Annotated in this window: 55 protein-coding genes and 1 tRNA gene (2 of these 56 cut by a window edge); 22 read left to right on the top strand and 34 right to left on the bottom strand. The window is 56.5% G+C overall.

Annotated elements, in window-relative coordinates; translation table 11 throughout:
- Nucleotides 1-312: the 5' end (the start) of a lipoyl synthase gene (lipA, locus tag GOV87_RS02480; protein WP_171210703.1), read on the bottom strand. It extends 639 nt beyond the left edge of the window; only the first 312 of its 951 coding nucleotides appear in the window; it begins with the start codon at nt 310-312; its stop codon lies off the left edge, out of view.
- Between the two features lie 260 nt (nt 313-572).
- Here lipA and GOV87_RS02475 point away from each other — a divergent pair, with 260 nt between their 5' ends.
- Nucleotides 573-1121: a peroxiredoxin gene (locus tag GOV87_RS02475; protein ID WP_171121267.1), complete on the top strand. Its 549-nt coding sequence runs from the start codon at nt 573-575 to the stop codon at nt 1119-1121.
- A 42-nt stretch (nt 1122-1163) separates the two neighbouring features.
- Here GOV87_RS02475 and GOV87_RS02470 read toward each other — a convergent pair whose 3' ends face one another.
- On the bottom strand, nt 1164-2087 hold the full coding sequence (locus GOV87_RS02470) for a hydrogen peroxide-inducible genes activator (protein WP_171123138.1): 924 nt from the start codon (nt 2085-2087) through the stop codon (nt 1164-1166).
- 56 nt (nt 2088-2143) lie between these two features.
- Nucleotides 2144-3247, bottom strand: a complete 1104-nt coding sequence (locus tag GOV87_RS02465; RefSeq protein WP_171210702.1) for a DUF6456 domain-containing protein — start codon at nt 3245-3247, stop codon at nt 2144-2146.
- Between the two features lie 241 nt (nt 3248-3488).
- Here GOV87_RS02465 and GOV87_RS02460 point away from each other — a divergent pair, with 241 nt between their 5' ends.
- Nucleotides 3489-3788, top strand: a complete 300-nt coding sequence (locus tag GOV87_RS02460; RefSeq protein WP_171210701.1) for a DUF6477 family protein — start codon at nt 3489-3491, stop codon at nt 3786-3788.
- 1 nt (nt 3789) lies between these two features.
- On the opposite strand, the gene GOV87_RS02455 is transcribed toward GOV87_RS02460, so the two are convergent.
- Nucleotides 3790-5334, bottom strand: coding sequence for a trimethylamine methyltransferase family protein (locus tag GOV87_RS02455; RefSeq protein WP_171123132.1), 1545 nt, complete (start codon nt 5332-5334; stop codon nt 3790-3792).
- A 124-nt stretch (nt 5335-5458) separates the two neighbouring features.
- On the bottom strand, nt 5459-5908 hold the full coding sequence (locus GOV87_RS02450) for a GNAT family N-acetyltransferase (protein WP_171210700.1): 450 nt from the start codon (nt 5906-5908) through the stop codon (nt 5459-5461).
- A gap of 91 nt (nt 5909-5999) precedes the next feature.
- Between GOV87_RS02450 and guaA the strand changes: the two genes are divergently transcribed.
- The 9 genes from guaA (at nt 6000) to GOV87_RS02405 (ending at nt 15270) form a co-directional block, all read left to right on the top strand.
- On the top strand, nt 6000-7559 hold the full coding sequence (guaA, locus tag GOV87_RS02445) for a glutamine-hydrolyzing GMP synthase (RefSeq protein ID WP_171210699.1): 1560 nt from the start codon (nt 6000-6002) through the stop codon (nt 7557-7559).
- Between the two features lie 96 nt (nt 7560-7655).
- Entirely contained in the window at nt 7656-8561 is a 906-nt protein-coding gene (locus GOV87_RS02440; protein ID WP_171210698.1) for a DMT family transporter, read from the top strand.
- 124 nt (nt 8562-8685) lie between these two features.
- A complete protein-coding gene (locus GOV87_RS02435; RefSeq protein WP_171210697.1) occupies nt 8686-9816 on the top strand; it encodes an OmpP1/FadL family transporter in 1131 nt (376 codons plus the stop codon).
- Between the two features lie 98 nt (nt 9817-9914).
- A complete protein-coding gene (locus GOV87_RS02430) occupies nt 9915-10811 on the top strand; it encodes a DMT family transporter (protein WP_171210696.1) in 897 nt (298 codons plus the stop codon).
- A gap of 49 nt (nt 10812-10860) precedes the next feature.
- Entirely contained in the window at nt 10861-11733 is an 873-nt protein-coding gene (locus GOV87_RS02425) for an ATPase (protein ID WP_171123122.1), read from the top strand.
- A 39-nt stretch (nt 11734-11772) separates the two neighbouring features.
- Nucleotides 11773-12690: a homoserine O-succinyltransferase gene (gene metA, locus GOV87_RS02420; RefSeq protein ID WP_171121257.1), complete on the top strand. Its 918-nt coding sequence runs from the start codon at nt 11773-11775 to the stop codon at nt 12688-12690.
- Nucleotides 12674-13633, top strand: coding sequence for an alpha/beta fold hydrolase (locus tag GOV87_RS02415; protein WP_171210695.1), 960 nt, complete (start codon nt 12674-12676; stop codon nt 13631-13633). The genes metA and GOV87_RS02415 overlap by 17 nt, the downstream gene beginning before the upstream one ends.
- A gap of 49 nt (nt 13634-13682) precedes the next feature.
- Complete coding sequence (gene ppk2, locus GOV87_RS02410) at nt 13683-14552, top strand: polyphosphate kinase 2 (protein WP_171210694.1); 870 nt, start codon at nt 13683-13685, stop codon at nt 14550-14552.
- A gap of 103 nt (nt 14553-14655) precedes the next feature.
- Complete coding sequence (locus tag GOV87_RS02405) at nt 14656-15270, top strand: TetR/AcrR family transcriptional regulator (protein WP_170384099.1); 615 nt, start codon at nt 14656-14658, stop codon at nt 15268-15270.
- Here GOV87_RS02405 and GOV87_RS02400 read toward each other — a convergent pair whose 3' ends face one another.
- From GOV87_RS02400 to GOV87_RS02390, 3 genes are all read right to left on the bottom strand, one after another.
- Nucleotides 15271-16329 carry an adenylate/guanylate cyclase domain-containing protein gene (locus GOV87_RS02400; protein ID WP_171121254.1) on the bottom strand — a complete coding sequence of 353 codons (1059 nt, stop codon included), beginning with the start codon at nt 16327-16329 and terminating at the stop codon, nt 15271-15273.
- Nucleotides 16326-16694, bottom strand: coding sequence for a group 1 truncated hemoglobin (locus GOV87_RS02395; protein WP_171121253.1), 369 nt, complete (start codon nt 16692-16694; stop codon nt 16326-16328). The genes GOV87_RS02400 and GOV87_RS02395 overlap by 4 nt, the downstream gene beginning before the upstream one ends.
- 122 nt (nt 16695-16816) lie before the next feature.
- Nucleotides 16817-17659, bottom strand: coding sequence for a glycosyltransferase family 25 protein (locus tag GOV87_RS02390; protein WP_171210693.1), 843 nt, complete (start codon nt 17657-17659; stop codon nt 16817-16819).
- Between the two features lie 139 nt (nt 17660-17798).
- On the opposite strand from GOV87_RS02390, the gene speB reads away from it, so the two are divergent.
- Entirely contained in the window at nt 17799-18773 is a 975-nt protein-coding gene (gene speB, locus GOV87_RS02385; protein WP_171210692.1) for an agmatinase, read from the top strand.
- A gap of 21 nt (nt 18774-18794) precedes the next feature.
- Here speB and GOV87_RS02380 read toward each other — a convergent pair whose 3' ends face one another.
- The 8 genes from GOV87_RS02380 to GOV87_RS02345 all read right to left on the bottom strand — a co-directional run bounded on the left by GOV87_RS02380 (nt 18795) and on the right by GOV87_RS02345 (nt 28048).
- The gene (locus GOV87_RS02380) at nt 18795-20012 is read right to left on the bottom strand and encodes an aminopeptidase P family protein (protein ID WP_171210691.1); all 1218 of its coding nucleotides are present in this window, start codon (nt 20010-20012) and stop codon (nt 18795-18797) included.
- 162 nt (nt 20013-20174) lie between these two features.
- Nucleotides 20175-21386 carry an ABC transporter permease gene (locus tag GOV87_RS02375; RefSeq protein ID WP_171210690.1) on the bottom strand — a complete coding sequence of 404 codons (1212 nt, stop codon included), beginning with the start codon at nt 21384-21386 and terminating at the stop codon, nt 20175-20177.
- Between the two features lie 5 nt (nt 21387-21391).
- Nucleotides 21392-22663 (bottom strand): ABC transporter permease, encoded by a 1272-nt coding sequence (locus tag GOV87_RS02370; protein WP_171210689.1) that lies wholly within the window; start codon nt 22661-22663, stop codon nt 21392-21394.
- A 68-nt stretch (nt 22664-22731) separates the two neighbouring features.
- On the bottom strand, nt 22732-23820 hold the full coding sequence (locus tag GOV87_RS02365; RefSeq protein WP_171121247.1) for an extracellular solute-binding protein: 1089 nt from the start codon (nt 23818-23820) through the stop codon (nt 22732-22734).
- Nucleotides 23821-23918: 98 nt separating this feature from the next.
- The gene (locus GOV87_RS02360; RefSeq protein WP_171123112.1) at nt 23919-25010 is read right to left on the bottom strand and encodes an ABC transporter ATP-binding protein; all 1092 of its coding nucleotides are present in this window, start codon (nt 25008-25010) and stop codon (nt 23919-23921) included.
- Nucleotides 25011-25158: 148 nt separating this feature from the next.
- Nucleotides 25159-25866, bottom strand: a complete 708-nt coding sequence (locus GOV87_RS02355) for an aspartate/glutamate racemase family protein (protein ID WP_171210688.1) — start codon at nt 25864-25866, stop codon at nt 25159-25161.
- Nucleotides 25863-27008, bottom strand: a complete 1146-nt coding sequence (locus GOV87_RS02350; protein ID WP_171210687.1) for a Xaa-Pro peptidase family protein — start codon at nt 27006-27008, stop codon at nt 25863-25865. The genes GOV87_RS02355 and GOV87_RS02350 overlap by 4 nt, the downstream gene beginning before the upstream one ends.
- Nucleotides 27005-28048 carry a pyridoxal-phosphate dependent enzyme gene (locus GOV87_RS02345; RefSeq protein WP_171210728.1) on the bottom strand — a complete coding sequence of 348 codons (1044 nt, stop codon included), beginning with the start codon at nt 28046-28048 and terminating at the stop codon, nt 27005-27007. The genes GOV87_RS02350 and GOV87_RS02345 overlap by 4 nt, the downstream gene beginning before the upstream one ends.
- A gap of 86 nt (nt 28049-28134) precedes the next feature.
- On the opposite strand from GOV87_RS02345, the gene GOV87_RS02340 reads away from it, so the two are divergent.
- Nucleotides 28135-29319: a M24 family metallopeptidase gene (locus GOV87_RS02340; protein ID WP_171210686.1), complete on the top strand. Its 1185-nt coding sequence runs from the start codon at nt 28135-28137 to the stop codon at nt 29317-29319.
- Entirely contained in the window at nt 29316-30473 is a 1158-nt protein-coding gene (gene argE / locus GOV87_RS02335; protein WP_171210685.1) for an acetylornithine deacetylase, read from the top strand. Before GOV87_RS02340 ends, argE begins: the two co-directional genes overlap by 4 nt.
- Here the strand turns inward: argE and GOV87_RS02330 are convergent.
- The 6 genes from GOV87_RS02330 to GOV87_RS02305 are packed head-to-tail and all read right to left on the bottom strand — an operon-like array spanning nt 30470 to nt 36157.
- The gene (locus tag GOV87_RS02330; RefSeq protein WP_171210684.1) at nt 30470-31342 is read right to left on the bottom strand and encodes a DUF1989 domain-containing protein; all 873 of its coding nucleotides are present in this window, start codon (nt 31340-31342) and stop codon (nt 30470-30472) included. The two genes, argE and GOV87_RS02330, sit on opposite strands and share 4 nt — an antisense overlap.
- A gap of 26 nt (nt 31343-31368) precedes the next feature.
- Nucleotides 31369-32847, bottom strand: a complete 1479-nt coding sequence (locus tag GOV87_RS02325; RefSeq protein ID WP_171210683.1) for an aldehyde dehydrogenase — start codon at nt 32845-32847, stop codon at nt 31369-31371.
- Nucleotides 32848-32855: 8 nt separating this feature from the next.
- The gene (locus GOV87_RS02320; protein ID WP_171121239.1) at nt 32856-33890 is read right to left on the bottom strand and encodes an LLM class flavin-dependent oxidoreductase; all 1035 of its coding nucleotides are present in this window, start codon (nt 33888-33890) and stop codon (nt 32856-32858) included.
- The gene (locus GOV87_RS02315) at nt 33890-34810 is read right to left on the bottom strand and encodes a flavin reductase family protein (protein ID WP_171210682.1); all 921 of its coding nucleotides are present in this window, start codon (nt 34808-34810) and stop codon (nt 33890-33892) included. Before GOV87_RS02315 ends, GOV87_RS02320 begins: the two co-directional genes overlap by 1 nt.
- Nucleotides 34807-35586, bottom strand: coding sequence for an alpha/beta fold hydrolase (locus GOV87_RS02310; protein WP_171210681.1), 780 nt, complete (start codon nt 35584-35586; stop codon nt 34807-34809). Before GOV87_RS02310 ends, GOV87_RS02315 begins: the two co-directional genes overlap by 4 nt.
- Nucleotides 35558-36157: an amino acid synthesis family protein gene (locus tag GOV87_RS02305; RefSeq protein WP_171210680.1), complete on the bottom strand. Its 600-nt coding sequence runs from the start codon at nt 36155-36157 to the stop codon at nt 35558-35560. Before GOV87_RS02305 ends, GOV87_RS02310 begins: the two co-directional genes overlap by 29 nt.
- 107 nt (nt 36158-36264) lie before the next feature.
- Here GOV87_RS02305 and GOV87_RS02300 point away from each other — a divergent pair, with 107 nt between their 5' ends.
- The 5 genes from GOV87_RS02300 (at nt 36265) to GOV87_RS02280 (ending at nt 42243) form a co-directional block, all read left to right on the top strand.
- Nucleotides 36265-37122, top strand: a complete 858-nt coding sequence (locus tag GOV87_RS02300) for a LysR family transcriptional regulator (protein ID WP_171121235.1) — start codon at nt 36265-36267, stop codon at nt 37120-37122.
- Between the two features lie 77 nt (nt 37123-37199).
- A complete protein-coding gene (locus tag GOV87_RS02295) occupies nt 37200-38450 on the top strand; it encodes a sarcosine oxidase subunit beta family protein (protein ID WP_171210679.1) in 1251 nt (416 codons plus the stop codon).
- Nucleotides 38451-38463: 13 nt separating this feature from the next.
- Nucleotides 38464-38751 (top strand): sarcosine oxidase subunit delta, encoded by a 288-nt coding sequence (locus GOV87_RS02290; RefSeq protein ID WP_171210678.1) that lies wholly within the window; start codon nt 38464-38466, stop codon nt 38749-38751.
- Nucleotides 38748-41690 carry a sarcosine oxidase subunit alpha family protein gene (locus GOV87_RS02285; RefSeq protein WP_171210677.1) on the top strand — a complete coding sequence of 981 codons (2943 nt, stop codon included), beginning with the start codon at nt 38748-38750 and terminating at the stop codon, nt 41688-41690. Before GOV87_RS02290 ends, GOV87_RS02285 begins: the two co-directional genes overlap by 4 nt.
- Complete coding sequence (locus GOV87_RS02280) at nt 41683-42243, top strand: sarcosine oxidase subunit gamma (protein WP_171210676.1); 561 nt, start codon at nt 41683-41685, stop codon at nt 42241-42243. Before GOV87_RS02285 ends, GOV87_RS02280 begins: the two co-directional genes overlap by 8 nt.
- A gap of 80 nt (nt 42244-42323) precedes the next feature.
- Here GOV87_RS02280 and GOV87_RS02275 read toward each other — a convergent pair whose 3' ends face one another.
- The 5 genes from GOV87_RS02275 to GOV87_RS02255 form a co-directional block, all read right to left on the bottom strand.
- Nucleotides 42324-42926, bottom strand: coding sequence for a YrbL family protein (locus GOV87_RS02275; RefSeq protein WP_171123084.1), 603 nt, complete (start codon nt 42924-42926; stop codon nt 42324-42326).
- A 131-nt stretch (nt 42927-43057) separates the two neighbouring features.
- Nucleotides 43058-44467 carry a hypothetical protein gene (locus GOV87_RS02270; protein ID WP_171210675.1) on the bottom strand — a complete coding sequence of 470 codons (1410 nt, stop codon included), beginning with the start codon at nt 44465-44467 and terminating at the stop codon, nt 43058-43060.
- A complete protein-coding gene (locus tag GOV87_RS02265; RefSeq protein WP_171121228.1) occupies nt 44467-45213 on the bottom strand; it encodes a methyltransferase domain-containing protein in 747 nt (248 codons plus the stop codon). The genes GOV87_RS02270 and GOV87_RS02265 overlap by 1 nt, the downstream gene beginning before the upstream one ends.
- Before the next feature lie 9 nt (nt 45214-45222).
- Entirely contained in the window at nt 45223-45609 is a 387-nt protein-coding gene (locus GOV87_RS02260) for a GtrA family protein (RefSeq protein WP_171123078.1), read from the bottom strand.
- Nucleotides 45606-46565: a glycosyltransferase family 2 protein gene (locus GOV87_RS02255; RefSeq protein WP_171210674.1), complete on the bottom strand. Its 960-nt coding sequence runs from the start codon at nt 46563-46565 to the stop codon at nt 45606-45608. Before GOV87_RS02255 ends, GOV87_RS02260 begins: the two co-directional genes overlap by 4 nt.
- 458 nt (nt 46566-47023) lie before the next feature.
- On the opposite strand from GOV87_RS02255, the gene nadA reads away from it, so the two are divergent.
- Genes nadA through nadC form a run of 3 tightly spaced genes read left to right on the top strand, consistent with a single transcriptional unit; the run spans nt 47024 to nt 50495 of the window.
- Entirely contained in the window at nt 47024-48076 is a 1053-nt protein-coding gene (gene nadA, locus GOV87_RS02250) for a quinolinate synthase NadA (protein WP_171210673.1), read from the top strand.
- 8 nt (nt 48077-48084) lie between these two features.
- Nucleotides 48085-49650: an L-aspartate oxidase gene (locus tag GOV87_RS02245; RefSeq protein ID WP_171210672.1), complete on the top strand. Its 1566-nt coding sequence runs from the start codon at nt 48085-48087 to the stop codon at nt 49648-49650.
- On the top strand, nt 49647-50495 hold the full coding sequence (nadC, locus tag GOV87_RS02240) for a carboxylating nicotinate-nucleotide diphosphorylase (RefSeq protein ID WP_171210671.1): 849 nt from the start codon (nt 49647-49649) through the stop codon (nt 50493-50495). The genes GOV87_RS02245 and nadC overlap by 4 nt, the downstream gene beginning before the upstream one ends.
- A gap of 6 nt (nt 50496-50501) precedes the next feature.
- Here nadC and GOV87_RS02235 read toward each other — a convergent pair.
- From GOV87_RS02235 to GOV87_RS02205, 7 genes are all read right to left on the bottom strand, one after another.
- Nucleotides 50502-50591, bottom strand: a tRNA-Ser gene (locus GOV87_RS02235).
- Nucleotides 50592-50681: 90 nt separating this feature from the next.
- Entirely contained in the window at nt 50682-53123 is a 2442-nt protein-coding gene (locus tag GOV87_RS02230; protein ID WP_254447295.1) for a DUF3772 domain-containing protein, read from the bottom strand.
- Nucleotides 53123-54157 (bottom strand): cysteine synthase A, encoded by a 1035-nt coding sequence (locus GOV87_RS02225; protein ID WP_171210669.1) that lies wholly within the window; start codon nt 54155-54157, stop codon nt 53123-53125. Before GOV87_RS02225 ends, GOV87_RS02230 begins: the two co-directional genes overlap by 1 nt.
- A 69-nt stretch (nt 54158-54226) precedes the next feature.
- Nucleotides 54227-55342, bottom strand: a complete 1116-nt coding sequence (locus GOV87_RS02220) for an NUDIX domain-containing protein (RefSeq protein ID WP_171210668.1) — start codon at nt 55340-55342, stop codon at nt 54227-54229.
- Nucleotides 55343-55370: 28 nt separating this feature from the next.
- On the bottom strand, nt 55371-55811 hold the full coding sequence (locus tag GOV87_RS02215; RefSeq protein ID WP_171121219.1) for a TrgA family protein: 441 nt from the start codon (nt 55809-55811) through the stop codon (nt 55371-55373).
- Between the two features lie 16 nt (nt 55812-55827).
- On the bottom strand, nt 55828-57036 hold the full coding sequence (locus GOV87_RS02210) for a cyclopropane-fatty-acyl-phospholipid synthase family protein (RefSeq protein ID WP_171121218.1): 1209 nt from the start codon (nt 57034-57036) through the stop codon (nt 55828-55830).
- Nucleotides 57037-57105: 69 nt separating this feature from the next.
- Nucleotides 57106-57671: the end of a deoxyribodipyrimidine photo-lyase gene (locus GOV87_RS02205; protein ID WP_171210667.1), read on the bottom strand. It continues 859 nt past the right edge of the window; only the last 566 of its 1425 coding nucleotides appear in the window; its start codon lies off the right edge, out of view; it ends in the stop codon at nt 57106-57108.

The following is a 57671-nucleotide window of genomic DNA, read 5'->3' as shown; positions in this document are numbered from 1 at the left end:
TCCGGGTTCGAAAACATCCAGATCGTCAGGCCGTCCGGTCGCGATATTGCAGAAGGTGCAGCCGCGCGTGCAAATTTCGCCCATGATCATCATGGTGGCGTGGCCCTGGCTCCAGCATTCGCCGACGTTCGGGCATCCGGCTTCTTCGCAGACGGTGACAAGGTTGTTGTCCCGCATAATCTTGCGGGTATCGGCATAGCCCTTGCCGCCCGGTGCTTTGACGCGAATCCAACTGGGCTTTTTGGGCTGCGCGTTGTCCGGGCGATGCGCCTTTTCAGGGTGACGTTGTTCGGGGATCTTCAGATCACGCACGGCTGGCTTTCCTGACTTTGGGTCAATTTGCTTTGCTCTAACATAGTACGTCAAACTGTACCATGCCACCGACACATACCTGACATGCAACATAGTATCTGCTTTTCGGAAACGCAGAACATATGAACAATCCTGGGCAAATTATGGACGTTCTTTCAATAACCTCTGGTAATTCGCGGTTGCAGCAATTCTGACGTTGAAGCCAATTTAGAACTATTTTAAATACGTGCCAAATCATCATGAATCACAGGAGCTTGTTGATGAAAACCGGCACAAAATTACCTGCTGTCACCTTCCACACCCGCGTTCGCGATGAGGCCGTCGAAGGGCCAAATCCATATCGCTGGGAAGACAAAACCACAGCGGACTTTTTCTCGGGCAAGCGGGTCATCCTGTTTTCCCTGCCGGGCGCGTTTACGCCAACATGCTCGACCTATCAGCTTCCGGGGTTCGAAAACGGTTTTGCCGACTTTGCGGAAAAGGGAATCGACGCCATTTACTGCATGTCTGTGAATGACAGCTTTGTCATGAACAAATGGGCGCAGGATCAAGGCCTAAAGAACGTAAAGGTCATCCCTGATGGTTCCGGGGAATTCACCCGGAAAATGGGCATGTTGGTCGACAAGGACAACCTTGGTTTCGGAATGCGGTCTTGGCGTTACGCTGCCATTGTCAATGACGGCGTGGTCGAGGCTTGGTTTGAAGAACCAGGCTTGATGGACAACTGCCCCGAAGATCCTTACGGCGTGTCATCGCCCGATAACCTGATGAAGCATCTGGATGAGGCGAAAGAACCCGCCCTCGCTTAATCGCATAAGCTCAAAGATTAAGACCCGTCCCGGCGGGTCTTACTATTTTCGCGTCTCAGCAACGATGTCTTCGCCAACCTGACGTATGACATCCGCGAGACTGTCGAACCAATCTTCTGCGCTGGTGGACATACGACGCACCAGACCGATTGTTCGGAATGGTTGGGGCGCACCGAAACGCTGCAGCTTTAGGCCGGGAACGGCCTCAGTCTCAGCGCGGGCGGCTAGTTCGGGCATCAGCGTCAGGCCAAACCCTTCGGCGACTAGCCGGGACAAGGTGGCCAGCGAAGACGCACCCATGTTGATCAACCCACTGCTTCGATCCTGTCCACACACCTCCAACGCCTGATCCGTTAGGCAATGACCGTCATCCAGCAGCATGAGTTGTGTCGCCTGCAGATCCAATGGATGCAGCGCCTCAGGGTGTTGCGGCATAGACTGTAGCCGCCCGGCGCTGCCCGCCAACAGAAAGCGGTCTTCGAATAACGGAAGCTCAAACAACTCGGAGCCTCCAGCCGGCAGTGCCAACAATCCGGCATCAACCTCACCCGCACGAAGCATCGACAGCAGTCTCTCTGTTCTCGCCTCTCGTATCTGAACCTTCAAGGAAACATCCGCCGCGCGAAGTCCGGCAAGAACCCCTGGCAGCAGGTACGGAGCAATTGTTGGAATAATCCCAATCGAAAGCGATCTATGGCCACCCGACTGATCCTTTGCAAATTGATCCAGCCGATCCGCAGCCCCCAGAACCTGCCGTGCATGATCCAGCACATCCCGTCCCAACGGGGTCAGCAGAATATCGCGGGCTTGCCGTTCAAACAGCGTTCCGCCAAGTGTCTCTTCCAACGCCTTGATCTGAACGGACAAAGCGGGTTGCGAAACATGGCAAACCTGCGCAGCCCTGCCAAAATTCCGCTGCTCGGCCACGGCGTTAAAATACTGCAATTGCCTAAGGGTAAAATTCATAACCTTTGATTATCATATCGCGCCAGACCCGCAAGGCAGAACTATCGCTGGTCCGATCACCCTATAAGTCGGTTTTGTTCAGCCTTTTCCTCATAGTGTCGTTTGAGCCTTTGAAGGGCGATCCGCAGTACGATTTTTCCGGACCGAGCAGACCACCCCATCCGCTTTTCAGCCAATTCCAACCCTTCGAGATAACAACAACAAAGCAATGCAACGTCACTTAGGCCGGGGCCAAGATCGGAAAGGGCACTCTCAACCCGATTACGGGCATCCGATGACCCGCAACCATCACCGCTATGGTTCCCAAAGCTGCCGCGCCCTCCGGCGGTCAGGAAGTGATCCCAGTTTTGCGCGAGCTTTGGCCCGACCTGCGCCAACTCAAAATCTTCCCGCAGGCGTTCTCCGGCGCTGACCAGCGTTTCGTCCAAAAACGGCTTTCCGTCCCGATCACGTCGGCGCGCTAGCCCGATCAATGGGCTTTCCGCGGCGCTGTAACGAATTCTACGGGGTCGATCCCCCGCCCCCCGTGCCTGAGCCTTTGCGGTCATTGGCTGGAACGGAGTTTGCGCTTCGGACATCCCGAGTTCATTGCGTGTCCGCGCCCGGTTTTCCACCTCGGCCATCAACTGACCCAGCGCGGTTCGTCCGGCAGAAGAGATACGGTACCGTGAGATACGGCCCGGATTGTCACAGACGATCCAGTCCTTTAGGGCAAGCGCCTGAGCAACCCTGCAATCGACGACAGCCGTTCGTGTGCTTCCCTGATCGCCCGTGCCACGAACGACCACGGCTTTGTCCATATCTTCGGCGACGGCTAAGACTGACCCGGTCTCGCAAAGCCGTCGCAGAACTCTTAGTGCCTCACGCTCAAATTCTTCTTCGGCTGCGGCGATGTCATCGCCCCGAATGCCAGACAATGGTTCATCTTTGGCTGTGTTTTCCGAAAAATGTTCAGCAGCCAAAGATTGCAGCGCGGCATCCACCAATGGATCGTCCCGACGCGACTCGATACGTCGTATCTGCCTGAGTATGGTTGACGCATGGCACCCTGCTGACCGCGCAATGTCGCGGATCGACTGTCCGGTTTCGGTATGCGCAAGATACCGCTGCGCCCCTTCGGGAACCCAAGCCGGAATGGTGAAAGCCATGTTATTTTCCATAGTTAGTTGCCCTCGTAGACAATTCAATTCTGTTCTCTATCGCCCCCGGTGAATTTGTTAACCAATTCTAACTAGAGTCGCTTTCGTTACTCGTTCGTTAACTAGCGAGGACAAGAACCAGATTTGTTTTAAAAACATAAACACTCATGAAGTCAGAGTTCGGCCAGACCGTGGTTGAGGCAACACCCGCTTAGGTTGTGTGACACTCAGGGCAACTGCCACACTGCAATGGAACTTTGAAATGCAAGACCTGATGACAATGATCTCGTCCCTACGCCGCCCGCGCCTGTTGGCCCGCGCTGCAAAGCACGGCGCGCAAGACTATGATCGGGATCGTCATCTACAGCGAATTTTGGGATATGGCTCATTGCCCGGAAACGGGGCGGCCCTCGTTCGCTTGATAGAGATGGAGAAAGAAGCCAACGCGCAAAGAATGGCCGAAGACGCTGCCTATTCTCTGGTTCGGCATCTGGATATTCTGATCGCGCTACTGGGAGAGGCGCAACTGTTCAAAGCCAGTCGCGCCCCTCAATATCACTGACTTAGGTAAAGGCGTCCGGCATGGATGCCTTTTTCTTTTCAATGTACTCGTTCAGAGCGGCATGGACGCCTGGGTCGAGCTGCGGTTGCTGATAGTTGGCCAGCAAGTGTTCGACCCGCGACGTCGCCAGTTGACGCGTGTCACGACCGCCCTCGTCTTCCCAGGTTTCGAACGGCTTGTAATCCAGCAGATCGGACTTCCAGAACGCCTCTTTGAAGTTGGCCTGCGTATGAGCGCATCCCAGATAGTGTCCTCCGGGGCCGACTTCGCGGATAGCATCCATGGCCTGCGCGTTTTCATCATAGGCCACGCCTTTGGCGATACCGTGCAGAACGCCCAATTGGTCGGCATCCATGACGAACTTTTCAAAGTCGGCCACCAGACCGCCCTCCAGCCAGCCGCAAGAATGCAGCATGAAGTTCACACCGGCCATCAGACCCATATTCAACGAGTTCGCGGTTTCATACGCGGCCTGTGCGTCCGGCAGTTTTGAGCCGCAGAACGAACCCGCCGATCGGAACGGCAGCCCCAGACGACGTGCCAGCTGGCCCGCGCCGTAGGTGACCATAGACGCCTCGGGTGTCCCAAAGGTCGGCGCACCCGAGTTCATGTCGATCGACGACACGAACGCACCAAAGATTGCAGGCGCACCCGGACGGATGATCTGGCTATAGGCTACACCAGCCAGAACTTCGGCCAGAACCTGCGTCAGCGTTCCAGCAACCGAGACCGGAGCCATCGCGCCACCCACAATAAAGGGCGAAATGATGCAGGCCTGATTGTTGGCCGCGTAGACTTCCAAAGAGCCCATCATCACATCATCGAAGGTCATCGGCGAGTTGATGTTGGTCAGCGACGTCATGACCGTGTTTTCCTGCACGAATTCCTTGCCGAACAGGATCTCGCACATCTCAACCGAATCCTGCGCACGGCTGGGATCGGTTACCGAACCCATGAAAGGCTTATCCGACAGGGTCATATGCGCCATCAGCATGTCGAGGTGACGCTTGTTCACCGGAATGTCCGTGGGTTCGCAAACTGTCCCGCCCGAGTGATGCAGCCACTTGGACATATAAGCCAGCTTCACGAACTTGTTGAAATCGTCCATGGTCGCATAGCGACGGCCACCCTGCGCATCACGCACGAAGGGCGGGCCATAGACCGGGGCCAGAACCAGATTGCGGCCACCGATGACCACCGATTTCTCGGGGTTGCGGGCGTGCTGGGTGAACTCGCTGGGGGCGGTCTTGATCAGCTCGCGCGCAAGACCTCGGGGGATGCGGACGCGCTCGCCATCCACATCTGCACCCGCATCCTTCCAACGCTCCAGTGCGGCGGGGTTGTCGACAAAGTTGACACCGACCTCGGCCAGAATGGTTTCGGCGTTGGTTTCGATGATCTGCAACGCTTCTTCGTTCAGAACTTCGAAGTTCGGAATATTGCGTTCGATGTATTTTGCCGTTTCGATTCGTACCGCGGTGCGCTCGGCGCGGCGGGCAGCGCCACCGCCACCTCTCGCCCTGCGCCGGGTGTTTGCCTCAGCCATGTGAAGATCCCGTGTGTTGGTTGGTTTGAGAATTCTGTTACAGGAGCTGACAGGGGCAAAGCATATAAATTACGGCGATACAGGTTAAAAAGCGACATTTCCGTTGAGCGCACCAGTTAGCTGATTAGGGTGACTTTGATATGGGCTTACTCAATAGTAATCTGTTTTCGCTTTGTTTTTCCACGTTCCAACCCAGATGTTGGTACATGGACACCGTGGAATGCATCAAACGGTGAGTCCGCAGCGTGAGGCGCGATATTCCCCTGTCGCGCGCAACGCTTTCGGCTTGGTCCAGCAATCGTCCCGCGATCCCTCGGCCTTGTGCGTTGGGTGCCACCGCAAGATTGAATATCATCACTGCATCGTCCACTTGCCCAAAAACGATGTATCCAACGATTTCAGCATTCATCTCGGCCACAACCCCGCCATGGGACCGGATGTCATCGGCCACACCCCCTGTTACATCCGGCAGATCCGGAATATCGCGCAATGCGGGTGCATAAGCGGCGGCGAGACAATTCGTGACCTTGCCTACATCAGCAAGAGTGGCTTTTCGCAACGTGATCTCTGACATGTAAGATCCTATTGGCGTTATCCTGAGGCACAATTGCACAAATGATGTCATTGCGCTTGCACATGCAAGGCTTGCGACCTAATAGCCAACCATGACCCAGGACACCCATGACCGCCTTCTGATCATCGACTTCGGCAGCCAGGTAACGCAGCTTATTGCGCGACGCCTTCGTGAGCTGAACGTCTATTGCGAAATCCACCCCTATCAGAATGTCACGATGGACTTTGTGCGCAAGATGGCGCCAAAGGCTGTGATTTTCTCGGGCGGCCCCGACAGCGTAACGCGCGAGGGTTCACCGCGCGCCCCGCAAGAGATTTTCGACTATGGCGTGCCGATTTTGGGCATCTGCTATGGCCAGCAGGTGATGATGCACCAATTGGGTGGCAAGGTCGAAAGCGGCCACGGCACTGCCGAATTCGGTCGTGCTTTTGTCACACCCAAGGGCAAATTGGACATTCTAGATGGCTGGTTTTCCGAGGGTGACGAGCAGGTCTGGATGAGCCACGGTGATCACGTCAGCGAAATCGCACCGGGTTTTGAGGTGTTCGGCACCTCGCCCAACGCGCCTTTTGCGATCACTGCCGACAGCACACGCCACTTCTATGCCGTTCAGTTCCACCCCGAGGTGCACCACACCCCCAAAGGCGCGAAACTGTACGAGAATTTCGTCAAACTGGCCGGGTTCAAGGGTGACTGGACCATGGGTGCCTATCGTGATGAGATGATCCGCAGAATACGCGAGCAGGTGGGCGACAAGAAGGTCATCTGCGGGTTGTCTGGCGGCGTCGACAGCTCGGTCGCGGCGATCCTGATCCATGAGGCGATCGGAGATCAGTTGACCTGTGTGTTCGTCGATCACGGCCTGCTGCGCAAGAACGAGGCCCAGGAAGTCGTCGGCATGTTCCGCGACAACTACAACATCCAACTGATCCACGCTGACGAAAGCGAGTTGTTCCTTGGCGAACTCGAAGGCCAGTCCGACCCCGAGACTAAGCGCAAGATCATCGGCAAGCTGTTTATCGACGTGTTCCAGAAACATGCCGACACCATCGACGGGGCCGAGTTCCTGGCGCAGGGCACGCTCTACCCCGATGTCATTGAATCGGTGTCCTTTTCCGGCGGCCCATCGGTCACGATCAAGTCGCACCACAATGTCGGCGGCCTGCCTGAGAAAATGGGCCTGAAACTGGTCGAACCCCTGCGCGAACTGTTCAAGGACGAGGTCCGCGCTTTGGGCCGCGAACTGGGTCTCCCGGCCAGCTTCATCGGCCGACACCCCTTCCCCGGCCCTGGTCTGGCGATCCGTTGCCCCGGTGAAATCACCCGCGAGAAACTGGACATCCTGCGCGAGGCGGATGCCGTCTATATCGACCAGATTCGCAAGCACGGCCTTTATGATGAGATCTGGCAGGCTTTCGTGGCCATCCTGCCGGTGCGCACCGTGGGCGTGATGGGGGACGGACGCACATATGATTATGCCTGCGCGCTTCGGGCAGTGACGTCGGTGGACGGCATGACCGCCGATTATTACCCCTTCACCCACGAATTCCTTGGTGAAACCGCCACGCGGATTATTAACGAGGTCAAAGGCATCAATCGGTGCACATATGACATCACCTCAAAACCACCCGGAACGATTGAGTGGGAATGAAACAAAAAGCCGGGCTCTGTCCCGGCTTTTTTATTTAACTTCACCCAGAAACCCATAGGTTTCATGTCAGAAACCACGATTCCTTCAGGCTGGTGAATGGACAGTAGTAAACCTCAGATCGGAAAGGCTGCGCTCTGGATGACGGGGGCCATTGCGGCCTTCTCGTCAATGGCAATCGCGGGCCGTGAGTTGAGCGTGACGCACGACACGTTTGAAATCATGTTTTACCGCAGCCTTGTTGGAATCGTTGTCGTGTCCTTGGTTCTAACTTTGTCCAGCACGTGGCATCACGTTACCACCAAGCGCATTGGCCTGCATTGTGTGCGAAATGTCATGCATTTCACCGGGCAAAACCTGTGGTTTTATGCCGTTACGGTTATTCCTTTGGCGCAGGTCTTCGCGCTTGAGTTTACGCAACCGATCTGGGTCATTCTTCTTTCTCCTTTGCTACTGGGGGAAAGGCTGACAACCGTAAGGGTAATGTCGGCACTTATCGGGTTCGCGGGTATCCTGATCGTCGCCCGCCCTGGCGCAGCCCCCCTGAGCACCGGCCTGATTACTGCAGCTCTTTCAGCGGTGTTCTTTGCACTCACGACAATATCGACAAAGAAACTAACCCAATTCGCCAGTATTGGATGCATCATGTTCTGGCTGACTGTCATTCAGGCCATTCTGGGTTTGGTGGCATCTGGGATAGACGGGCAGATCGCTTTGCCATCGGCACAAACGGCTCCGTTTTTGCTGTTGGTTGGTCTGGCGGGGCTGCTTGCCCACTATTGTATAACGAACGCTTTGGCGATTGCTCCGGCGACTGTCGTGGTGCCTTTTGACTTTGCGCGGCTGCCGACAATCGCGATCGTCGGTATGATTCTCTACCAAGAACCGCTTGACCAATGGACCCTTCTGGGCGCTGCCGTGATCTTCTCAGGTATCTTTATGAATGTTCACGCCGAAAATCGTAACCGATTAGCAACACTCCCCGGCCACCAGCCAAACAAGTAACGCACCGTCACCTGTTGACGATAAGGTAAAGCATCAGAGAATAACGAGCATCATGTAGGTGGTCAGCCTTATCCACTCAAGCACTAGTGCTGACCGAACAAGTGACCTTTGAGGGAGGAACTAGATGAAAAAAGCGCTTCTACAGGCGTGCGCTGTGTGCGTTGGCGCTACAGGGGCCTATGCTGGCGGCTTGGACCGCAGCGGCCAGGGCGTCAACATTCTGTTCGAAGAAGGCAATGTTGTTCAGTTGCGGCTTGGCTACGCTGACCCGGACGTGAGCGGGTCGCAGAATGGCGTTCCGTCCGGCAACGTGGCAAACAGCTTCTTTTCGCCGGGCCTTGCGTACAAGCATTCGTTCAATGACCGTCTGGATTTTGCGGTCATCTACGACGAGCCGTTCGGTGCGGATGTCAGCTATCCCAGCGCCTATCCGCTGTCGCAAAACCCGCTTGCTATTGCAGGCGGACGCAACAACGACGTCCTGCGCGCCGAAGCTGACGTAGACGCAATTACTGCGCTGCTTCGCTACAAGTTCGATGGCGGTTTCAGCGCCATTGGTGGTATCCGTGGCCAGCGTGCAGATGCGTCCGTTGCGGTCCCTGCTGCTGCTGGGTATTCGTTTGATCCCGGCGCCGAAGTTGACTTCGGCTATGTTGTCGGTGTCGCATGGGAACGCCCTGAGATCGCGGCGCGTGTCTCGCTGGTCTACAACTCGAAGATCACGCATAACTTCAGCGGCAACGAGACTTTCAACCTAGCACCTCCGCCGGTTCCAGTGCCTTTGGTTTCGGTTCCGTCCGAAACCGAAGTCGAAACGCCGCAGTCGGTCAACCTGGACTTCCAGACGGGTGTTGCACCTAAAACTCTGGTCTTCGGTTCGATCCGTTGGGTCGACTGGCCACAAACCGTTCTGGCTCCGACAAACTATGTTGCAATTACCGGTTCGAACCTTGTGGATTACGAAGACGATACCTTCACCTACACGCTGGGCGTAGGCTATCAGTTCTCCGAAGCATTCTCGGGGGCCGTTTCCGTTGGTTACGAACCTTCGACCGACGCCTTGGTCTCGAACCTGGGCCCGACTGACGGGTTTTGGAGCCTTGGTCTGGGCGGCACCTACTCGTTCGAGCAGGCGCAGATTTCGGGCGGTATCCGCTACACCGACATTGGTGATGCGACGACCACCACCGGTGGTCAGTTCTCGGGCAACTCAGCCTGGAGTGTTGGTCTGCAGCTGACCTACGCTCTGAACTGATCGAGCGTCAAACGATCTGAATAGAGGCCTCGCCAATCGGCGGGGCCTTTTCGCATGTTTCGGGTCGCGTTTCTTTTGGCTGAATGCGAAACATCAGCATGGCACCGCAGAAACGCATATCCACTCAGGCTTGGGCCGAGCTTTTGTTGCTTGGGCTGATCTGGGGCGCATCCTTTGTTTCTATCAGGATTGCGCTGGACACCATTCCCGTCATGACTTCGGTTCTTCATCGTGTCCTGTGGGCGATGTTGGCACTTTGGATCGTAGTATGGATCAAAGGCACAAGAATCCCGACTAACCCGCGTATCTGGGGCGCGTTTCTGGTTATGGGGCTTCTGAATAACACGATACCCTTTACCCTGATGGCATGGGGACAATTGCATATCGAAACGGGCCTGACTTCGATCCTGAATGCGGCGACAGCGATCTTTGGCGTATTGATCGCGGCCATGTTCTTCAAAGATGAAAAACTGACTCAAGGTCGTGCCCTGGGCGTGGGGCTGGGCTTTACGGGCGTGGCGATTGCTATTGGGCTTAACAACTTCACCAAATTCGATCTGCAAAGCGCCGCACAACTGGCGATCATCGCGGGCGCAATCTCATATGCATTGGCCGGTACATGGGCCCGAAAGACTTTGTCTAGCCTCCCACCGATTGTTGCGGCAGCGGGAATGCTTACAAGCTCAACCATCGTTATCCTGCCGATAACACTTGCAGTTGATGGTGTTCCATCGTTGGCGTTGCCCACATCAACTTGGCTGGCCATCTCGTATTACGCGCTGATTGCCACGGCGGGCGCATATCTGTTGTATTACCGCGTACTGGCCATGGCAGGTGCTGGAAACCTATTGCTAGTAACCCTCATAATCCCGCCCGTGGCGATTGTTTTGGGCGCAATCCTTCGGGATGAAACCTTGCAGCCTCAGGCCTATGCGGGGTTCGCCGTGCTCGCGCTGGGGCTGCTGATACTCAACCGCTCATCCACTCCTGATTGACGCCAACCCCTGCCCCATTTAGCAAGGTTGCAAAAAGGGATAGCGGACCATGATCTACAGCTCGGCAAAAGAGTGGCGCGAGGCGGCAAGAAAGAAGGTGCTGTTTTTCGGCATGTCGGGCCTTGGCAAGACCTATGTGTCCAATGTCCTGCGTGATTCTGGCGACTGGTTCCACTACTCGATCGACTACCGAATCGGAACGCGATACATGGGCGAGTACATCGCAGACAATGCCAAAGCGCAGGCCATGAAAGTGCCGTTTCTGCGCGACCTTCTGCTGTCGGACTCAATCTATATCGGCTCGAATATCACGTTTGAAAACCTAACTCCGGTTGCCGCTTATCTGGGCAAACCGGGTGATCCGGCGCTGGGCGGGCTGGAATTGTCAGAATATCGCCGCAGGCAGGAACAGTTTCGCATGGCCGAGATTCACGCCCTTTTGGATACGGAATACTTCATCGACCGCGCCGAACGCCTGTATCAGTACCCTCATTTCATTTGCGACACAGGTGGTTCGATCTGTGAGTGGGTTGATCCAAACGACCCTCGTGATCAGGTTCTATCCGAATTGTCTCGCCAGACGCTGATGATCTGGCTAAGGGGCGACGAGGAACACACAGCCGAGCTGATCCGCCGTTTTGACAAAGCCCCCAAACCGATGTCCTACCAGCCCGAATTCCTTACACGGGTCTGGGAGGAATATTTGGATGAAAACGGGTGCCAGCCCGCGCAAGTTGACCCGGATGCCTTCGTCCGATGGACCTATGCGCGCGCGCTTGCACATCGGCAGCCGCGCTATCAGGCGATGGCCGACAATTGGGGCGTATCCATCTCGGCGAAAGACATGCACGACGTCAGAGATGCCTCTGATTTCGACGAGTTGATCGAACGCACCCTTGAGACACGCCCAAACCGCGCTTAACTATCGCTCTTACACAATAATTCCAAAGGCTAGCACCTGATGCCAATCAAGATTCCCGCCGACCTGCCCGCATTTGACGTCCTCACCAATGAGGGCGTCATGGTCATGGCTGAGGATCAGGCTATGCGTCAGGATATTCGCCCCTTGCGCATCGGGCTGTTGAACTTGATGCCCAAGAAAATCCAGACGGAAAACCAGTTTGCCCGTCTAATCGGCGCGACCCCATTGCAGATTGATCTGTCGCTGATCCGCATGACCGAGCATCGGACCAAAACCACAGCAGCCGAACACATGGCCGAGTTTTATCGCCCGTTTCAGGAGGTCAAGGATCAGAAATTCGATGGCCTGATCATCACTGGCGCACCAATCGAACATCTGGAGTTTCAGGATGTGACGTATTGGGACGAAATCAGCGAAGTGTTCGACTGGACACAAACCAACGTACACTCGACCTTTGGCGTTTGCTGGGGCGGGATGGCGATGATCAACCACTTCCATGACGTCAAAAAACACATGCTGGACGCCAAGGCGTTCGGGTGCTTCCGGCATCGAAACTTGGATTCGGCCTCGCCGTTTCTTCGTGGATTTTCAGACGATTGCGTGATCCCTGTCAGCCGCTGGACCGAAATGAAACAGGATGAGATTGACAGTGCTGAGGGACTGAAGACCTTGCTGGGCAGCGAAGAAGTTGGTCCCTGCCTTGTCGAGGACCCCGCGCACCGCGCAATCTACATTTTCAATCACTTCGAATATGACAGTGACACGCTAAAGCAGGAATACGATCGCGACGTGGCGAGTGGCGCGCCCATCAATGTGCCAAAGAACTACTATCCGGATGACGATCCAAGCCAATCTCCGCAGAACCGGTGGCGCAGTCATGCGCATCTGCTCTATGGCAACTGGATCAATGAGATCTATCAGTCGACCCCATTCGATATGAATGCAATTGGCCGTTAAAACCGTCGTAACCCTGGGGCTGTTCCTATCCGGCCTGACACTGTTGACGGTTTGGCGCGCGTCACAAAACGAAGCGCGCGCCGAAGCATCCTTCCCGCCCGAAGGACAGATTGTCGATGTGGACGGCATCCCAATCCATGCGGTCGTGATGGGGCAAGGCCCGGATGTGGTTCTGATCCATGGGTCCAGCGGGAATACGCGAGATATGACGTTTGCGTTGGCTCCGATTTTGGCTGAAAACTTCCGGGTGATCGTTTTTGACCGCCCCGGTCTTGGCTATAGCGGAAGCTTTAACCCCGACGGGGAAACGATTGAAGAACAAGCGGAAATACTTCAGAAAGCTGCCGCGTTACTCGGCGCAGACAAACCGATTGTTGCCGGTCAGAGTTATGGCGGTTCAGTCTCGCTTGCATGGGCCGTTACACGTCCGGACAATATCGCGGGTTTGGTCCTGATCGCCCCCGCCGCGATCCCGTGGGAAACCCCGCTGGATGGGTTCAACAGGCTCGCGTCAACTTCGGCAGGCAACACGCTGGCTTTGCCTTTGATCAGCGCATTTGTGCCGGACTGGTATGTAGAAAAAGCGCTTGACCAGGTTTTTGCCCCTCAGTCCGCACCAGACGGCTATGCCAGCCACTTTGGGCCCGGCCTGACCATTCGCCGAGCATCGATGCATGCAAATGCCAAACAGCGCGCAAATCTTCTTGAAGAAATCCGCACCCTGCAACCACAATACAAAGACATTTCCGTTCCGACCGAAATCGTGCATGGAACTGCGGACGACACGGTTGGGCTGGATTGGCACTCCGAGCGCCTGATTGAACAAATTCCCGGCGCCGAGTTGATCGAACTGCCCGGAATTGGACACATGCCACAAGTGGTCGCCGCGCCTGAAGTGGCCGAAGCCATCGACCGGGCGGCACAACGGGCGGGTTTGCGTTAAAGCCTCGGCTAATCCATAGTAGGAATTGGATTTTATCGAGAGGTAGTTCATGGCCCGGTCTGAAAAAGGTTCCATCGAAAAGTACTTCCGCAAAGACGCTCCAAAGGACGTTCGATCCGCTATCGAGAAAGCAGATAAGGATGACATCCTGAATTCCGGCTTTCCATATGACGAGCGAATGAAGCGCAAAGAATATGAAAAACAGATGGAGGCGTTGCAGATTGAATTGGTCAAGATGCAATCTTGGGTGAAGGAAACCGAACGCCGGATCGCTATCATTTTCGAAGGGCGCGACGCGGCGGGCAAAGGCGGCACGATCAAACGCTTTCGGGAAAATCTAAACCCTCGAGGTGCCAGAAACGTCGCCCTTAGCAAACCGTCGGATCAAGAACGCAGCCAATGGTATTTCCAACGATATATCCCGCACCTGCCCGCAGCTGGAGAAATCGTGTTCTTCGACCGAAGTTGGTATAATCGTGGTGTCGTCGAGAACGTGTTTGGGTTTTGCACCCCGGAAGAACGCGAGAGGTTCTTTCGGCAGGTATTGCCCCTGGAAACCAGTCTGATCAACGACGGTATTCATCTGTTCAAGTTCTGGCTGAATGTGGGACGGGCCGAGCAGCTTAACCGGTTCTTATCCCGCGAGACTGACCCGTTGAAACAATGGAAACTCAGCCCGATTGATATTCTGGGGCTTGGTAAATGGGATGAATACAGCCAGTCCATCTCGGAAACCCTAACGCGCAGCCACACCGAACAGTGCCCTTGGACCATCGTGCGATCGGATGACAAGAAACGTGCGCGCCTTGCCGCCATTCGAACCGTTCTACACGCCTTGGACTATGACGAGAAAGACGTCAAAGCCATAGGCGAGGTCGACACGAAAATCTGCGGCGGCCCCGAAATCTGGGATTCGTGATGAAATTCACGTGTCTCCAACGCGATAGACATTGGACGAAGGCGCCAACTCTGATTATGTCAAGTTTCGCCCATTCACGACAACAAAGGCACCTGACCCAGGGATGACGAAACGCGGCTATCACCACGGCAACCTCAAACAAGCCCTGATCGAGGCCGCTTTATCCCTGATCGAGGAAAAAGGCCCAACGGGTTTTACCCTGTCTGAGGCCGCCAAAACCGCCGGTGTGACGCCAGCGGCGGTCTACCGGCACTTTCAGGGCCGTGAAGACCTGATTGCCGAAGCAGCCAGACAAGGGTTCGAGATGTTTGCGGACCTCATGCAGTATGCCTACGACAAGGGGCAACCGTCGGCACTTGCTGCCTTCGAAGCAACGGGGCGCGCCTATCTTGCATTTGCGCGCAAGCACCCGGGCCATTACATCGCGATGTTCGAAAGTGGCGTTTCCATCAACCGCACGCCTGAACTTTCCTTGGCTGCCAACCGGGCAAAAAGCGTATTGGAAAAGGCCGCAGCTGACTTGTCGCAGCACATACCACCTGAAAAACGCCCTCCAGCCTCCATGTTCAGCGCCCATATTTGGGCCATGAGCCACGGTGTCGTGGAACTTTATGCAAGAAACACCGGTGCAACATCGCCCTTCCCTCCCGAAGACTTACTGGAGTCGGGAATTGGCATTTATCTCAGGGGTTTGGGATTGGTGCCGCAAGACGACTGATCAGAACACCGACCTTGGCTGCGGCAAGCTGAGGCCAGAGGTTACGTTAATCAGATCCATTTCCCCCATCCCCTTGATGTCCACACGTCCCAGCTCCGAGACCTGAAATTCATCAATCAGGGCGTATTTCATATCTTCAGGCGCAACAATATTCATAGGGTTAGCAAAGACTTGCAGCCGCGAGGCAATGTTCACCGCCGGTCCAAACACGTCGTAGACATATTTCTGAATCCCGACGACAGAGCCCACCGCAGGCCCCATTCCAAGTCCGATGCGGGCCTGCCATTTATGAGGGTGGCTTTCGTTGCGCCGTTCCAGATAACGCAGGAATCTGACCGCACAATGCGCAACCGCCGTCGCGTGATCCGGGGTCGCGTCCGGCATCCCGGACACGGCAAGGTATGCGTCCCCGATTGTTTTGATCCGCTCGCATCCGAACTGTTCGACGATCCGGTCAAAGGCCGTGAAGATGTCATTCAACTCGCTCAAGGTCACGGTCGGATCTGTTTTGGCCGCAAAATCCGTAAACCCGACAAAATCCAGCATGACCACTGAAACCTGATCATAAAGCTGCGGCGTGACAACGCCGAAGGTCTTGAACTCTTCATACACCGCGCGCGGCATCAGGTTCAGCAACAGACGCTCGACACGCTCTTTTTCACGCTCCAGTTCACGTGTGTTACGCTCGACCATTGTCGAGTAGCTGTCGATCATACTCTCCAACTCGCGGATGCGCGTGATGTTTTGGTATTCAACAACCAGCAACTGCTCTTCCGAACCATTTGCCAGAGACACGGCCATCGCAAAGACCAGAGTCCGACGCTTTGGTTTGATCTGCATTTCGACCGAGTAGCGCAGACCCGATTGTTTGACGTCATCCAGCTCGCGCGGGTCCAGATCGGGGAACATATCCAGCAATGTCTGCCCTTCGGACGGTGCTCCGAACCATTCGGAAAAGGGACCATTATAGAATACAAACCCAAGGTCCGAGGCCCGCACAACGGCAATCCCCACTCCAATTGCCCGCAGCAATTGTTCATTTATCGCCAGAATGCTCATGCTGCGTTGCGCGTCACGATGATTGCGCGCTTGGATTCAATGGCATTCAGCGCGATCTTGATATGAGCGTCCTCCATACCGTGCATTTCCAAAGCCTGGCCGAACAAATCCGCCATTTCGTCAAAATCAGCATGAGAAATATTCAGGTGTCGATGAACGGCCTCGATCCTGTCATCGCTGAACGACGCCGGGCCGCCCACAAGCGAAGAAACAAACTTGGTTTGGTGATCAATCAGGCGAGGCATGTCAATGTCTTCGAAATGATCTCCGATCTGGTCGGAATCCAAAGCCATCTCGTAGAACGTCATCACGATCCGGCTGATCGTTTTGAAGCCGCCATAGCGTTCATAAATCGTCTGACTCATACCAAAAACCCAAGTGCCAATTGGAAACAACACCGCGAGGTTATATCAAAATGGTAGTTTTGTTAACGCTTATAGGGCAAATGACCACGTTCGGTGCAAATGACGCTGCAATCGTTGCGCGCTTACACCTTTAGATCCTTTGCGCAGGGGATAAATCCGACGTAACCGCCCCGCTCCAACAATCGCTTTTCACCGCCCACCCGCCAGTACAATTTCCTCTGAGCCGCGCGAAGTTCACGCCGAATGCGGAACCAGCTTGGTCCTTTATCCAGACCGGTATTCGTTTTGGTGTCTATCGACCGCTCACTGACCTTTACTTCTTCATCTGTCTGATCCTGTTGCTTTGACCAGATCATCTGAACGCCCACAGCAGGAAAACACTGATACATGCGCCAATCTGTGCGGGGATAGGAAATGAAGTCGTCCAGATGGTCTGAATACTGCTCGGACCAGGAAAGAAGCTTCCGACACGCGGTTTGGGTCACAATATAAGCGGCTGCGCTAGGAGCCATCTCAAGCATAGGTCTGACCGGAACGTCCGAAATGTGGCCTACTTCCCCAAATCTCATTGACCTTGGGGAATAATCGAGCTTGACCATATCGTACTCAGCCGGATTACTCAGCAAGGTCGAGACTTTCTTGCCCGTTTCCGCAGACAATTCCACGTCATCTTCAAATATTGCAACCGACTGAAGGCCGCGATCCAACGCAGCCTGCCAAACCGCACGGTGGCTTTCAAAGCACGCAATTTCACTTTGCTTTAGCCCCCAGCGGCTGCCCGCACCCGGCACATAGCCGTTATTGTCCAAGGCGCCCGGCACCTGACCATCGACTGCGCTGAACCGTGCGGCACCGGCCACGCCTGCAGCGGTAAACTGCCCTTCCATAAAGTCACGCCGTGCTGAGACACGGTCCAAGTTGATATAGAAAATACCCGTTTCCGGGGGCAGTTCGTGATCACTCACGGCAATTCCTTTCCAGTCACCCCGTCAGATAGACACCGGCGGCGGGGACATTCAACCGCCAACTTCATCTGGATGATCTATCCACCGACCAAGAACCCGGCTAGGTTTTGATCGGAAAACAAGAAACAGGTCTTCAGCTATGTCATCACATGGGTATTCCAGCGGACGCCTCAACCTGCCTTTCGTAGGCATATCAACCTTCGGCAAGTCACCCTATGTCGAGGACTGGGATCAGATAGACGCAGACGTGGCCGTTCTTGGCGCTCCGTTCGATTTCGGCACCCAGTGGCGGTCGGGCGCTCGGTTCGGGCCGCGTGCCGTGCGCGAGGCGTCGACCCTGTTCAGCTTTGGTCACGCGGGGGCCTATGATCACGAAGATGACGCGACCTATCTGGATAGCTCGGTCCGCATGGTTGATATCGGGGACGCCGACATCATCCACACCAAGACCGAGGAAAGCCACGCCAACATCCAGTTCGGAGTGCAGAAAATCCTGAACGCAGGGGCCCTACCTGTCACCATTGGCGGCGATCACTCGGTCAATATCCCTTGCATCAACGCATTTGCCGCGAATTGTGCCGAGAATGGTCCTATCCATGTGGTCCAGATCGACGCGCATCTGGATTTCGTCGATGAACGCCATGGTGTCACTGCCGGGCACGGCAACCCGATGCGGCGCGCGATCGAGAAAGACTATGTCTCGGGCATGACCCAGTTGGGCATTCGCAACGTATCCTCGACCGCGAAGGAAGGCTACGACGATGCCCGCGCCCGTGGCTCAGACATTCTGTCGGTGCGGCAGGTCCGCAAACTGGGAACCGAGGGCGTATTGGCCCGCATCCCTGAGGGCACGCGGTATTATGTGACGATTGATATCGACGCTTTTTGCCCTTCGATTGCGTCAGGCACCGGCACGCCCAGCCACGGGGGTTTTCTGTATTATGACGTGCTGGAAATCCTGCAAGGTCTGGCGCAACGCGGCGATGTGGTAGGCATTGATCTGGTCGAAGTCGCGCCGAATTACGACCCAACCGAAAGCACACAAATTCTAGCCGCGCAGGTGTTGCTGAATTTCATCGGCTTCATTTTTCACGAACGTGGCAAGAGGGGCTAAACGCCCCTCTTGCCCTTTGTGTCAGTTGATCGTGTTGTGTTCCGGCCCATATGGGAAGCCGGTGATGTTCTCGGCTCCGTCATCGCCGACAACCAGAATGTCATGCTCACGATAACCACCCGCGCCGGGCTGACCTTCGGGAATCCACAGCATCGGCTCGATTGACACGACCATACCCGGCTCCAGCACCGTGTCGATATCCTCGCGCAGCTCCAGCCCCGCTTCGCGCCCATAGTAGTGGCTGAGGACGCCGAACGAGTGGCCATAGCCGAACGACCGGTATTGCAGCAGGCCCTCATCAGCGAAGAACCGGTTGATCTCGGCGGTGATGCCCGAACAGGTCGCGCCGGGTTTAATCAGGCTTAGGCCCAATTCGTGCGCGGCGACGTTGGCCTTCCAGATGCGCAGGCTGTCAGCGTCTGGCTCGCCCAGGAACAGCGTACGCTCCAACGCGGTGTAATAGCCCGAGATCATCGGGAAGGTGTTCAGCGACAGGATATCGCCCTTTTGCAGGGCCCGCTTGGTTACGGGGTTATGCGCGCCATCAGTGTTCAGGCCAGACTGGAACCAGACCCAAGTGTCGCGGTATTCGGCATCCGGGTATGCGCGGGCAATCTCGGCCTCCATCGCGTCACGCCCAGCCATGGCGATCTCGATCTCAGTCGCGCCTTCGCGGATCGCGGCGTGGATGGCGGCACCGCCCACATCTGCGGTACGAGCCCCACCCTTGATCAGTTCTATCTCTTCTGCGGATTTCACCATCCGGGCCGCCATCGTATCACCGGCCACATCCACCAACTCGGGCTGTCCCAGCATTGCAAGCGCCGTGTCGCGTGCGGCCAGTGTCATGTGGTCGCCTTCAATACCGATCCGCTTAGCACCACCGATCAGGTCGGCCACCGCGCGCCAGTAATTGTCGCGTTTCCAGTCGGTGTAGATGACGTTTTCCTCGACCGAGCGTCGCCAAGGCTGGCCCGCGTCGATATTGGCCGAAACCGTCGTACACGCTTCCTGCGTCACAACACAGCCGTAAGGACGGCCAAAGGCGCAATACAGAAAGCCCGAGTAATAGGCGATATTGTGCATCGAGGTCAGCAGCACCGCCGGTATATCCCGCGCGGCCATCATGGCGCGCAGGCCCGACAGGCGGCGGGCATATTCTGCCTTGCTGAACGGCAGCGGGGCCTTGTCGCCATTGTGGCTGGTGAAGAACTCCGGGCGGTTTGTTAGATCTGTCATTATGCTCTCTCCTGCAATGCCGGACGAAGGGTGCCCGGCCACAAGTCCCGGCGTTCAGGACAAGCGGCCTCGGGAACCGAGAGCCATGCGCCCGTTTGACTGTCACGACGCCATCGTGACCGGGCTACACAAGGGTACGGCTAAATCACGCCGTGGCGCGCGTCAAGCGGGGGAAAGTCCCCGCAGACGCTCGGACCGGCGGCGCAGCAATTCAACCGTGGTCAGCAGCGCGATCGAGATCACCACAAGGATCGTCGCCACCGCCAGAATGGTCGGGCTGATCTGTTCGCGCAGGCCGGTGAACATCTGCCACGGCAGCGTCTTCTGGCTGGCCGAGCCGACGAACAGCACCACAACCACCTCGTCAAACGAGGTGATAAAGGCGAACAATCCGCCCGAGATCACACCCGGCAGGATCAGCGGCATCTGGATCTTGAAGAAGGTCCGCACCGGCCCTGCCCCCATATTTGCCGCTGCCCGCGTCAGTGACTGGTCAAACCCGACCAGAGTCGCCGTCACGGTGATGATCACAAACGGAATACCCAGAACCGCGTGGGCAAGAATGACCTTCACATAGCCCACAAAGTTCTTGTCCATTCCCAATGTGCCTTCAAGGAACCGGCCAATATCGCTGTAGAAAAAGAACATACCAGTGGCCGAGATGATCAGCGGCACGATCATGGGTGAGATCAGGATGCCCATAATCGCACGCCGCCCGGGAACATGGCTCTGGCTGAGGCCGATGGCCGCTAAAGTACCCAGAGAAACCGAAATGAACGTCGCAATCGGCGCGATGATCAGCGAGTTTTTGAAGCTGCGCTGCCATTCATTATTGGTGAAGAAGTCGCGGTAGTGCTTCAGCGAATATCCTTCAGGGTCCAGCCTCAGCATCTCGGGCGTGAAGGTGAAGAAGTCCTGCGCGTTGAACGACAGCGGCAGGACCACAAGGATCGGCGTGATCAGGAACACGAAGATCGCACCACAGATCACACGGAACGTATAGTGCCAGAACACCTGTTGACCGGTCAAATACGGCAGCAGTTTCTGCCGGTAACGGCCTTCATAAAGCCAGAAGATGAAGAAGGCGAAGAACCATCCGGCCAGCAGCCCGACAATCAGCCCGGTAACACCGGCAAACAGCAAGCCAAGCCCGCCCAGCCCTAGTATCGTGATCCACCGAGCCACGCTCTCATTGTCCAGAACGTTCATATAGACCCAGGCCAGCCCCGCCATAAGCGCGGCTCCGATCAAAATCCCCAGCAGGACGCTGCCCTGCCCGGCCCCGACGAACATGCCAAGGAAACCTCCGGCAATGGCCACCGCGGGCAGAACCACCGACATGGGTTTGCGGGATATAGGTGTAAGTGCTGCCATCGTCTTTATCCCAGCTTCACGTTGTCGATGCCCACGATCTTGTCATAGCACCAGTAGAGTAACAGAACGACCGCCAGCAGGATCGTACCCAAGGCCGCCGCCAGCCCCCAGTTCAACGAGGACGAGATGTGATAAGCGATCCGGTTCGAGATGAAGACACCCTTGGTGCCGCCCACGATCTCCGGTGTGATGTAGTAGCCGATTGCGAGGATGAACACGAGGATCGACCCTGCGCCGATGCCTGGAATGGATTGCGGGAAGTAGATGCGCCAGAAGGTCGTCCAGTTGGTCGCGCCCATGGATTTTGCCGCGCGTGTGTAGGAGTCTGGAATGGTCTGCATCACCGAATACATCGGCAAGATCATAAACGGCAGCAGGATATGCGTCATCGCAATGATCGTCCCGAATTGGTTGTTGATGATCACCAATCGCGCATCATCAGCCACCAGCCCCAGCCAGACCAGCGTTTCGTTGATCACGCCCTGCTGTTGCAACATCACCTTCCACGCCGAGGTTCGCACCAGAAGTGACGTCCAGAAAGGTAACAACACAAGGATCATCAACAGGTTCGACACACGCATCGGCAGCGTCGCCAACAGATAGGACACTGGGTAAGCCAGCAGGATACAGGACGCCGTAATAATCAGCGACATCATCAGCGTGCGGCCAAACAGCTTGATCAGAATTTGCTTATCTTCAGGTTGCGCCTGCGCGCCTTCGGGGGTGCGGCGCATGTCGATTGCATTCAGGAAATAGCCGTTAGTGATGGGAACCGCGTGCGTCTTGATCGTGCGCCAAGTCTCAACATCCCCCCAGCCATCGTGAATATCAATCAGCTTGTCTTTGAACGGGCCGTCTGTTTCCGGATCCAGCTTTTTGATCTGACGACCAGACCGGCGGAACATCGACGACATACCCGTTTGTTCATAGTTCAAACGCGAGCCCAGACGGGTGTGCGTTTTCTCGTCGATCGCGTTGATCATGTCCTTGGTGAAGGCCGCATAAAGCGCCTCATCCGGAAGTTCACCGCCGTCGGCATCCCAATTGCGTAATTCGACCACAGTCAAAGGCAGCGTGTCGGCCACGATGCTGTTTTCGACCGAGCGGAACAGCATAGACATGATCGGAATCACAAAGGAAAGCAGGACAAACAGCAGCAGCGGCGCAATCAGGGCCAGTGCCCTCAGCTTGCGGCGGCGCAAAGACCGCGCCAGAGATTTCTTCAGCGGCGTGCCATCGGCGGCCAGCATCGGACCGGATTGAGTTGCGTCAGTCATCTGCGTCCCTTGGTCTTTTTTGGTGGATCGGGGCCAATGACGGCCCCGACCAATGACTTAAAGCAGGCTTATTGCGCCAACCACGCCTGGAACTTGGCGTCGATGTCGTCGCGGTAGTCAGCCCAGAACTCGTAGTTGTAGAGGAACGTGTTCTTGGCGTTCTCCGGATCGGTCGGCATGTGCGGCGCCATGTCGATACCCAGATCGGCGTGCTGGCCCACCAGCGGTGCCGAAGATGCACGGGCCGGACCGTACGAGATGTACTTGGCCTGATCCGCCAGACGCTGTGTGTCGGTTGCGAACATGATGTAGTCCAACGCGCGCTGCTGACGCTCTTCGCTCAGACCGGCGGGGATGATCCAACCGTCCAGATCGAACACCTGCGCGTCCCACAGCATTGCGACGGGCTGTTTCTGCTCTTCGATCACGCTGAACAGACGACCGTTATAGGTCGAGCCCATGATGACTTCGCCGTCGGCCAACAACTGCGGCGTGTCGGCACCGGCAGACCACCAAACAACGTTGTCCTTGATGGTGCCCAGCTTGGCCAGCGCCTGATCCTGACCTTCCGGTGTTGCCAGAACATCATAAACGTCTTCTTTGGCCACGCCGTCACACAGTAGCGCCCATTCCATGTTATTGATCGGACGCTTTTCAAGCGAGCGCTTGCCCGGATAGTTCTCCAGATCGAAAACGGCGCAGATCTCGGTCGGAGGGTTATCGCCTACCAGATCGGTGCGATAGCCGAATGTAGTCGAATACACGATCTGCGGAATAAAGCAGTCGCTAACCAGAAGATCGCCGAAATCTTCGGACGCCGGTGTCCCGTCCGGTGCAGCGGCAAGTTGGCTGTCAAAGTCGATTTCAAGTGCCAGACCTTCATCGCACAGACGGATCGCGTCCGCGGCAACAACGTCCACCACATCCCAAGTGATGTTGCCCGCTTCATTCATCGCGCGCAGCTTTGCAACGGCCTCGGCCGAGCTGTCATCATTCAGGATGGTGACGCCGGTCTTTTCCGAATAGGGTTCGTGATACGCTTTGAGCTGCGACTTGGAATACGCGCCGCCCCAGGAGACGATGGTCATCTCTTCGGCCATCGCGCCACCGGCAACGGCAGCAACTGCGCTTGCCATCAGAGTGGTTTTAACTTTCATGTTTAACTCCCTGTTATACCCGTTAAATTTAGATTTTGAGACCGGGTCACGGGGCAACCCGGCCAACTCTTGCCCCGCAACGGCGGGGTATTCATGCCTCAGGCGTCAAGCGCCCGGCAATCATGCGCCAGCCAGCCGATCTCGACCTCTTGGCCGGGGGACAGCCTGATGGCGTCAGGTGCGTTCCGGGTCTTGATGATGAAGTCATCATTGCCCGCCACTGACAGGCGGAAACGGAACACGTCACCCATATAGATGAACTCTTTCACCGTTGCCTTCAGAGTGTGGGCATCGGCGTGCAGGCGATCTTTGTTGAATTCAACACGCTCAGGCCGGATCGACACCTTGGTCCGCTCACCCGCCTTGGTGACGTTCACTGGCTTCGCGTCAATTTCAGAGCCATCGTCAAGTGTGACCACGCACGAGTCGCCATCGATAGATTTAACAACACCTTCCAACGTGTTGTTTTCCCCAATGAACTGGGCAACAAAACTGTTTTCCGGCTCTTCGTACAGCAGATCCGGTGGCGCAAGTTGCTGAATGCGTCCGTCGTCAAACACGGCGACACGATCCGACATTGTCAGGGCTTCGGTCTGATCATGGGTCACGTAAACAGTTGTGATCCCCAACTCATGAGCCAGACGTGTGATTTCGAACTGCATATGCTCACGCAGTTGCTTGTCCAAGGCCCCCAGCGGTTCGTCCATCAAGACAAGCTCAGGCTCGAACACCAAGGCACGCGCAAGAGCGATACGCTGCTGTTGGCCACCCGACAATTGCGCAGGGCGACGACTGCCAAAGGCACCCATCTGAACCATATCCAAAGCGCGTTTGACCTTTTCTTCGCGCTCATCCTTGCCAATCTTCCGAACCTCAAGCGGGAACGATAGGTTCTCGGCGACAGTCATGTGCGGGAACAGCGCATAGTTTTGGAAAACCATGCCAATGCCGCGCTTATGCGGTGGGATGTTGTTGATCGGTCGCCCGTCCAACATGATCTCGCCATGCGTTGCCGTTTCAAAACCGGCAAGCATCATCAAACACGTCGTTTTGCCGGAACCCGATGGGCCCAGCATCGTGAGGAATTCCCCCTTTGGCATTGAAAGATTTAAATCTTTTACGACGAGTATTTCGCCATCATAAGATTTCTGGACACGCTGAAATTCGACGAACGCTGCGTCATTAGTCATTACCAACTTGGCTCCCCTGTGCCGTCCTTGGTTGCCCGGTTCATCCGGATCTCAAAGACCTGTCCGGCCCATTTAAGGACAAGCGGGACGCGTCGCGCAACCAAAATATGTCTAGAGAATGACAAAGAAATTGGCACGCGCCTGATATTCAGGCGGAATTCAGGTGCCGCATGTGCCAGGCAAGGCTCTGATTGCTGGAAAGCACGGGCTTACCAAGCTGTTTTTCGATTTCCGGGATCGCGTCAAAAGTTCTGAGATTCGTGCAACTTATGAAAACAGCTTCGACCGCCGAATCAGAACCCAGCCGGATGGCGGCATCGGTGACGGATTGTTGGGATATCCGCACGACTTTGGATTCCTCTGCCTCCCCAAAAGAGCCAAAAACATCCATCAAAATCCCATATTGAGAGAAAGCATGTCGAAGAGGTTCGTTCACTTCTTCGATATATGGGGACAAAAGCGCGAATTTCGAAACCCCAAGTTCTGCGGCACAGGCCGAAGCTGCGCGCAAAGGATTCGTGACGGTTGCAACGTCACATGTGCGCTGAACCATCCGTTCAACCTGATCTGAGCCAATCACAGAACTGGCTGAGGTGCAGCCATATCCCACAACCTTGTACGGCCGGATTTTTGGCAACAGGTCCGCAGCCGCAGGCAATGATTTCTCCATTTCTGACAGGGTGTCCGTGGTGACTTCGGCCCCGCTTGGAATCCTTGATACGTAAAGCGGAACGCTGCGATCCGCGAAATAGGCGCTGAACTCGGGCTCGATTGTTTCGTCTGTTTGCAGGACAATCAAACCAAGCGGACTGACGGATGGGTCATCTGCATCAAGAGTGTATGATAAGTAACTCATATCTCATTCAACTCCGTCCCAGACTTAGGACTGATAAATCGCGGCGCGTCTTCGGTGATAACTATGTTTTCCTCGTGAACCAGAATTTTGTCACCAACTGCGATGCCGGGTTCAAGCGTCAGTACCATACCGGCCTCAAGAACTGTTTCATCGCCGGGTATGAGCGACGGCCACTCTGTCAATGACATTCCAAGCCCATGCCCCAACCGACCTGCCCCGGTATCACCGCTTTGGCGTGACAGAACTGAGTTCATCGCCTGATACAAATCGCACGCACGCGCGCCTGCACGGGCGACTTCAAACGCGGCATCAGTCGCCTCAATCAAGGTTGCATATGCCGATTTGACATCTGCCGTGGCCGGACCGATCGACCAGTTGCGGTCATAATCGCAAAAATAGCCGTCCCAAACCAATCCCGTGTCCAACATCAGAACATCTCCGGGTGCAATAGCGGTATCTCGGGCTGGTGAGATTACGTCTGCATATCCGCCCTGTTCCGCGCCTCCGGCGAGGTAAGGTACCCAGTCCGCGCCTTCTTCCAAACACAACATCTGAAAGTGGCGGAAAACTGAGGCAACCGTAACACCGGCGCCGGCGATTTCTGGGACACGCGCGAAGGCACGGCCCGCGATGGTGCAAGCCGCTTCGATCTTTGCAATCTCGGATTCGGATTTCACCATTCGGAGCCTGCGCAAAATACCTGCGTCACCTGCAAATACGCGATCGTCCGCCAACTGTTTCAGGCGATATAAGTCGGCCAGGGGCATTCGGATATGTGTTTCGTGCCCGTCTGGTAATCCGATACGGGAACCAGGCTGAGTCACCTCTCGTAGTGTGTCTGCCAGCAGGTTGATCCCATCATCGCTTAGATCCGGCGAGCTCCACGTACGGATATCATCAATCCACGTTTGTCCCATCAGCGCCGCGCCAATCGAAGGAATGACGGCAATGGGTCTGCCAGATGCAGGCACGATCAGGAACCAAGGGCGCGTCGGACTTTCCCAGAACCGGGTCAAGTAACCTGTGAAATAGCGCACTTCGGGCTCGGTGGTTAGCAGCAATGCCGAAAGCCCATGCTCGCTCATCAAACGCTGGGCACGTTCGGTGCGTGCCGCGAATTCGGTATCCTCAAACCCCTTCATTCGGCAATCTCGGACAAAAAGCATAGAACCCGTGCCTCGGGGCCCATACCCAATTCAGTGCGAACGTTGGAATTCATGACGGCTGCAATCCCTGCCCCTCCGGACGCTGTTGTCGCGATGCCTGCCTTGGCCATTGCCGGCAGATAACGCAGAACTTCTTCATCCGAGAGCGTCAGAAACATATCCGCATCTCGTGCCAGACCGTTCAGCGCGATCAGCGACGGCTCTTTACAGTCAAGGCGGCCCATTACGCTGTCAGGCCCATCGGCGAAGACACACGCGCCCGCCTCGATACTGGCCTGCAAAGCGGGCGCAGCCTCGGGCTCGACCACGATAATCTGAGGTGCATCCTTCCAGACGTCGCGGGCATAGGCGGCGACGGCCCCTGCCAACCCACCTACGCCAGCCTGCAAGAAGATATGCGTGGGCACCTGTGGGCATTGACGCACGGCCTCGGCCGCCATTTGCAGGTAGCCTTCCATCAGGATATGCGGCAATTCATAGTATCCGGGCCAGGAACTGTCAGACAGCAACGTCCAGCCATTATCCCGAGCGGCCTGCGCCGCAGCCTCCATACTGGCCGCATAATCAACACCCTGACGCACGACCCGCGCGTTCTGAGACCGCAAGCGATCCGCAAAGCTTTCGGGCACAGTTTCAGCGATATACACCACTGCATCTGCACCAAATATCCGCGCACCAGCCGCAACACTCATGCCGTGATTGCCCGCGCTGGCGGTCACATAGGTCCGCCCGGTTAAGGTTGTATCGTCGGGGGCGCCGGAGATATCCGCAGCGTGGCGCGCAATCACATATGCCGCGCCCAACGCCTTGAACGACCCAAGGTTCATCCGCCCACGCTCATCCTTCACCCAGAGATTTGCGACATCGGCAAGGCCGCCAACCTGAGTCAGCGGAGTTTCAGCGGCCGCGGGGCACTGACCCAACAGGGCCGCAACTCGCGCGGCATCGGTTGAGGGAAATGGCGCCTCTGGGATCAGTTTCTGACCACCGCGATACGGGTTGGATGAGATCTTCAATTGCCTGCCTTTCCTGTGTTGCCCATTGACGTGACCGATTTCGTCAAGTTCTGTCAACAAGACTTCACACCAGACAGGAGCAGCCCATGGCCCACGCTGATCCGGCATTTACTCAGGCAGAGTATGACCGCCGCATGACCAAGACGCGCGCGGCGATGGCAAAGGCTGGCCTGGACGCGCTGTTTGTCGAAGACCCCTCGAACATGGCGTGGCTGACGGGGTATGAGGGCTGGTCGTTCTACGTGCATCAAGGCGTCGTGGTTTTACACGATGCCGATCCGATCTGGTGGGGTCGAGGTCAGGATGCCAACGGGGCACGCCGCACTGTCTGGATGACGAACGACCGCATTCGCGGCTATGCGGACGAATATGTTCAGTCGACCGTTCGTCACCCGATGCAGGACCTTGCAGCGTTGATTGCAGATTGCGGTCTTGCCGACGGGCGTATCGGTGTCGAATTAGACAACTACTATTATTCGGCCAAGGCCCACCTGACCCTTCAGGCAGAGCTTCCCAACGCCGAACTGATTGACGCAAACGCGCTGATCAATTGGCAACGCGCGGTTAAGTCCGACGAAGAGATTGTCTTGATGAGCAAGGCCGCGCGTATCTCAGAACATATTATCGACGGCGTTCTGGAACGCGTGGAACCGGGGCTTAGAAAAAACGAATTAGTGGCCCAGATTTACAGCGACGCAATTCATGGCGCCGACGGGAATTGGGGTGACTATGCGGCCATTGTGCCCTTGCTTCCTTCGGGGCCAGACGCGGCGGCGCCCCACCTAACGTGGGATGGCGCGCCGTTCAGATCGGGTGAGTGCACGTTCTTTGAACTCTCCGGCTGCTATCGACGGTATCACACACCTTTCTGCCGGTCGGTGTTCCTTGGTCAGCCACCTGATCACCTGCTGCGCGCCGAAGCGGCGTTGGTTGAGGGGCTTGAAGCAGGCTTGAATGCAGCCCGCGCGGGCAATCAGGCCCGCGATATTGCGCTTGCGTTGGCCGCGCCGCTGGAACGCTCCGGGATCGAACGCGGCGCGCGGTGCGGCTATCCTGTCGGCCTCAGTTATCCGCCAGATTGGGGCGAGCGCACCATATCCCTTCGACCCGAGGATGAAACCGTTCTTGAACCTGGCATGACCTTCCATTTCATGCCCGGCCTTTGGATGGATGACTGGGGGCTTGAGATCACTGAGTCCATCCTGATCACCGAATCCGGGCCAGCAGAGTGTTTCTGTGACCGCCCCCGCAAACTGTTCGTAAAGCCATGACATTGCAAAGAACCAAGGAAATCCTGTCTGATTTGATCGCGTTTGAAACGGTTTCGGCGGATAGCAATCTTGAGATCATCCACTATTTGACCGACTTTCTTACGGCACTGGGTGCGCGGTGTATTCAGACTCAGGATGCGACTGGAACAAAGGCCAACGTCTTTGCCACGCTTGGGCCAGAGATGGATGGCGGCATTGTTTTGTCCGGACATACGGATGTTGTTCCCGTGGCCGATCAAGACTGGACCAGCGATCCGTTCCAGATGGTCGAGCGTGACGGAAAGCTGTATGGGCGCGGTACCTGCGACATGAAGGGGTTCATAGCCGCGGCCTTGGCTTTTGCGGAAACTCTTGATGCGAAGCAGTTGACCCAACCGCTGCATTTCTCGTTCACCTATGACGAGGAAACCGGGTGCCTTGGCGCGCGCAATCTGGTGGATGACCTGTCCGAGCGTGGCATCGTTCCAGATATCGCCATCATAGGTGAACCGACAGAAATGCGCGTGATTGAGGGCCACAAGGGCTGCTATGAATACACCACGTCCTTTATCGGGCTCGAAGGGCACAGCTCAGCCCCGGATGACGGAGTAAACGCGGCTGAGTATGCAGCCCGCTATATCGGAAAGCTGCTGGAATTGCGGCAAGTCCTAAAGTCCCGCGCACCATCCGGCAGCCCGTTTGAACCACCTTGGACGACCGTGAATATCGGGCTTATTTCCGGTGGTGTCGCGCACAATGTGATCGCCAGCAAAGCCGAGGTTGCTTGGGAAATGCGGCCCGTTCAGTCCAGCGATGCGGATCTGGTCAAGCGCACTCTGTCCGACTATGTCAAACGCACGTTGCTGCCTGAAATGCAGGCCGTGCACAGCGCCGCCAATATTACGCAACAGGCCGTCGCCGAAGTTGCAGGCCTTGAACCGATGGACAAAAACGCAGCCCGAGACCTTGTGGCCGAGCTGACCGGTGCCAACGGCACGGGCGTCGTTTCATTCGCGACAGAAGCGGGGCTGTTTCAACAGCTTGGGGTTCAGGCAATTGTCTGCGGGCCGGGATCAATCACCCAAGCCCATAAAGCAGACGAATATGTCGAGATTGAACAGCTTGAGCTTTGCTGTCGGATGCTCGACCGCTTGGGGCGTCGAATGACCGCCTAGCCTGCGCCGTGAGAACGATCATAAGCTGATCGTGCGGGCTGGACATGCGCATCTCGCGCGTCTTGCCCCGGATCATACACCTCAATCAGCAACGGATAGCAGGCCGCGGAATCCGAGGAGTGCTCGGACGAACAGTCCCCTCCCGGACAGGCCGAAAGCCCGACGATCAGATCAATCTCAGCGTAGAATTCCAGAAAATCGCCGGGGCGCACTGGGCTGGCTTTCATGAAATACTGTCCGGTATCGCGCGTGAACCCCGTGCACATGAACACATTCAGAACGTCATGCACATGCATTTCCGCCTCATGAAGCGGCAGGTCGCAATGGCTGGCCAGAGCCCGCGTCAGGTTCGAGTGGCAGCAATAGTGATAGTCGTCGCCAGACAGAAGGCGGCCCGTATAGGGATCACAACGCGTGCCGATCACGTCATGAACAGAGCCGCCAAATTCGTCAAACCCGTACCAGTCCAACGTATCACCCACGATGGTCGCCATTGGGCGCATGTTGGGAAAGCTGGACCACATGCGATCTCCGGTCGACAGATGTGTCCCGTGCAGGGCGCGGGTTTTGCCGGAATAGAACCGCTCAGACAGGTCGTGTTTGTTCCACATATTCAGATCGCCGACCTGTGGGCCATCGACCGAAACAACCCGAACGAAAGCGCCGGCAGGCACATCTATGCAGGCCGCGTCCCGCGGTGCGACAGTCACCTCGGCAATCTTGGATGCCTGCTGCCTAAGCGTGCTCAGCGCGCCCAAATCAGGTTGCGGCAACGTATCTGGCGAATAGCAGATGACCGGAGGGATACCCTTGCGCTGGTTTGCGTCTGTTGGCGCCCTGAAATGCGGGTTCTTCAATTTCACGGGCATACTCCCTTCCCTGTTTCGGCCCAGACTTAGCGCATTACAAACGGGTTCGCCATCGGCTCTTGCGCGGTGCTGATCCATGTTGTTTTGGTCCGTGTGTAATCCAAAATCGCCTCGACCCCGGCCTCGCGCCCATAGCCGGATTGATTGAACCCGCCAAACGGCGCGATGGGCGAGATTGCGCGATACGTATTTACCCAGCAGATGCCAGCCCTGATCCGCTTGGAAACCCTGTGCGCGCGCGCAAGGTTCTGCGTGAAAACGCCAGATCCAAGCCCGTAGGGTGTGGCATTTGCCAGCGATATGGCCTCCTCCTCGGTATCAAACGGCAATAGGGACATCACAGGGCCAAACATTTCGACCTTCAGGGTCTCCGTTTCGGGCGAGTTGCACTGAACCAGCGTCGGATTCATGTAATTCCCCAGCCTGTCTGCGGTATCCCCACCGAACCGGATCACTGCACCCTGCCCGCGTGCTGCGGCCAGCGTCTCTTGGATCTTGCGAACCTGAGCTTGCGTGCAGAGCGGGCCAACATGCGTGTCCGCATGCAAAGGATCACCCACCTGAATCGCGCGGGATTTTTCTTCGATCCGCTCTATCAGAGCATCCAGAACAGGCCGGTGCACCAGCCCACGGGTTCCCGCGACGCAGCTTTGGCCGGACGCGCCGAAGTTACCTGCAATTAAGCCGTTCGCCGCCCCATCCAAATCCGCGTCCTCAAACACCAGTATCGGGGATTTACCGCCCAGTTCCAAAGAGGTAACCGCGAAATTCTCAGCCGAGTTTCGCACAACGTGGCGCGCGGTTTCCGGCCCGCCTGTGAAAGCGATGCGATCCACGTCGGGATGACGCGTCAGGGGTATGGCGCAATTTTCGGCATCCCCTGTGATAACCGACACAACACCTGGCGGAAAACCGGCCTCCTCGATCAATCGAGCGAATTCCAGCATCGGGGCCGGTGCGATTTCCGAGGCTTTCAGAATCACGGCACACCCAGCCGCAAGAGCAGGGCCTAGTTTTGTTGCAGTCAGGAACATCTGCGCGTTCCACGGCACGATCGCGGCGACCACTCCAATCGGTTCGCGCGTCGTAAACACGTGCATGTCCGGTTTGTCGATTGGCAGAACCGTCCCCTCGACCTTATCAGCCAACCCCGCGAAATACCGATAATAGTCAGCGACATACCCCGTTTGCGCCGCAGTTTCCGCCAGCAACTTGCCGCTGTCCGTTGTCTCAAGCTCGGCCAGACGCGATGCGTTTTCGGCAACCAGATCAGCCAGTCGATACAGCAGTTTCCCCCGAGCGGTTGCTGACAGATCGCGCCACAGCGGATCGTCCAACGCGCGTTTCGCTGCTGCGACAGCGCGGTCAACATCCTCGGGCGCGGCGCAGGCGAAGGTCGCCCAACCCTGACCGGTAGCCGGGTTTTCAGACGTCATAAACTGTGTCGACGCGCCTTCGGTCCGGCGGCCATCAATGAAAAGCTTAAAGTGCGGCAAGTTACCCATCGTGATCCTCACTGAAAAACCGGCATGACTTCGTCAATGAACCGAGCCAACGACGCGCGTTTGCGATCGTTGGTCATTCCACTGTCGATCCAGAACGAAAACTCATCATAGCCCAAATCTTCGTACCGCTTGATGCGGTCGATGACCTGTTGCGGGGTGCCGACGGTCAGATCGGCCGCCAGCTTCTCGGTCGTGTACATAGGGTTCGCGTCCATTTCGTCTGGCGAGATCGGCTGAATCAAGCCCTGAGTGATCGGGCGCTTGTTCAAGAACCACGCACCGAAATAATTGTAATACCGACGCAAGTCCTGGACGCCCCGAGCAACATCATCTTCATCAGCGCCGACATATGTGTGATGAAGCAACATGATTTTGGGGCGCGGTCCAGAATAGCTGTCGCAGGCATCGTTGAACCGCCCCATCAGGGTTTCGATCTCTTCCATGCCTTGCCACAAGGGGGTGACCTGAATGTTAAACCCATTATGGACGCCGAACTCGTGACTGTTGGGGTCGCGTGCTGCGATCCAGATCGGGGGTCCGTCCTCTTGCAATGGCTTCGGCGCGGACGTCGTTGCGGGGAAGGAATAGAACTCACCATCATGTGCACAGTCCCCTCGCCAGATTTCTTTCAACAACGGCGTCGACTCGCGCATCCTTTGACCCGCTTCCCACGCGTCCATGCCCGGCATTAGGCGTTCGTATTCAAAGGAATACGCCCCGCGCGCGATCCCCAACTCTATTCGTCCTTTGGTGATCTGATCCGCTGCCGCTGCCTCACCCGCCAGTTTGATCGGATGCCAGAATGGGGCGACAACCGTCCCAGTCCCCAAACGGACGTTGCGCGTGTGATGCGCCAGATCGACCAACGATAGAAATGGGTTCGGCGCGATGGTGAACTCCATCCCATGATGCTCGCCCGTCCAGACCGCGCGCATCCCGCCCTCGTCCGCCATTTTAACAAGCCCAACGAATTCATCGTAAAGAACGTCATGAGGCTGCTGCGGCGTCAGGCGCTCCATATGGGCAAACAGGGAAAACTCCATCAACGGGCTCCTTCATTCAAACTGTGGATGTCACCCTGTTTCGCGTCGCCAAGGTAGAGAGAGAAATTTCCCTCCTGCGCCTCGACCGCAAAGCGGGTCATCATGTCGTGGATGGCTTGAGTGGTATAGGTGAGCTTGGGCAATGCATCGACAGGCACCCATTTGGTGCCTTTTACTGCGGGGGTATCGTGGCAAGTGGTCAAAAAGAACGTATAGTGTAGCGCGCTTGCCGCGTCGCTAAACGAGGAATACACCTGATCTACCCGCGCAGTCACACCACGGTCTGACAGCCCTTGCGCCAACCTATTGCGCTGCCCTCCGGGTTCGACACCTGCGATCTGAAGCGGTTGGTGCCGACCGTTGTGAACCTCCAGCAAAACATGACCGTTCGACCGCACCAACGCACCGCAGATCGTTGGCTCTTTCGCGTCGATCTCGCGCTCCAGACCCAGGCTGAAATACGCCCCGCCGACATAACCCAGACCATTGCCCTTGGCGTGTGAAAACTCCTGAACTCGGCCGATCAAAACCGTATGATCCCCGGTAGGGACAACGGCATGCGTTTCACAACAAAATTGGGCCAATGCCCCTTGGATCAACGGCAGGTCACCTAACCCTCTGGAGTGGTCAACCTTGGCAAAACGGTCACCTTTAAAGCCTGCAAAGGTGTTGGACACTTCCTGCTGACCCTCAGACAGGATGTTGACAGCGAAATGCGAGCACTTGGCAAAAACATCGTGGCTGGACAGAAACTTGCCCGGACAAACCAACAACAAAGGCGGATCCAGCGATACGGACGAAAATGAGTTTGCCGTGAATCCGACCGGAGCCCCATTGGGATCAAGTGTGGTCACAACGGTTACGCCGGTCATGAAGCTGCCGAAAGCGTCGCGCAGCGCCCTTGGGTCGATGGTCGTCATATCAGGCACTCCTGCACGAACCCCAACAGATACGAATTCACCTCAACCGGATGAGTCATTGGCATCATGTGCGCCGCGCCGGGCACGATCTCGGCACGTCCCTGCGCCACCAGATCTGCCATCTTGCGGGACATAGCGGGGGTTGAGTTCGGCTCGTCCGCGCCTGTCATGAACAGCGCGGGACACGTGATTTTGGATATGTCATCATCCGACAACCCATCGCTTTCAGCAAAGACGCTGTAGGCGGCTTTATAGGCCGCCGGGTTCACCTCGGTCAGCCATTGGGCACAGGCGTCGCGTTCTTTGGTTTCGTGATCGCCGAACCAGCGTCTAAGTGTACCTGACGGATCGTTCGATGCGTCTGCACTCAATGAAGTGGCGCGTGCAATAACCGCCTCACGCGCCTTGGGATCACGTCGGTAAACTGTATTCAGGGCCGCAACACCCCTGACATGCTCATGTCCTGACGCGGCCAACGACAACGCTACCAACGCGCCCATCGAATGTCCGACCAGAACGGATGGTTCGGACAATAGGGGTTCAACGGCTTTAACGTAGCTGAGCAGCCCACCGGGGTCACAGAAGGGTGACCGACCGTGGCCAGACATGTCCGGACACAAAACGCGGAAGCCTGCCGCGCCGAATGCATCAATCTGCGCATTCCACGCCTCAGCCCGCAGGCCAACCCCGTGTAACAGGATGACCAGCGGCCCCTCGCCTGACTCTATGACGGCAAGATCGCCAAACTCAAACCGAGGCCGGGTTGTCCACGTCATGACCCAGATCCTTCAAATCCTGATAGCGGTCTCCGATACGATGATGTGGCCGCCCCGAAGTCGCACCACCCAGAACCACAACAACCTCATCAGCGCGCGGCGCGTCGGGAATCGCAAATTGCAGCGTCAGGTAATGCGACCGACGGCCCGCGTCGTTCTTATCCATCATCGGCACCATGATCGGCGTGTTCGCGGGCCCGCGTGTATCGGTGAAAGACAGGTAGGATTTCGCACCAACCGCCTGCCGGAAAAAATTCCCGAAATGCAGGGTGTAGATCAGACCCGAGGCGTGCTCGACCTCGCCGTCCAATCCGACAACGGCAGCTTTGCCATAGGCCTCGATCGCATCGCCCCCTCCGGCCAGCGCGACCATTCGGTTGGTCAGCAATTCACCCAAGATCGGTCCATAAGCAAGGATTTCAGCGCGCAGATCGTCGACATACCGACCAGCCCACGGGTTCGACACAACCGCTGCAACGGCAAACATGCGCCAAGTACGGTCGGCTTTACGAAATCCTTCGACCAGAACTTCCTCATCATAGGTTACGATTTTTCGGATGTTTGGCTTCACGGTTGTCCCCTTTCTCAGTCAGGCAAAATATCACCGCCGGAATCATCTTTTGACAAACGAAAGAACTTTAGCCTTAGGTATTACCATCACTAATAGGTCAGTTACCGATGGCAAAAACACTGCCCCCGCTTACATGGTTCAGGTCCTTTGAAGCAGCCGCCCGCAGGCTAAGCTCTACCGCTGCCGCTGATGAGATCGGCCTGACGCAATCCGCCGTCAGCCAGCAAATCCGCGCGCTGGAAACGCGGTTGGGTGTGGTCCTGTTTCACCGGCACGCGCGCGGGCTGTCCCTGACGGATGAAGGCCGAAAACTGCTGCCACAGGTCGAAGCAGCGCTTGAGATGCTGGAGACCGCCGCATCGCCCTACCTGACCGAGAAAAAAGAGCGGCATATCACCGTGGCGGCCTCGATCAGTATAATCGAATGGGTCATTGCACCCGCCCTGCCACGGTTCAGGTCGCAGCATCCCGAAACATCAGTGCGATTTGTCAGCACGATCTGGCCCGACGAATACGCGGCATCGCGTGCGGATATCGAAATCAGGTTCGGGTCGGAAAAGCAGGTCGGCAAGAACGCGGTTCCTTTGCAGCCGAACCGCCTTATCCCAGTCAAGGCACCTGCGTTGGTTGGCGATCTGCAAACCTTGCCTTTAATTGAATCTGTGGGAACCTCCGACAGTTGGGCTTCGTGGTCCGAGGTAACTGGCCAACAGGTCGGGCACCCAACTTATTTTGTGGATTCCTATGGTTTGGCGCTGCAACTCGCGGTGGCTGGAAACGGTGTGGCCTTGGTTAACTCGATCATCGCAGCTCATGCCTTTAAAACCGGGGCCGTTCAGCCCGCTTTTGATCAACCCGCGGCGGCCAGCGAGGGGTATTTCCTGTCGGTCCAACGCGACTCTGCCGCCGTGTCCGAATTTGCCGACTGGTTCTCGGACTTGGTGCGTTTTCAGGCAAGGGTCTGATTCAGACATGTCGATGTCGCATCTGAGGATATCCAACCGCCCCAAAATAGTGAATTCTGGCGAAAAAGGTCCGATTCATGCGATATTCTGGCTTTCGAGTCATCAAAGAGGCGTTGACCGGTCACAAGGGCTGGAAACCGGTCTGGCGTGAGCCTGAGCCCAAGCCCCACTACGACGTCATCATCATTGGCGGCGGCGGTCATGGTCTGGCCACGGCGCACTACCTGTCCAAGGTATTTGGACTGCGCGACGTGGCCGTGGTCGAGAAAGGCTGGATCGGGGGCGGCAACGTAGGGCGAAATACGACGATTGTACGCTCGAACTATTTGCTGGACGGGAATGAGCCTTTCTACGAATTCTCGCTTAAACTGTGGGAAGGGTTGGAACAGGACGTCAACTATAACGCGATGATGAGCCAGCGCGGGATCATCAACCTTTATCACACCGACGGACAACGCGACGCCTATATAAGGCGCGGCAATGCGATGATCCTGAACGGCGCGGATGCGGAACTGCTGGACGCCGACCAGGTCAGGGCCGAGCATCCCTATCTAAATTTCGACGACGCACGCTTTCCTATCAAGGGAGGTCTGGTTCAGCGTCGCGCGGGCACGGCCCGCCATGACGCGGTGGCTTGGGGTTACGCAAGGTCGGCGGATTTACACGGGGTCGACATCATCCAAAATTGCGAGGTCACTGGCCTGCGGATCGAAAACGGCACCTGTCTGGGGGTCGAAACCAGCCGGGGCTTTATCGGGGCCAGCAAAGTGGGCTGTGCGGTCGCCGGAAACTCGGGCCGTGTGATGGGCATGGCCGGGATGCGCCTGCCCATTGAAAGCCACGTCTTGCAGGCGTTTGTGTCTGAGGGGCTAAAGCCCGTTCTGCCCAGCGTCATCACCTTTGGTGCGGGGCATTTCTATGTCAGCCAATCCGACAAGGGCGGGCTGGTTTTTGGCGGCGATATCGACGGCTATAACACCTATGCTCAACGCGGCAATCTGCCTGTGGTCGAGGATGTATGTGAGGGCGGCATGGCCCTGATGCCCATGATCGGCCGCGCGCGATTACTGCGGATGTGGGGTGGTGTGATGGACATGTCGATGGATGGCTCTCCGATCATCGACCGCACCCCGGTTCAGGGGCTCTATTTCAACGGCGGCTGGTGCTACGGCGGGTTCAAGGCCACGCCTGCCTCGGGCTATTGCTTTGCGCACCTGCTGGCAAAAGATGAACCGCACCCCGTTGCCACCGCCTATCGTCTGGACCGGTTCCGCACTGGCCGAATGATCGACGAAAAAGGCGCGGGCAATCAGCCCAACTTGCACTAAGGGGAACACGGACATGATCATCAACCACCCCCTGCTTGGGCCCCGCGATGCTTCGGAGTTCACATATCTGGGCGATGCATCCCTGATCGACCGGCCTGACGGGATGGCCGAAAATGCCGCAGACGCGTTTTATGACTATGCCTATCTGCGCGACAACCCCGCCGGTGAGCATCAAGAGCTTTGGTATCACGAAGCCGGAGATCGGTCTTGGCTGGTCATCACTCGCAACACACTGACCCACGAGATTTCCAAAGTGGAACTGGCCCGAGATGTGGCCCGCGCACGGGGACGTTCGAAATGACACAAGCGAACCGGCTGACCGGCGGGCAGATCGACCGCGATACGACCCTGAACTTCCGATTTGACGGGCGCAGCTATACCGCGCATCCCGGCGATACTCTGGCCTCGGCGCTGCTGGCCAACAATGTGCGGCTGATTGGGCGGTCATTCAAATACCATCGTCCGCGCGGGTTGCTGACGGCGGGTTCCGAAGAGCCCAACGGTATGGTGGAACTGCGCAGCGGAGCGCACAAAGAACCCAACACACGCGCCACAACTGTCGAGATGTTTGACGGGCTGACAGCAAACTCGCAAAACCGCTGGCCCAGTCTGCGGTTCGATGCGCTTGCGGTGAATGACCTGTTTTCCAACTTCCTGTCCGCGGGGTTCTACTACAAAACCTTCATGTGGCCCGCCGCGTTTTGGGAGAAGCTGTACGAGCCGATCATCCGCCGCGCCGCTGGCCTTGGGTCGCTGTCGATGCAGCCTGACCCGGATGAATATGACAAAGGCTTCCGTCATTGTGATCTGTTGATCATCGGTACCGGGCCTGCAGGTCTGATGGCAGCGCTGACCGCCGGACGCGCGGGCGCAGATGTCATACTGGCGGATGAGGATTTCATGCTCGGCGGACGTCTGAACAGCGAGACCTTTTCGGTCGGCGACCACAGCGCAACCGACTGGGCGGCACAGGCCGTTGCCGAACTTTCCGCCATGCCGAACGTCCGGCTGATGCCGCGCACTACTGTGATCGGAGCGTTTGACCACGGCATCTATGGGGCCGTGGAACGGACCGGCGATCACCTGCCTTCGCTGCCCGCCGGTAAACCGCGCCAGATCCTGTGGCGAATCTACAGTCAAAAGGCGCTGCTGTGTGCCGGGGCGACCGAGCGGCCGATTGCGTTTGAAAACAATGACCGACCCGGCATCATGACCGCCAGCGCGCTTCGAACCTACGCCAACCGCTTTGCAGTAACCGCCGCGCCGCGCGTGGCGATCTTTACCAACAATGATGACGGTCACCGTACCGCCGCCGACCTGCACGCCAAGGGCGTGAAGATTGCAGCCGTTGTGGATGTGCGCGAAGACGCACCGCTCAGCTATGACTACGAGGTCTTAAAGGGCGCGCAGGTCTTGAACACCAAGGGTCGTCTGGGCCTGAGCTTTGTCGAGATCGCCCTGCCCGATGGCTCGACCCGAATGCTGGATTGCGGCGCGCTGGGCGTGTCAGGCGGCTGGAACCCGAATGTCCACCTGACCTGCCACCAGCGCGGGCAGCCTGTTTGGAACGAAGCCCTTGCTTCATTCGTGCCGGGAGAAAACCTACCGGTCGGCATGTCCGTCGCTGGCGCTGCCAATGGAGTCATGTCGACCCATGGCGCGCTTCGCTCAGGCGCCCAAGCAGCCGCCACCGCGCTGGACCTAATCACCCTGCCCGACCTGCCCGAGACCGAGGACTCGCCCATTGCACAAAAGCCGTTCTGGTATGTGCAGGGCTGCAAACGGGCATGGGTTGATCAGCAGAATGACGTGACCGTCAAGGATGTGAAACTCAGCTATCAGGAAGGCTTCCGCTCGGTCGAGCATCTGAAACGCTATACCACGCTGGGCATGGCAACCGATCAGGGCAAGACCTCGAACATCACGGGGCTTGCGATCATGGCCGAGGTCGCGGGCAAGTCGATCCCCGAAACCGGCACCACCATTTTCCGCCCACCGTACACGCCCGTTCCTATCGGCGCGTTTGCAGGACGGATGATTGGCAAGGAGTTCCACCCAACCCGCCTGACCCCGTCACATCATTGGGCCAATGAGCGCGGAGCGGTGTTTGTCGAGGCCGGGAACTGGCTGCGCGCGCAGTGGTTCCCTCAACCCGGTGAAACGCATTGGCGCGAATCCGTCGACCGTGAGGTGCGCCAGACTCGAGCCTCGGTCGGGGTGTGCGATTGCACCACGCTGGGCAAGATCGACGTTCGAGGCACGGATGCCGCCGATTTCCTCAACCGCGTCTACGCCAACGGCTTCGCCAAGCTGGCGGTCGGCAAAACGCGGTATGGCCTGATGCTGCGCGAGGATGGGATGGTCATGGATGACGGCACCGCTGCGCGTCTTGCCGAGGATCATTTCGTCGTCACCACCACAACCGCAAACGCTGTAAGTGTCTATCGCCACATGGAATTTGTGCGCCAGTGCCTGTTCCCGGACCTGGATGTGCAGCTGGTCTCGACCACAGACGGCTGGGCGCAATACGCGGTCGCAGGGCCAAATTCGCGCAAGCTTCTGCAAAAGATCGTAGACCCCGAATTCGATATCTCGAACGAGGCGTTTCCCTTCATGGCCTGCGGCAAGATCACTGTCTGCGGTGGGCTGCGGGCACGGCTGTTCCGCATCTCGTTCTCGGGCGAGTTGGCATTCGAGATTGCCGTCCCTGCGCGCTATGGCGATGCGCTGATGCGAAGGTTGATGACTGAGGGTGAGGAGTTCGACGTCACGCCCTATGGCACCGAGGCACTAAGCGTAATGAGGATCGAAAAAGGCCACCCGGTCGGCAATGAGTTGAACGGAACCACCACGGCTCTGAACCTTGGCATGGGCAAGATGGTCTCAAAGAAAAAGGACAGTATCGGGTCGGTTTTGTCCGAGCGAGAGGCTTTGACCGCACCGGACATATTGAAACTGGTGGGGCTAAAGTCGATCACTCCTGAAGATAAGGTAACTGCCGGAGGCCACCTTATGAACGCCGAAGGCCCTGTCGATGCAGCGCATGATCAGGGATATGTGACCTCGGTGGCCTATTCCCCCAGCCTGAACAGCAACATCGGTCTGGGCCTGCTGAAACGTGGCGATGAACGGCTGGGCGAGAAGATGCGCCTTGTTTCCCCGCTGACCGACCTGACGATCGAAGTCGAAATCGTCTCGGCCCATTTTGTTGATCCCGAAGGAGAACGTCTTCGTGCATGATCTTGTCGCCACAACCGCCCTTGGTGGGTCTGAGCCGCGTGTTGACACAGTTGGGTCGGTCACATGTACTGAAGTTCCAGGTGTGGCCTTGGCCTCGGTCGCTGCGCGCCGTGGGAAGGAAACACAGGCGCAAAAGGCTTTGGCCAAGCTGATTGGGGCACCAGCGCCCGAAGTTCAGCGATTTACCGGAGATCAGGTGATCGCCTTTTGGTCAGGGCCAGACCAGTGGATGATCGAAGCACCCTTTGACAGCCACGAAGACCTTGCGGATCAGGTGAAGGCAATCTTTGGCGATACAGCTTCGGTCACGGAACAAACGGATGCCTGGGCGCGGTTCGACTTGCAGGGCGATAGGATCAATGCGGTTCTGGAACTTCTGTGTCAATTGGACCTGCGACGGTTTGAGCCCGGGTACGCGGCGCGCAGTTCAATTCACCATATTGGCTGTTTCGCCCTGTGTCGCGGTACCGACAATGTCAACCTTTATGGACCGAGATCCTCGGCCGGGTCACTGCATCATGCGATCATTACCGCCATGAGATCGGCCCACTAATACAACCAAGCAGGCGGTCAGCCTGAGAGTTAAGGCAGCCGCACGCTTTCAAGACTTAGTGAAATCTCAGACCCGCTTGGTCAAAACCCGAAGCCGCCACCCAAGCGATCGCGGCGCCGTTGAATCGACAAGCGAAACGCCCAGTCGCTGATTAAGGCAAGCGGGAACAAAACCCTCTCTCCCAGACCGTCGATGATAGTGAGTTTTCCACCCCGTTCTTGTGCACGCACTATGTTTTCATAGCTCATGTCGCCAACGATAATGCGGCCTTTTTCGAGATCATCCAGAAGACCCATGAATTCCTGGCGCAGACGTTCCAACCCTTCGGGATCATTCCTTAGGCCCAACCGTTCCTTATGCAGCGTCGGTGCAAGATCACCATCCGGGCCTGTCAGTTTCTCGACCACAATTGCCGGCCCCAACGAGGTCGGAGCATAGCCCATAAAACGCGCCAAACGCTCAATCTCGGGGCGGCCACGATGCAGCGCCGCCAGATATTCGTTTGCCTCACGGTTCCATTGCCGCAGGTTCCCATAACGCCATTCGGCGTATCGAGGGATAAGGTGGTTGCGGACAGGCTCATCTACCCTGACCTTCAGCAAAGCCTTGTCATTTTCGGGGTGCTGAAAAATCAGGTAGTTGCGGCTTTTGCGCAAGGGTTTCAATTCGCTCAGATCTATCATTTTGCCTGCTATCTAGGGCCAGAAGCCGAACATCCCGCCACTGGATTAAATGCTAAACTGAAACCCGTTCATAAATCCTTCTCCTAAGTGTTACAAATTGCTTTTTTCGGCATGAGCAAAATGCGCGCAGACTACGGTCCGATCGGCGGGTAAGGCATCAGCATGAAGGTTTGATTACCTTCGGACTCTATAATTGGGATATGCGTCCAACCCCGTGGATCAATCGGCGGCTCGACGTCAGCACATTCGTCGGGTGTCTCATCACATATAACGACGTCTAAACCTGTGAGATAAACCAGACGCAACCTCAAACCTCGGGGGAACTGAATGCCGGCGGGTCCTGCACCAGTCAGGCCAAGATAGTGCCCATAGATATACACGGTTTCAGTGGTGTCAGGTATCGCTGAAGCCAAGTCCCGAGTGGCTTCTTGCCATGGCGGAACCCTGACATATGTCGCACGTCCAAAAAGAATGATCTTGATCAGCAGAACGTACATAATGGTGATCCGGGCGATACTTGCCACCCTTCCCGGCGTCAACGACAGATGCAAAGTTGCGGCGGTGAAGGTGAACCCAAGCAATAGCCAAATCCAGCCAAATGCACGGGCCGGGACAAAAACACCCGACATCAGTGATTTGCCAAGCAACGGTACAAGACCCGCCAACATCGCAACCAACACCGTAATGGCAACGAACCGCTGAGAGCGGAACAATATGCCCCAACCGATAGCGAAGAATGCCAGTAGCACAACGCCACTGCCAGCCGCTCCGCCTCCAAGCTGTCTAATCGTCGTTTGAAGATAGATGCGCAACTTACCGAGGTTCCTTATCAGATCCTCGGTTGATTGGACCTCGGACGGGGCGCGCCAGTCGGCAATCGGTATGCCAAAAACACCGTGATAGATGTAATTCAGACTGTAAACGGACAGCATACCTACACCGAGGCTGAAAAAGAACACGAACAGAGTAATCGCCATGCTCTTGTATGTTTTCGGCGCCTTGTAGGACATCAGCGCCAAGGCCATCAAAAGGAACGGATAAGTTGTATAGGCCATAAAGGACAACGGCACCGCGACGATCAGCAATGCGACCGAAACCCGATGCGGCAGGAACACGACGCCCAACGCATAAAAAGTAATGATCCAAACGCCTGGCAGTAGCGTGTTAAACCAAAATGCGATCATGAATGCCGGGATAGAAAGCGCGACAAACAGCGCAAAATAACCCTTGTACCATCCAGGTGCCTCGCGCCCGAGCATCGTGATTGATGTACAGGCGGAAAATGTGGCCCAGGCCATCAGGTATAAGGCAAAGCTAACGGGCGAAGACCACAGAAAAGGCCTGAACTGCCACCAATAATTCAGCCACCGCCCTTCATCCAAGGCTTTTCGATGGGCCATAAATTTTTGCCCCAGCAGTGCGGGGAAGTCATCGTGGCGCACAAGCGGATCAATAACCAGCGGCCCGTAAATCACCAGCAAAGCCGCAAAAGCCAGCAACCACAGGCGCAATAGGTCCTGCCACAGAGGTCTTACGTTCATCACTGGCTCCGGTGCGAGCGCGCGATGACGGATGCGCGGACCTGTGCTATTTTGGTGACCGCCGTTTGTGGCAATCTGCGAACGATCATTTTCCGCAAATTCCAGCCGAACGTGCCCACCTCTTTCAACGCGCCCGGTTTCACTTCGGTCGACAGAACCTCTGCCGGAAGCGTCGCGGCGCCAGCTTCGTTTGCGTAAAGGACGCTGTTATAGCGATACCAGGGTTCGATCGAGGCATCGTCGAACAAAATGGGGCGCAGACAGTCATAGGCCGCATAGCCCTGCTCAGCGAACAGTCCCTGCCAGAACGACAAAGGCTGTTCATTGATGTGGAACTCACCACCCTGCCCCGGCACGGCGGCTGAGAACAGAACCAGATCGCTATGCGTTGTTAGGCTTTGAACCAGGCTGGCCGATGCCTCGTGGGGCAAATGCTCGCCTACTTCCAGCGATTGAGCCAAGCCAAACTTTCGACCCAGATCGACAGGCTGACTCAGGTCTTTGCCAAAAAAGCAGTCCTTTGGAATGGCCAATGTCTCGCGATCGACATAATCGCCATCCACACCTGCAACATCCTGACACCCGGCGGCTGCCCATTCTGACAACCAGACGCCGCGCCCACACCCAAAATCCACGACACTGTCTGGTTTGACATGGGATTGAAGCGTTTCGATCAGTCGAACAGCCGAGCTTCGCGCTCCACGGTCGATGTAGTCAAAGAACTCGTTGGAATAGATATGCGACATGACCACTCTCTAAATTGAGCTTTCTTCGCGATAGACCCACAAACGCAGGATCACGAAATTTATGATGGGAAGAACAACTACGACCAAACCGGCGGCGACCGGTTCGGCAAGGGCCAGCCTAGGTGCAAGGATGCCCGTTATCATCGAGGAAACGACTAAGCCGATCGCGATCATGCACAAAAAGCGGCCAAACTGACCCGGCGCGACCACTGGCCTACCAAACGTCCAAGCGGTTTGGCCAACATACTGGATAAGGATTGCAGACCCGAATGCCAGCAAGTTTGCGATCCAAGGGGAATTGAATATCTGCAGCAGGCCAAGATACGTGACAAAATAGTATGCGGCGACACCGGTTCCGACCACTGCAAACCGAAATATGCGTTTGGGTTCACTCATGACGTCTTCTGCGCTCTCTCGGACAGAGTTTCGACACCATTGCCAACCTGTTCATCCACAAAGAACAAGGGCCGCCCCTTTGCTTCGACATAAAGCCGTCCAAGGTATTCTCCGATAATGCCAAGGGTCAGCAACTGAATGCCTGAAAAGAAGCTGATGACCAAAACGGTCGACGCCCAACCAGCAACCGTGCTGTACAAGATCAGTGACCAGAAAACGTATACAGCCATCAATGCGGCGATGAGCAAGGTCAGAAAGGCCAGCCGGGTGGCCATCTGCAAGGGCTTGATCGAGAAGCTGGACAAGGCATCAAACGCAAGACGGATCATCTTGGACATCGGGTACTTGGTCTCACCCGCCACGCGCGGGTCGCGAACATATTCAATGCCAATCTGCTTGAACCCAGCCCAAGCGAACATTCCCCGGATGAACCGGGACCGCTCGGGCATATCCAAAACCGCGTCCAATGCGCGGCGGCTCACTAAACGGAAATCACCCGTATCGTTGGGAATAGGCACATCCGACAGCCGATTCAGCACCCGGTAAAACCCATGCGCGGTCATCTTCTTGAACCAGCTCTCGCCCTTGCGTTCGCTGCGGCGCCCATAGACCACGTCATACCCGCGATCCATCATAGCCATCATATCTTGCAGCAGTTCGGGCGGGTCCTGCAAATCGGCGTCCAGCATGAAAATCCGCTGCCCCTTGGCCGCCATCAAACCCGCCGTCAAAGCGACTTGGTGCCCACGGTTCGTTGACAGCTTTATGCCGCGAACACCTGCGTGGCTTTCGCTCTGCTTGCAGATTTCGTCCCACGTGCCATCGGTAGAGCCATCATCCACCAGCACGATCTCCCGGTCAGTGGACCAGGGATCAGTTGCCGCGACCAGACGCTCGACCAGCATCGGCACAGAGTCCTCTTCGTTCATACAAGGAACGACTACAGACAATAACATTTAACCTCCGAACGCGAACTGTCCTGCTCGATTATTTGCGATGGGATCGCTTTTTCTAGAACACGTCGCTTTGGTTTTTTCTCGTTTTGGGTCGCTGCCCTTGATATCTCAACTGTCACATTTCGCTAATCGGTAAGTTCCAGTTTCCAAACCGTAGTTACCGCCGCGACACATCCTTGGGGTCAGTCGCCAACGACCAACCCAATGATGCAATACCGGAGTTATTGCCACCCCTTGTGGCAGCATTGCGCCAATCTTGCGACAAAGGACGGAAAGCTGTCGAAATTCGGTGCCTTGCGCGGCAAATGCACTCATAGAACAGAAAAATCCCACACGAAAACAATATAGTTCCGTGGATGCCGGGAATTTTGGAACATTCTTCCCAGCGGAGCGGTGGTCAATCACTTTCAAATCACATATTCAGTGCCGCGAGTGTAAAACAGGCAGATATCAGACCCGTGTTCGACCTACCTGCGCAGCGTGCGCATCTTTCCGAAAAGTACGACCTTAGCCCCTCAGCGGAACTGGCAGCCAGCATGGAAGACATCTATGCGCGCATGTCCCGCGTCGTTTCGCCGATGGATTGGGCGATCTATGCGCCTTATGTCAAAGTGATCAACGACCTAAAGGCCGAACGCAATGCAGTTGTCCTTGGCCACAACTACATGACGCCCGAGATTTATCACGGCATCTCGGATTTCGGCGGCGACAGCTTGCAACTGGCGATCAAGGCAACCGAGGTCGAAGCGGACGTGATCGTGCAATGCGGTGTGCATTTCATGGCCGAAACATCCAAAATCCTTAGCCCGGACAAGACGGTTTTAATGCCCGATATGGAAGCTGGGTGTTCTTTGGCCGAATCCATAACGGCGGACGGCGTGGCCGAAATGCGCCGTCGTTATCCCGGTGCACCGGTGGTGTCTTACGTCAACACCACGGCCGAGGTCAAAGCGGCCTCTGACATCTGCTGCACATCGTCTAACGCGGCACAGATCGTTGCGGCACTGGACAGCGACACCATCATCATGACCCCTGATCAGTACTTGGCGCAGAACGTGGCACGGGACGTTCCACAAAAGAACATTGTCTGGTGGGAAGGATCGTGCATCGTTCACGAACAATACTCGGCCAGCGACCTGCGAGACTTCCGCGAATGGAACCCGGGCACCCGACTGATCGCGCATCCGGAATGCCCCCCCGACGTGGTGGCCGAGGCAGATTTCTCGGGCTCGACCAGCGGCATCATCAAATACGTCACGGATGAAAAACCCGAAAAAGCGCTGCTGATCACCGAATGTTCCATGGCTTCAAACATTGCGGACGAACTGCCCGAGGTCGACTTTGTGGGTCCTTGCAACATGTGCCCATACATGAAGAAGATCACCCTCGAAAAAGTGCTTTATGCGCTGGATACCATGACCGGACAGGTCGAAGTTGAAGCAGATGTGGCCGACAAAGCCCGATTGTCAGTTCAGCGGATGATAGACCTTTCGCGCAAACTGGGTATCTGACCGGGCGGATGCAACACGTCAGCACCAAGCGCGTGGTGATCATCGGCGCTGGATTGGCCGCCGTCTACGCCGCGCTGAAACTGGCACCGCGACCCGTCGTGATGATCTCGCCCGAGGCGCTGGGGACCGGCGCCAGCTCGGCCTGGGCGCAGGGGGGTGTCGCCGCTGCGATGGCCGAAACTGACAGCCCCGAGGCTCATGCCGAAGATACAGTGCGCGCAGGGGCCGGTTCGGTTCTGAACGAGGTAGCCGATTTCGTCACGCGCGCCGCACCGGATCATATTCTTGACCTGTCAAATCTTGGCACCGACTTTGACCGAACCAGCGACGGGGCCTTTGTTCAATCCCGCGAGGCCGCCCACTCGGCCGCCCGGGTCGTCCGTGTGAAAGGCGATCAAGCGGGTGCGGAAATAATGCGCGCATTGGTCACCGCACTACGTGCGACGCCGTCGATCCAAGTAATTGAAGGGGTGCAGGCCATCGGCTTTGACAGTGATGGCCAGCAGGTTCAGGGCGTCTACCTGACCCCGGCGAATGGATCAGATACGCCCTCGATTGCGTTGCACGGGGCGGCTTATGTATTGGCATCTGGTGGGTCCGCCGGGCTTTACGCGCAAACAACCAACCCCACCCGTATCCGAGGTCAGGGCATAGGCATGGCGGCGCGAGCCGGAGCGAAAATTGCAGATGCAGAATTCGTTCAGTTCCACCCAACGGCGATCAATGTCGGCGAAGACCCCTGCCCACTGGCCACCGAAGCCCTGCGCGGCGAGGGTGCGGTATTGATCGACAAGACCGGGCACAGGTTTATGCCTGAACTGCATCCGGATGGAGAGCTCGCGCCTAGGGACATTGTTGCCCGCGCGGTCTTTCTGCAAACCCAGTCCGGCCTCCAACCTGCGCTGGATACGCGGCAGGCCATCGGCGTCGACATCGCGTCGCAGTTCCCCGCAGTTACTGAAGCCTGTCGTCGCAATGGCGTCGATCCTGTGCTGTCGCCCATACCTGTCACGGCCGCAGCGCATTATCATATGGGTGGCGTCGCGGCAGACCTGTCCGGGCGCAGCACATTGGGCGGGCTTTGGGCTTGTGGCGAGGCGGCCTCGACCGGGCTGCATGGGGCAAACCGGCTCGCTTCAAACGGATTGCTAGAGGCGTTGGTGTTTGCTCGTACCTGCGCGCGAGAAATTGCAAAGCATGTCCCTTGTGACGATGCCGAACCGGTAGATCTAAATTTTGCACCCAGTTGCCAAACAGCGATCTTGCAAGCCACGGCAGAGCTGCGCGGGATCATGATGGATCTGGTCGGCGTCGTTCGCACGGGAACAGGTTTGCGCCAAGCGTTGACCCGCATAGCTCTGCTCGAAGCCGAAAACCAAAACTCACCGGCATTTCTCAATATGACGGCGACCGCGACACTGATCGCGGCGGCGGCTTTGATGCGAGAAGAAAGTCGCGGCGCACACTACAGGTCGGATTTTCCACAGACGCATTCCGGCCCCGGACAACGATCAATGCTGACGCTTGAACAGGCGCTGGCGTTTCGAGACAAATACACAAAGGAAAACGTATGACCGTTCCTGCCCTACCCGATCTAATCCTAGAACCGATTGTCCGCGCGGCGTTGATGGAGGATTTGGGATCCAACGGCGATGTCACCTCGTTAACGGTCATACCGCCAGAAACAACCTACTCTGCTCGGCTAAACGCGCGTGAAGACGCGGTGGTTTCCGGCATGCAAGTAGCCGAGCTTGCCTTTCGTCTAGTCGACCCTGCGCTTGAGATCGTTCGCCACGTGCAAGATGGTCAACGCTGCGCCAAGGGCGAGACCCTGATGGAGATACGCGGCAATGCAGCCTCGATCCTGTCTGGTGAACGTGTGGCGTTGAACTTTGCCGGACGCCTAACGGGGGTGGCTACGGCGACTGCCTCTCTGGTCGCAGAAACCAAGGGCACCAATACGCGTATCACCTGCACCCGCAAGACAACGCCCGGCCTGCGTATCGTCGAAAAACAGGCCGTACTGCACGGCGGCGGCTTTAATCACCGCTTTTCATTGTCCGACGCAATTCTGATTAAGGACAACCACATCGCCGCCGCCGGAGGCGTTCGGGCGGTCCTCGAAGCAACCAAGGCGCGTGCGTCCCACATGATGAAGGTTGAAATCGAAGTGGACCATTTGGAACAACTGGAAGACGTGCTTGCGGTTGGGGGTGCGGATGTCGTCTTGTTAGACAACATGACCCCAGACATGCTGTCCAAAGCGGTTTCGATGGCAAACGGGCAAATCACAACCGAAGCCTCTGGCAACGTGACCAAAGAAACCGTGGCCGCGATCGCAGCAACGGGCGTTGACTACATCTCATCCGGGGCGCTGACGCATTCCTACAGGACAATCGATCTGGGTCTGGATTTTTAGGCTGAATGGCGGAGAGACAGGGATTCGAACCCTGGAGACGGTTTCCCGCCTACACACTTTCCAGGCGTGCGCCTTCGACCACTCGGCCACCTCTCCGTGGGCGCGATATTTGGACTATCGCTTGGGGATTTGCAAGGCCCGAATATAGCGAAAATTCAACCTTTTCGGATCGCGCTTAAACCGGCCTCAGACCTCATCCCCGTCGCTGTCGGGCATATCCGCCTCGGTCATCTCGATCGGGGAAGACTTGTCTGTGTCGGTCGGGGTGTTCCCCGCCTCATTTGCCGGTTCAGGCGTAGGCGCGGCTGGCGATTCCCTAAGCGTCTCTGGGTTACGCAGCCAGACGTCGCGTTGGGCGAACGGAATCTCGATACCTTCGTCGGCAAAGCGTCGGTTAATCTCGTGATTCATGTCCGATTTTACCGAAAGCACCCAGTTCACGTCGCGCAGGATGGCCCGGATCTCAAAATCCAACGAATCCGCGCCAAATCCCTGAAACACGACGCTGGGCGCGGGATTGGCCAAAACCATTGGGTGCGCATTGGCGACTTCGCCCAATATCTTTTCAACCAGTTTGGTATCCGTCCCATAAGCGACGCCAACCGGAACAATGACACGCCCGATGGTATTGCCGCGCGTATAGTTGGTTACAACGCCGCTGATCAGGTCAGAATTGGGAACGATCACATCCGTACGATCAAACGTCTCAATCCGCGTAGACCGGACCGAGATGTCGCGCACGTAGCCCATCATCCCGTTAACGTCGATCCAATCCCCTTTTGAAATCGGACGTTCGACCAGCAGGATGATCCCAGACACGAAATTCGAGACGATGGTCTGCAACCCGAAACCGATCCCAACGGACAAGGCACCGGCGACAATTGCCAGCGAGGACAAATCGAACCCGGCAACCATAATGGCAACCAGCGCGGCCAGAAAAATTCCGATATACCCGGTGCCGGAAACGATCGCGTTCTGACCGCCGGGGTCAATGCTTGTCTTTGGCAGCAAAGAGTTGCGCAATCCGCCTTGCAGCATTCGGGTCAGGCCGTATCCGATCAGGAACACAATCACGAAGACGAAGAAGTTGCTTGGCGATATCGTCACTCCGCCGATATCAAAACCCAGCAACAGACGTGACCAAGCTTCAAGCAAATCGGTCTGACGCGCCCCCCAGTAAAGGGCAAGGATCGGCAAAGCAAAGATAGCCAACGCGAAACCGACCAGAACCGAAAACAGCGAATCCCAGACAGCTTCGCCCTGCCCCGTGATCCAGCCGTAGACCTGCGTAATGAAGCGCTGAAAAATGACCAACGCAGCAATCAGAACCAGCGTTTTTACTGCGGGAAAGACTATGGCTTCGGCCGCATTTGTATACCCGAAGACGGCTAGAACAGGTGTCGCAATACCCAGAAGCAAAAAGGCGCGCCGCAGGAATTCGACCAGTTGGCTGAAGCCTGCCGCCCGAGCTAAACTTGGGGCTTCGGCCTCGTCTGGTTGCGCGTCATTGGTCCGGATATGGCGCACCCGAAGCAGCAACAAAGCCGTGGCCACGATGACAGGAAAACTAGCTACTGCACGCGTGGAATCCGAGATATTTTCGATCTGCTCGAACAAGACGGCCAGTTCATGAAGGATGAGCATCGCAGCCAGCAGATCAATATAGACGCGAAGTTCCTTGATCCTGGCAGCGGACAGACGCTTGAACCCTCTGGCCTGCCCCATCAAGTATACTTGCCGCCCGATCCAGTCATAAAAGAAGATAATTCCAGCCCAGTATGGCACTTCCTCAAGCAGCAAGGTGCCCCGCACACCCAGCACCCCGGTCAGGTTAATTGCGACAACTGCGGCTAGGACACCCAACCACGGCAAGATGATCCGCAACAGGGATATCACAAATGTCCAGACGCCCGTGCCAGAGCCCCCGAGCTTCCGCAGGTAATCACCGCCCTTTTCCGACCAGTGCCGCCCGAAAATCAGCAACACCGCCGAAATGACCAACAGGACAAATATCCCCAACCCGCGCTCTCTCATTTGCTCGCGGGCGACATCCGTTCTCAGGTTTTCGGTTATTTCATTGATCAAGCCACGGGCGGCTTCTTTCACGTCCACCCACGCAGGTGCCCAATATGTAGGATTAAGAGGCGACGGTCCTCGTTCCAACAACTCTTTGGTCTGACGGTGCCGGATGATCTGGTCTATTTCACTGATAAGCCCGTTGGCCCTGCTATACGCCTCTTCGGATACAACACGCGGCACCCGAAGGCTGTTGAGCTGTTCTTCCAGATGCGCACGGATCGTCGCAATGTCTTCGGGTTCAGAGGCGTCACCCTCAGGTTCTGGCCCCAATGCCTTGAGTTGACTTTCCAGCGTCTGAATACGTTCAGTATTCGCATCCCGCGCGCGATTAAAGACCTCTCGGTACTCGTTGATTTCAGAACGCAGGTTCTCCAAAGCAGCATTCGAAGCGCGGTTCGCTTCGATTACCGCTTCGGCCCGGTCCGCCGTGCTGATCCAGCCCTGATAATACTCACTTTGTCGGTCGGTCAGTTGGGCGGCAACAGGGCCGCCCCAAACGGCCAAACAAACCGTTACAAGGGCAAGAAACAGGCGGACCTGCCGCGGCATCATACGTCCTCGAACACGCCAGGAATGCTGCGGGGGGCTTCGGTCATCCAATCAGGCACCGGCAGCTCTTTTTCACGCAGGAATTCCGGGTTGAACAGTTTGGACTGATAGCGTGTGCCATAGTCGCAGAGGATCGTCACAATGGTATGGCCCGGCCCAAGATCCTTGGCCAGACGCACGGCACCGGCCATGTTGATTGCGGTCGAGCCGCCCATGACCAGACCTTCCTCGCGCAGCAGACTAAAGATGTAGGGCAGCGCCTCGTTATCTGTCATCTGATAGGCATAGTCGGGCTTGAAACCCTCAAGGTTCTTGGTGATGCGCACCTGACCGATCCCTTCGGCGATCGAGCTGCCCTCCATCGCGATTTCACCGGTAGTGTAATAGGAATAAAGCCCCGCGCCCATCGGATCGACCAGGCCGATCTTGACCCCTTTGGGCTGCAAAGCATCCGCGACGCCTGCCAAAGTCCCACCGGAGCCCACGGCGCTTACAAAACCGTCAACCTTGCCGCCGGTTTGCTCCCAGATCTCTGGGCCAGTGGTTTCCACATGCGCCTGACGATTTGCCACATTGTCGAACTGGTTGGCCCAGATCGCACCATTGGGTTCGGTCTGCGCCAGTTCCTCGGCCAGTCGGCGCGAGTAATGCACAAAGTTATTGGGGTTGCGGTAAGGCGCGGCGGGAACCTGCACCAGTTGCGCCCCGGCAAGCCGCAGCATGTCCTTCTTTTCTTCGGACTGGGTTTCCGGGATCACGATCACGGTCTTGAACCCCATCGACGCCCCAACCAGCGCAAGGCCGATTCCGGTGTTTCCTGCGGTGCCTTCGACAATGGTTCCGCCGGGCTTCAGCTCACCCCGCGCGATGGCGTCCTTGATTATATAAAGCGCTGCGCGGTCCTTGACCGATTGGCCGGGGTTCATGAACTCGGCCTTGCCAAGGATTTCACACCCGGTTTCTTCGCTGATGCGTTTCAGCCGGATCAACGGCGTTTTTCCTACTGCGTCAGCAAGGTCTCGTGCAATGCGCATGGCACCCTCTTTTCTTTACATATCAACGAAGATTTACAGTCGACGCGCGACAACCACAAGCCGCGATAACTATGCCCGCAAACGGTTCTTGTGACGCGCCAGCCAATTGGCCAACATCAACAGGGGTAAGTCCTTGAACCCATTGTTGTCCACACGGTCCATGAACTCGGCAAATGGCAGAATTTGAGTGCGAATATCCTCGCCTTCCGAAGCGACCCCACCGTTTTCAACTGTCTTGGTCAGATCGGCCAGTCCGACATAAAGGTGAATGTACTCGGTCGACGACCCGCTTGAGGAATAAGCACCCCCTACATATTCCAAGCTGCTCAGGTCTACTCGCGCCTCTTCAAGCACTTCTCGCTGCGCCGCCTGCGCGGGGGATTCTCCGGGGTCAATCATTCCTGCCACCGGCTCCCACATCCAGGGTTCGGGATCGTCAATCAAGTAAACCGGGGCTCGGAACTGCTCCACCAGCAGGACCGTGTCCCTTGCAGGATCATAGGGCAACACCACGACAGCGCTGCCCTGCATCAAGGCGCTGCGATTCAGGACCGGCCCCATGGTTCCGTCATGCTGGCGGTGCTGCACTCGAATCTCGTCCATGCCGAAATAGCTTAGGTACGCCCGTTCATGCTGATGCAGAACGACATCTGACCCAACATCGCGCAGATCACCGGTCTGTCGACGCCGCGCGGCCATTCGCGCCCACGCCCGGGTTCGGATCGACGGAAAGCAGCGTGCGACCGCTTTGGCATCCATCCGACCGTAAAAGCTCATAACCTCCTGAGCTGCGGCGATCGACAACTCCCCCCACTGATCGATCCAAGCTTGCAAGGACCAGCGGTCGCCGGGAAACCATAGATCGGGTTCGGGGAAAAAGACGCTTGCCTGCGTTTGCGAACCGTCTTCCAGGTGAATCGTTCGCGGGCTGAGGTCATAATCGAACCCGCCTTCATAAAACACCAGACGCCGCAGGTCTTCTGGACCCAGCCCTTGCACCAGCAGACCGTCTGCTTGGCCGGATTTTTCTTTGACGATCATCGGAAATGGCTGCCCTTCTACGCTGTACACTGCGTGCCCCGGTAAAGCAGCCTGCTTTACCTCAAGACGTGACAATGGACGACCCAATACCAATTCCAACAATGGCAGGTATCTGAGCGTTCCATAGAAAAAGAGATTAGACAAAGAAGAAGTCTCGTTTGCAGACAGGAATTTATCGCCAGCGGCGGCTGGCCTCTTCTGTGGCAAGGCCTGCCACCACCCCACCGATTGCCAAGGTCAGCAGGATTTCGGACGTCAGAAGCAATTGACCATACTCAATACCGATCTGGAAAATCGCCAACAGGGCTTCGAATGGGCCATTGTATCTGTGGCGCATCGCCAGACTGAACATTTCGTAACAGCCTTGAAGGAACAGCCCCCAGAAAACCAAAGTGGCAATTCCCGTCATGCCGTTATTGATCGCCGCAGTCCATCCTTTGCCCGCGCGCTTACCCATGACGGTCCAGCCACAAACAACGCCCAAAACCATGTTAACAAAGGTGAAAGCGCCGTAATCTTTACCCTCTTCCCCATTCTCGATGATCATGCTCGACACGAGAAATGCCACCACCAATAGACAGATGGCGGCAATAAGACGTGAGGCACTGGGCATTGGGCAGATCCGTTAACTATGCTGGTTTTGCTACGGTAATCTGTGTCACATCGCAATTGCCGGTGTCAAAGGCTGCGCCGCAGGCGGTCAAATAATAATTCCACATGCGGCGAAAACGCTCATCAAATCCCATTTCTGAAATGACATCCCATTTGTCGTTGAATGTCTCGTACCAGCGTCGCAGGGTCAGATCATAGCTTTTGCCAAATTCCTTTGATGTCACGACGTTCAGCCCGGCTTGCGTGACCTGCTCTTTCAACACCGAAGGTGCCGGAAGCATTCCACCCGGAAAGATATATTTCTGAATGAAATCAACACCATTTCGGTAGACGTCCCACCGATGATCAGCCACGGTAATGATCTGCAATGTCGCCTGCGCGCCTGGTTTAAGGCGCTCTCTCACAGTTTCGAAATATGCTGGCCAATATTTCTGCCCAACCGCTTCGAACATTTCAATCGACGCGATGCCATCGTATTGGCCCCGCTCGTCGCGATAGTCCTGAAGTTTGAACTCGACCAAATCAGAAAGCCCTGCTTTTTCAATTCTTTGCCTGGCAAACTTCAACTGCTCTTGGCTAATCGTCAGCCCTGTGACCCGCAAGCCACGCTCTTTCGCAGCGTATTCCGCGAATCCGCCCCAGCCGCAGCCAATTTCAAGAATATGATCACCCGGCTTTGCGCCCATTTCATCAACTAGACTGGCGTATTTCGCCGTCTGCGCGTTTTCGAGACTTTCCTGCCCCGTCTCAAACAAGGCGCTGGAATAGGTCATCGTATCATCCAGCCATAAGGCATAGAAATCATTGCCCAAATCATAGTGGTACGAGATGTTCTTCTTTGCCTGTTTCCGGCTATTGCCATGCAACCAGAACCGTAAACGTTCATAGGTCTGAACAAGGAACTTGCCGGTAAAGTCGTCATAGACCGTTTCAGTGCCCAAATGCACAAGATCCATGAAGGACCGCAGGTCTGGGGTGCTCCAGTCTCCTTCCAGATAGGCGTCGGAAAAACCCAGCTCTCCTTCGCGGATCAGTCGCGCGAAAACGTCGGGGTTGTGAATGTCCACCCGTGCGACAGGTCCGGGCTTGGCGCCCTCGGTTCGAAAAATGCGGCCATCCGGCAGAGCGATATCAAGCCGCCCGGATTCCATCTTGTTCAGCATTTTCAGAACTTGCGCGAAATACCTCGGCAGGCCCTTTTGCCCTTCTGTTGTCGTATGGATCATCCGCTTTCCCCTATGCGGTTGTTGTTTCAGGCTAGGACGAGTTTGTGTTTCTGGCAAGTTTTCAGTTCCTTAGTGGTTTTTTAGGCCTTCATAAGCCGCAAGTGCACGTGCGCGACCGGCAGGCAATTCAACAATCGGGTTGGGATACAAATCGGTCTCAGAGATGCCCCAAGAACGTGGAACGGCGTCAAAATACGCACACGCCGTCGCGGGTGGCGTTGACTGCCCTTCGGCAATCCAACGGCGCACATACTCCCCGCTCGGATCGAATTTTTCCTGCTGAGTCAGAGGGTTAAAGATACGGAAAAACGGAGAGGCATCAGGCCCCGAGCCTGCAACCCACTGCCAGCCCATCGCGTTACAGGCTGAGTCCCAGTCGATCAGACAGTCAGCAAACCACTGCATCCCAATTTTCCAATGCGTCATCAAATGCTTGGTCAGGTAACTGGATGTTATCATCCGTGCCCGGTTATGCATCCGGCCCGTGACGTACATCTGGCGCATCGCGGCATCTATAACCGGAATTCCGGTTCTGGCCGTTTGCCAGGCAATCACCTCGGGGCGAGTGGCGTCCGTATTCCACGGAAACATCTCCCACTCTGGTTTCCAATTCTCTGCCAACAGGTGTGGCGTAT

The organism is Ruegeria sp. HKCCA5426, from assembly GCF_013034585.1.
GTDB lineage: Bacteria > Pseudomonadota > Alphaproteobacteria > Rhodobacterales > Rhodobacteraceae > Ruegeria.
Note: the sequence above shows the minus strand (reverse complement) of the source record. Positions and strands in the feature narration are given on the sequence as shown.

What these genes read in the sequence shown, in the direction of transcription:
- GOV87_RS02245 (WP_171210672.1), top strand. Translation starts at nt 48,085, where the DNA reads ATGCAACACGTCAGCACCAAGCGCGTGGTGATCATCGGCGCTGGATTG.
- GOV87_RS02415 (WP_171210695.1), top strand. Translation starts at nt 12,674, where the DNA reads ATGCAATTGGCCGTTAAAACCGTCGTAACCCTGGGGCTGTTCCTATCC.
- GOV87_RS02255 (WP_171210674.1), bottom strand. Translation starts at nt 46,565, where the DNA reads ATGTTATTGTCTGTAGTCGTTCCTTGTATGAACGAAGAGGACTCTGTG.
- GOV87_RS02440 (WP_171210698.1), top strand. Translation starts at nt 7,656, where the DNA reads ATGGACAGTAGTAAACCTCAGATCGGAAAGGCTGCGCTCTGGATGACG.
- nadC (WP_171210671.1), top strand. Translation starts at nt 49,647, where the DNA reads ATGACCGTTCCTGCCCTACCCGATCTAATCCTAGAACCGATTGTCCGC.
- speB (WP_171210692.1), top strand. Translation starts at nt 17,799, where the DNA reads ATGTCATCACATGGGTATTCCAGCGGACGCCTCAACCTGCCTTTCGTA.
- GOV87_RS02230 (WP_254447295.1), bottom strand. Translation starts at nt 53,123, where the DNA reads ATGCCGCGGCAGGTCCGCCTGTTTCTTGCCCTTGTAACGGTTTGTTTG.
- GOV87_RS02370 (WP_171210689.1), bottom strand. Translation starts at nt 22,663, where the DNA reads ATGACTGACGCAACTCAATCCGGTCCGATGCTGGCCGCCGATGGCACG.
- GOV87_RS02350 (WP_171210687.1), bottom strand. Translation starts at nt 27,008, where the DNA reads ATGAAGGGGTTTGAGGATACCGAATTCGCGGCACGCACCGAACGTGCC.
- GOV87_RS02265 (WP_171121228.1), bottom strand. Translation starts at nt 45,213, where the DNA reads ATGTCGCATATCTATTCCAACGAGTTCTTTGACTACATCGACCGTGGA.
- GOV87_RS02400 (WP_171121254.1), bottom strand. Translation starts at nt 16,329, where the DNA reads ATGAGCATTCTGGCGATAAATGAACAATTGCTGCGGGCAATTGGAGTG.
- guaA (WP_171210699.1), top strand. Translation starts at nt 6,000, where the DNA reads ATGACCCAGGACACCCATGACCGCCTTCTGATCATCGACTTCGGCAGC.
- GOV87_RS02300 (WP_171121235.1), top strand. Translation starts at nt 36,265, where the DNA reads ATGGCAAAAACACTGCCCCCGCTTACATGGTTCAGGTCCTTTGAAGCA.
- GOV87_RS02320 (WP_171121239.1), bottom strand. Translation starts at nt 33,890, where the DNA reads ATGGAGTTTTCCCTGTTTGCCCATATGGAGCGCCTGACGCCGCAGCAG.
- GOV87_RS02365 (WP_171121247.1), bottom strand. Translation starts at nt 23,820, where the DNA reads ATGAAAGTTAAAACCACTCTGATGGCAAGCGCAGTTGCTGCCGTTGCC.
- GOV87_RS02330 (WP_171210684.1), bottom strand. Translation starts at nt 31,342, where the DNA reads ATGCCCGTGAAATTGAAGAACCCGCATTTCAGGGCGCCAACAGACGCA.
- argE (WP_171210685.1), top strand. Translation starts at nt 29,316, where the DNA reads ATGACATTGCAAAGAACCAAGGAAATCCTGTCTGATTTGATCGCGTTT.
- metA (WP_171121257.1), top strand. Translation starts at nt 11,773, where the DNA reads ATGCCAATCAAGATTCCCGCCGACCTGCCCGCATTTGACGTCCTCACC.
- GOV87_RS02465 (WP_171210702.1), bottom strand. Translation starts at nt 3,247, where the DNA reads ATGGAAAATAACATGGCTTTCACCATTCCGGCTTGGGTTCCCGAAGGG.
- GOV87_RS02225 (WP_171210669.1), bottom strand. Translation starts at nt 54,157, where the DNA reads ATGCGCATTGCACGAGACCTTGCTGACGCAGTAGGAAAAACGCCGTTG.
- GOV87_RS02310 (WP_171210681.1), bottom strand. Translation starts at nt 35,586, where the DNA reads ATGACGTGGACAACCCGGCCTCGGTTTGAGTTTGGCGATCTTGCCGTC.
- GOV87_RS02405 (WP_170384099.1), top strand. Translation starts at nt 14,656, where the DNA reads ATGACGAAACGCGGCTATCACCACGGCAACCTCAAACAAGCCCTGATC.
- GOV87_RS02450 (WP_171210700.1), bottom strand. Translation starts at nt 5,908, where the DNA reads ATGTCAGAGATCACGTTGCGAAAAGCCACTCTTGCTGATGTAGGCAAG.
- GOV87_RS02270 (WP_171210675.1), bottom strand. Translation starts at nt 44,467, where the DNA reads ATGAACGTAAGACCTCTGTGGCAGGACCTATTGCGCCTGTGGTTGCTG.
- GOV87_RS02360 (WP_171123112.1), bottom strand. Translation starts at nt 25,010, where the DNA reads ATGACTAATGACGCAGCGTTCGTCGAATTTCAGCGTGTCCAGAAATCT.
- GOV87_RS02275 (WP_171123084.1), bottom strand. Translation starts at nt 42,926, where the DNA reads ATGATAGATCTGAGCGAATTGAAACCCTTGCGCAAAAGCCGCAACTAC.
- GOV87_RS02375 (WP_171210690.1), bottom strand. Translation starts at nt 21,386, where the DNA reads ATGGCAGCACTTACACCTATATCCCGCAAACCCATGTCGGTGGTTCTG.
- GOV87_RS02455 (WP_171123132.1), bottom strand. Translation starts at nt 5,334, where the DNA reads ATGGCTGAGGCAAACACCCGGCGCAGGGCGAGAGGTGGCGGTGGCGCT.
- GOV87_RS02460 (WP_171210701.1), top strand. Translation starts at nt 3,489, where the DNA reads ATGCAAGACCTGATGACAATGATCTCGTCCCTACGCCGCCCGCGCCTG.
- GOV87_RS02210 (WP_171121218.1), bottom strand. Translation starts at nt 57,036, where the DNA reads ATGATCCATACGACAACAGAAGGGCAAAAGGGCCTGCCGAGGTATTTC.
- GOV87_RS02290 (WP_171210678.1), top strand. Translation starts at nt 38,464, where the DNA reads ATGATCATCAACCACCCCCTGCTTGGGCCCCGCGATGCTTCGGAGTTC.
- ppk2 (WP_171210694.1), top strand. Translation starts at nt 13,683, where the DNA reads ATGGCCCGGTCTGAAAAAGGTTCCATCGAAAAGTACTTCCGCAAAGAC.
- GOV87_RS02340 (WP_171210686.1), top strand. Translation starts at nt 28,135, where the DNA reads ATGGCCCACGCTGATCCGGCATTTACTCAGGCAGAGTATGACCGCCGC.
- GOV87_RS02430 (WP_171210696.1), top strand. Translation starts at nt 9,915, where the DNA reads ATGGCACCGCAGAAACGCATATCCACTCAGGCTTGGGCCGAGCTTTTG.
- GOV87_RS02260 (WP_171123078.1), bottom strand. Translation starts at nt 45,609, where the DNA reads ATGAGTGAACCCAAACGCATATTTCGGTTTGCAGTGGTCGGAACCGGT.
- GOV87_RS02295 (WP_171210679.1), top strand. Translation starts at nt 37,200, where the DNA reads ATGCGATATTCTGGCTTTCGAGTCATCAAAGAGGCGTTGACCGGTCAC.
- GOV87_RS02470 (WP_171123138.1), bottom strand. Translation starts at nt 2,087, where the DNA reads ATGAATTTTACCCTTAGGCAATTGCAGTATTTTAACGCCGTGGCCGAG.
- GOV87_RS02475 (WP_171121267.1), top strand. Translation starts at nt 573, where the DNA reads ATGAAAACCGGCACAAAATTACCTGCTGTCACCTTCCACACCCGCGTT.
- GOV87_RS02395 (WP_171121253.1), bottom strand. Translation starts at nt 16,694, where the DNA reads ATGAGTCAGACGATTTATGAACGCTATGGCGGCTTCAAAACGATCAGC.
- GOV87_RS02355 (WP_171210688.1), bottom strand. Translation starts at nt 25,866, where the DNA reads ATGAGTTACTTATCATACACTCTTGATGCAGATGACCCATCCGTCAGT.
- GOV87_RS02215 (WP_171121219.1), bottom strand. Translation starts at nt 55,811, where the DNA reads ATGCCCAGTGCCTCACGTCTTATTGCCGCCATCTGTCTATTGGTGGTG.
- GOV87_RS02315 (WP_171210682.1), bottom strand. Translation starts at nt 34,810, where the DNA reads ATGACGACCATCGACCCAAGGGCGCTGCGCGACGCTTTCGGCAGCTTC.
- GOV87_RS02380 (WP_171210691.1), bottom strand. Translation starts at nt 20,012, where the DNA reads ATGACAGATCTAACAAACCGCCCGGAGTTCTTCACCAGCCACAATGGC.
- GOV87_RS02435 (WP_171210697.1), top strand. Translation starts at nt 8,686, where the DNA reads ATGAAAAAAGCGCTTCTACAGGCGTGCGCTGTGTGCGTTGGCGCTACA.
- GOV87_RS02325 (WP_171210683.1), bottom strand. Translation starts at nt 32,847, where the DNA reads ATGGGTAACTTGCCGCACTTTAAGCTTTTCATTGATGGCCGCCGGACC.
- GOV87_RS02425 (WP_171123122.1), top strand. Translation starts at nt 10,861, where the DNA reads ATGATCTACAGCTCGGCAAAAGAGTGGCGCGAGGCGGCAAGAAAGAAG.
- GOV87_RS02285 (WP_171210677.1), top strand. Translation starts at nt 38,748, where the DNA reads ATGACACAAGCGAACCGGCTGACCGGCGGGCAGATCGACCGCGATACG.